Source organism: Amycolatopsis sp. cmx-11-12 (genome assembly GCF_046269425.1).
Taxonomy (GTDB): Bacteria; Actinomycetota; Actinomycetes; order Mycobacteriales; family Pseudonocardiaceae; genus Amycolatopsis.
Map to the genome: position 1 here is coordinate 115,343 of NZ_JADNQM010000017.1, position 57,671 is coordinate 173,013.

Consider the following 57,671-nt stretch of genomic DNA (forward strand, 5'->3'; position numbering starts at 1 on the left):
ACCGGCTCCGCGCCGACCAGCGCGTGCCGCCAGCGGCTCAGGTCCAGCCCTGCGACCTCCTCGTCGCTGACGCGGCGCACGCATTCGGCGTAGGCGAAGTCGGGAGCCGCGCTGGCCGTCGCGCCGAACTCGCTGATCGCCCGCAGCCAGCGCACCGGACGATGCAGGAAAGCCAAGGGGGGCAACAACATCCCTGGGAATCCACTGTAGAGCGGCTGAAGGATCCCGCCGATCAGGCCCATGTCATGGTAGGGCGGCAGCCAGCTCACGCTGCGGGTGTTTCGGTCCGGGGAGAGCACGCCGGCGATCACCGCCGAGTTCTCCAGCAGGTTGCCATGGCTGACCAGGACACCCTTCGGCCGCGCGGTGGAACCGGAGGTGTACTGCAGGAACGCGATCGCGGCCGGATCCGAGGCCCCGGCCGTCCAGTCCCCGGCCTCGGCGGTACTGGCGTCCTCGGTGGCCAGCAGCCAGCGAACGGATTCGACACCGGGGCCGTCCGGGCCGTCGAACCGCGCGTGGACGGCGGCCAGGCTCGCCGCGTCGGTCATGGCCACCACCGCGCCGGAGTCCGCGGACACCGCGAGCACCCGCTCCAGTCCCAGCCGATTCGCCGGCGGGTACACCGGCACCGCCGTCACCCCGGCGTACAGGCAGCCGAAGAACGCGGTGACGTACTCCGCGCCGGGCGGGTAGAGCAGCAGCGCCCGGTCGCCGGGCCGCACGTCGGCGGCCAGCAGCCGGACCGCCACGACCCGCGCGGCGGTGTCGAGCTCCCGGTAGGTGACTCGACGCTCGCCGCCCTCGCCGTCGGCGAACACGTACGCGACGTCCGACGGCTGTTCGGCCGACCGGCCGGTGAGCAGCCCGATGAGATCGGCTCGCTGGGTGGGCAGTCTCATGGATTCACTCCTGTACGCGGATGTCTGGCCCTGTCCTCGGCGCCGCCTATTCGCCCCAGTCCTCTTCGACCTCCGGCGCCATCGCGACCACCAGCGGATCCTTGGTGACCACTTCGAGCTCGCTGAGACAGTCCGGGCACTCGACTATCTCGTTCTGCCGCGCGGAATCCTGGACCTCGATCGCCCCTTCGCACTCCGGGCACGCTGTCGCCGTCATTACTCCTCCTCAACCAGCACCAGCAGTGACGGCCCAGCATGTGTCCGGAAGCCGTCCCGCGACCAGTCGGGGAAGTCCCCGACTGGAACGCCGTGGGCTCGCGGACGCTGGACGGTGTCTCTCGCTTGCCGTCTGGCATGCGGTCCTTTAGAGGGCAAACGTGGCGTGACCGAACTCCTCCGCGGTGCCCGTTCCCCTCACAGCCTGGGCTCGTGCTCCCGTCGCTCACGTCGCGAAAGCCACTTTCGGGACATCAGACGTCCCGAAAGTGGCTTTCGCGACATGCTACCTTTGCCTTACCCTCACCCGAAACGCCACTCACGACCGACTCGACCCTCTCGGTACCGGCGCCCTTGTCGTCTGAAGTACATGAAGGCCCCCTTGCTTGCGCCTAGCGCAAGGAAGGGGGCCTTCACGCGCCATCGTTGTGACTGGTGGGACTACTGGGGCCGATGGTGACGTTCCGAGTCCGTGAAGGACTCCTTGAGGGACTCTGGGGCCCTCAAGGAGTCCTTCACGGACCACGGTCCCGACCCAGCCGACCACCGACCTGGGAGAAAGCGCTTAGCCGAAACGTCACTAGGCGAAGCGTGACATGCGGTTCAGGGTCCGGGTGTAGTCGGCCAGGAGAGCCGCCGTGCGGGTGGCGAGGCCGCGGGCCGCGGCGGCGGGATCCTCCCGGCCGGCGGCCACGATGATGCGCACCGCCGACCAGTGGTGCGCAATCCGGTCGACCTCCCGCGCCAGTTCGGCCAAAGCCGGTTCGGCGAAGCGGCGGGCGGCGGCGGCCAGGTGATCGCCGTGCAGGCCGGACACCGCGAGTGCGGTGCCTCCCACCACGAACACCTCGTCGATCACCGCCGGGTCACCGTCGGCGAGCCGGGAGGCGGAGTCGGTCAAGAACCGTTGCAGGCCGGGAAGTCCGTGGTACTCCCGGCCGCCGTCGCCCTCCCCGGTGTACCCGGCCACGTTCGCGGTGAGCACCGCGCTCAGCCGGTCACGGTCCAGTTTGGGCAGCGGGTGCTCCACGCCGACCTCCAGCCACCGGTTGCCGATGGGACGCGCGGTGAAGAACAGGTCCCGGTCGTGGACAACGGGGTTCGCCGAGTCGCGGGCGGCGGTCAGCTCCGAAATCGTGATCTCGCCTTGGAACCGCGGCGGCACCGAGTCGATCACCAGTGCCACGCCGCGTTCGTCGTCGAAGCCGTACACCACCAGAAGATGGTTGGTGTGCACGTCTCGATAGGCCGGCCGGAACGGCAGGTGGTAGTTGTCCGCGGCGACGGCCACCGGCTGACCCGCCGCCACCGCGGCCCTGACCTCCCGCCAGCCCTGCTCGGCGTCGGCGGGCTCGTGCCAGGTCGAGGTGATCGGGTGATGCGGCGCGATGCTGGCGAACAACGAGCCGCGCAGGCAAGGAAAGTAGTACTCCTCGCGGCGGACGTCCCCGGCTCGGTAGCCGAAGCCCCAGCCCGCGCCGAGTACGTCGATCGGATCGGCCCCGTGGAAGCCCAGCAACACCCCCGCGGTGGTCTGCAGGCAGTGGCCGAGATCGTGGCGCCAATGCTCGATCCCCGGCAGTTCGACCCTCATACCGCCACCCTCTCCCCCGCCTGCAGGGTGATCGCGAACAGGTGCAGCGCCGGATTGTCCGGCAGTTCCAGCGCCACGACGCCGTCCGGCACCGACAGCGGGACCCGATGCGCCCAGATCGCCGGGGCGGTGGTCCGCTGGACGTGTCGCGGGTAGTGCATCGCGGCACACCGGTAGGCGAGCAGTTCGCCGAACCGCGGCTCGGTCTCCGGCCAGAAGTCGGACATCCGCAGCCACTGCGGCCGCACGGCGCCATCGACGTACCGCAGCAGCAGCGGGTCCTCGGTGCGGCGTTCGGCGGCGCCGAGTACGTGCACCCAGTCCCACCGGCCCTCGGGTACCTCGATCCGCTGGCCGCGGCAGCGGACGTTGTCCCGCCCGTCCGGGGCGCGCTCGGGGAACCGGAACGGTACCCCGCCGACGACGGAGGTGACGCCCTGCGCCGGCAGGTCCGCCGCGGGAAAGCTGTTGCCCCAGATGTTGAACCCGCCGGCGGCGAGGTCGCCGACAGCGCTCAGACCGGTGTTGTTGACGTGCTCCAGCAGCGAAAGGCTCCGCATCCCGGCGTTCGGCATCACGCGACCCCCTCGGCCCGTCGAACGTCCACAGAGGACTCCAGCAGGGCGAACGCGACCATGCGGGCACCGGCCAGTACGGGCAGCGCGAGCGCGGTCAAGTCGTCACGCCTGGCGGCCCCGACCCTGGCGAGCACGGTCCCCGGGCCGTTGGCGGGCTCCCCCGGCAACGGCCGCAGGAACTCGGGATCCACCCCGCCGCGGTAGTGCAGCCAGACGGTCTCCTCCCATTCGGTTCGCGGAGCGCCCGTCAGCATCAGGTACACCCAGTCGTACCGGCCGGGCGGGATCTCCCAGTGCTGCCCGGCGAGCGGCAGGTCGCAGGCGGTGAATCCCATGCGCATCTCAGCCGGCGCTCAACGCCGAGGGAAGCCTGCGCAGCACGTAATCCGCGTACGCGCCGACCAGGTCGACGTCGAGCACCTCGACCGCGCCGTGGAACTCCGGGGTGTGGTTGACCTCGTTGACGTAGAACCGGCCGTCACGATCTTCGAGCACGTCGATGCCGAACACCCCTTCGCCGACCACCTCGGATACCGCCACCAGCAGCTTCACCAGCTCGTCGCTGGGATCGCAGCGCTCCGCCCGTCCGGTACGCGCGGTGTTCGTGCGCCAGTCGTCGGACACCTTGTAGATGACGCCGACCACCTCGCCGCCCATCACATACGCCTTGATGTCGCGGCCCGGCTTGTCGATGTACTCCTGTGCGTAGACCACCTGATACTGTGGGCTCGCCAGCGCGGCCCGGTGCTCCATAAGGGTTTCCGCGGCTTCCCTGTCCTTCGGCCGCGACGCGAGCCGTCCCCACGAGCCGACGACCGGCTTGATCACCATCGGGAAGCCGAACTCGGTCAGGCCGTCGAGAGCCTGGTCCGGCGACAGGCTCACCATCGCCCGCGGCACCGGCAGCCGCGCGTCCTGCAACGCGAGCGTGGTGAGCAGTTTATCCCCGCACAACGAGATGATGTCGGAGCTGTTGACCACGGTCAGCCCGGCGTGTTCGAGCAGTTTGGTGCCGTAGACGTTGCGGGTGTGCGAGATCTCCCGGCTCAACGCCCCGGCGTAGGGCAGCTCGCGCCCGTCGAGCCGGAACGTCTGCCGTCGGGAGTCGATCACTTCGACGACGGCGCCACGCTTTTCGAGTGCCGCGAGGATGAGTTTCTCTTCGAGGCGGATACGGGAAGCCAGTACGGCAAGGGGAGTGGGCATCGGAGACTCCAGCGTCGGGGTAGACCCGGTACCGGGCCGGTACCGGGGCCGAAAACGGCTCAGGCCGGGTTGAGGTCCACGAGCAGCATGTCGCGCACGGCCCGGCCGCCGTCGCGGTCACGTACCGAGATCGGGGATGCCTCGTGCCAGAGGACGGTGTCGTCGACCAGCACCGAGTCCAGTGGATCGGTCAGGGTGAACCCCACGTCGGCGTACCCCTCGCGGTAGATGCTGGACTCACCGCCCGAGCTGTTCTCCTTGCGCAGCAAGTGCATCCCGACGAACGAGTGACCGTCACGGTGCCTGCCCTCCGGGGTGGGCAACCCGCTCTCCCCGGCCCGCGCGACGATGCGGATCAGGTGCAGTCCGACCGTCCATTCGGGACTGTGCCGCACCATGGACGCGAGCGTCACGTCAGTGGACACCAGCGCGTGCAGGCAGCGGTTGGCCAGCGTCTCGGGTGGGATCGGGGCGAACATCCGCTGGTGTTCGCGCCACATCGGGATACTGTCCTGCCGGAACGGCTGATGCGGCAGCGGGCTGAGCGACAGCCCGGCATCGGTGGACACCGCGTGCAACCTGCCGTAACGCCGGTAGCGGTAGAAGCCGCCGTCGACGAGCTCGTCGTCCCGTCTCAGTTCTTCCCAACCCGCGCGGAACTCGGCGAATTCCGCGCCGAGCACGTCGATCGGGAAGTGCGTCCCGGACAGCCGGACGAAACCGTCGGCCGCCACGGCCGCGGCGAGTTCCGCCGGGTCGGCGAAGGCAGTCTCGCGGTACGGCGGAGCGGGCCGCTCCGAAGTCCGGACTTCCTCGGTCATCGATCCGCTCCCCTTTCCTGGTTCGTGCGCCCTTCCGCACGACCGGCGAGCACCGCCGAGGCGAGCTCCTCGACACTGTGCTTTCCCAACATGACGGGGATCGGCAGCTCGACCCCGGCGTGGCGCGCCCGCTGGAACACGGTCATCGCCCGCAGCGAATCACCGCCGAGCGCGTAGAAGTCGTCCTGGACCCCGATCTCCGCGACACCGAGGACCTCCGACCACAGACGCGCGAGCAGCACCTCGGTCGGCGTCCGCGGCGCTACGGCCGCACGCTCGGTCCGGCCGAACCCCGGTTCCGGCAGCGCCGCCCGGTCGACTTTCCCGTTGACCGAGGTCGGCAACGACTCCATGGGCACGAACACCGCGGGGACCATCGCCGGGGTCAGCCGGTCCGCGAGCAGGATCCGCAGCCGATCGGACGGCGGCACCTCGCCGTCGCGGCCCACGAGATAGGCCACGAGCTGGGGCACGCCCGTCGGATCGGGACGGGCGACGACCACGACGTCGGCCACGCCTTCGCAGTCGCGCAGCGCCGCCTCGACCTCACCCGGCTCGACCCGCTGGCCTCGCACCTTGAGCTGGAAGTCGACGCGGCCACAGAACTCGAGCAGGCCGCCGCCGATCCACCGCGCGCGGTCACCGGTCCGGTACAGCCGCGAACCCTTGTCGCCGAAGGGATCCGGGACGAATCGCGCCGCGGTGAGCCCGGGCCTGCCCACGTAGCCCAGCCCCACCTGACTGCCGCCGAGGTAGAGCTCCCCCACCACCCCGGGCGGGACCGGGGACAGCCGCCGGTCGAGCACGTACGCCGTGGCTCCCGGCGTCGGGCCGCCGATCGGCACCCGCGTCCCCAGCGGCTCGGTGACCTCGTGCGCGGTCACGTCCACGGCAGCCTCGGCTGGCCCGTAGGCGTTGACAAGTCTGACGCCGGGTAGCGCGCGGTGGAAATCGGCGGCCAGGCTCGATGTCAACTCCTCGCCACTGGCCGTCACCACACGCAGCGCCGGCAGCGGGCCGACGTCCTGGTCGAGGAAGACTCGCAGCATCAACGGCACGAAATGGCAGTTGGTCACCTCGTGGCGATCGAGCACCTCATGCAGGTAATCAGGGTCGCGGTGGCCGCCGGGTTTCGCCAGCACCATCCGCGCTCCGATCAGCAGCGGCAACACCAGCTCCGGCACCGACACGTCGAACCCGAGCGGAGTCTTGGCCAGCGTGACGTCGTCCTCGGTCAGCTTCAGCCGCTCTTCGAAGGCACGCAACCGGTTCACCAGACCGCCGTGGGTGTTCACCGCCCCCTTCGGGACGCCTGTCGAACCCGAGGTGAACAGGATGTACGCCGGGTCGCCGCCGCCGAGTACGTTGCCCGGCCGGGCAGGAGGCTCCGCGGCGACCTTCTCGGCCGTCGCCGGGTCGTCCAGGCAGATCGCGTTCACCTCACCGGGCAGCCCGTCGCGCAAGGCCAGCGAGGTCAGCACCACCACCGGCTCGGCCTCGGCGATCATCACCGCGAGCCTGCCCGGCGGGGCGCCGGGATCCAGCGGCAGGTAGACCCCGCCCGCTTTCCACGTTCCCCACAGGGCCACTTGCAGGTCCAGACCGCGATCCAGGCAGAGCCCGACCGTGGAGCCGCGTTCGACTCCGTTGCGCCGCAGCCACCACGCCAGCCGGTTGGCCCGTTCGTCGAGTTCCGTGAACGACAGCGCGTCGCCTTCGTCGGCCACGACCGCGACCCGGTCACCCCAGCGGTCCACCGCCGCGGTGAACCAGTCGACGGTCGAGCCGAACCCGTGCCAGGGCTCGCCGCCGGAGGCCCAGTCCATCACCAGCGCCGACTCGCGTGACGGCATCACCGGCAGTCTCCACATCGGACTGTCCACATCGGACAACGCACCCCGCAGCACCTCGGTCAGCCCGGTCAGCAGGCCGGCCGCGGTGGTCCGGTCGAACAGCTCGGCGTCGAAGTCCAGCATCACGCTCAGGCCGCCGCCTTGGGCAGGCGCGATGTCCAGGCCGAGATCGAACCGGACGGCGCCGCGTGGGGCGGGCAGCCGTTCCACGGTGACACCGGGCAGCTGTAACGGTTCGCCGGGGGTGTTGTCCAGCGCCAGCATGGTTCGCACCAGCGGCGGCCGCGGGCCCTGGTGGTCCGGGTCGGCCTCCTGGCTGATCCGCTCGAACGGCACGTCCTGGTGCGCGTACGCCGCCAGGCACACCTCCCGCACGTGGACCAGGAGCTGCCGGAAACTCGGGTCGCCGGTGAGGTCCACCCGCAACGGCAGCGTGTTCACGAAGAAGCCGACCACGCGGTCGAGTTCGGTGCTGCCGCGTCCGGCGACCAGGGTGCCGACGACGATGTCGTCCTGTCCGGACCAGCGGTGCAGTACCACCGCCCAGGCCGCCGTCAGCGTCATGAACAACGTCGCGCGCTCGGCTTCGGCCACGGTGGCCCACCGCTCGACCAGCCCGGCGTCGAGGTCGACGGACACGCTGTCGCCGAGGTAGCGGGGACGCGCCGGACGTGGGTGATCGGTGAGGAGTTCCAGTGGCTTGGCCCCGGCGAGTGTCCGGCGCCAGTGGGCGAGCTGCCCGGCGAGCACCTCGCCTTCGAGGAAATCCCGTTGCCACACCGCGAAATCCGCGTACTGCAGTTCGAGCTCCGGCAGTTCGGGGGCGCGGCCTTCGAGCAGTGCCGCGTACACCACGCCGAGTTCGGCGACCAGTACACCCAGCGACCAGCCGTCGACCACCACATGGTGCATGCACAGCAGCAGCACGCACTCCCCCGGCTCACCGTCGAGCACCCGCAGCAACGCGGAGCGCAGCAAGGGCGGCGCGGCGAGGTCGAACTCGGGCTCGGTCACCGCGCGCATCGCCGCGTCCAGCCCGTCGCGGGTCGTGTCCACCACGCTCAGCGGGGCCACCGCGGCGGCCAGCGCCACCTGGGTCAGCGCGCTGTCGGCACCGACCTCGACGCCGGTCCGCAGCACCTCGTGGCGATCCACCAGGAACTGCAGCGCGGCCCGCAGGACGGGCACGTCGACCGTGCCGGTCATCCGCAACGCGCCGTTGACGTGGTAGGCCGCCCCGGAACCCATCTGGTGCAGCAGCCACAGTCGTTCCTGGCCGAAGGAGGCGGGGAAGACGAACGCCTCCGCGATCGCCTGCTGGTCAGTCATCGGCGTTCTCGCCTTTCGTCACGTCCGGCGTGGCGGGGGCCCGGAACCGGGAGCGGTCGAGTCTCGGGATGGCCGCCACCGGCCGGGCCGGCGCCGCCGCGTCGACCAGCTCGGCCACGTTCGCGACGGTGCCCGCCTCGAAGAAGTCGGCCAGTTCCAGTTCCACCTGACAGGCCGCGCGGATCCGGTGCAGGATCCGGACAGCGACCAGGGAGTGGCCGCCGAGATCGAAGAAGTCCTCGTGCACGTCGAACCCGGCCTCGATACCCAGTAACTCGGCCCAGATCTCCGCGACCCGGCGCTCGGCCTCGGTCCGCGGTCCGACCGCCGTCCCGGCGGCGGGTGCGACGGTCTCCGGCAGACCGGTCGCGCTCGCCCCGGCGGTTTCGGCGACGGGCTCGGGCGCGTCGACGAGTTCAACCAGCCCTTCGGCGGTCCGTCGCGCCCGATCACCGGTCGCGTACAGCCTGGCGCCGGTACCGGACGGATCCGGCACGAATCGCGCGGCCGTCACCGCCGGTCGGCCACTGAACCCTTGTCCCGCGACGACTCCGCTGAGGAACAGCTCGCCGACGACACCGATCGGCACCGGCGCCATCCACCGGTCCAGCACCTGTGCTCCCGTGCCGCCGGGCGTGGGAGCGGTCGTCTCCGTCAGCGGCAGGTCCCACACCGGGCGGGTCGGCTCGGCGACGCCGGCTCGCGCCACCGCCAGCACCGCGGCCACCAGCCGCCGGGCCGAAGACGCCGTCAGCACGTCCGTCGAGAACTCCGCGAAACCGGCGAGTCCCCCGTCTTCCGCCGGGGACAGCTCGATCTCGAGTTCGAACTTGGCGGTGCCGGTGTGCACCGGCAGCACGTCCATGCGCACCCCCGGCGGCTCGACCACCCGGCGCGGGGTGTTGTGGAGCACCAGCATGTGCCGCACGATCGGGGACCGGCTGAAGCCGTCCCGGTCCGGCCGGATCTCCCTCACCAGCTGTTCGAAGGGCAGGTCCTGGTTCGCGTAGGCGCCGACGCAGGTCTCCCGCACCCGGCCCAGCAGCTCCCGGAAACCCGGCGCGGGCGGCACGTCGACCCGCAACGCCAGTGTGTTGACGAAGAAGCCGACCAGACCTTCCAGCTCCGTGCGGGTGCGCCCGGCGATGGCCGTCCCCCACACCACGTCCCGGCGTCCCGACCACCGCGCGAGCACGATCGCCCAGGCCGTGGCCAGCACCATGTACAGCGTCGCGCCTTCGTCGTCGCCGATGCGGCGCAGGGCGGCGACCAGTTCCGCAGGAACGGTCACCGGCACGACGTCACCGGAGAACGGGCGGTCCTGGCGAGCCGCGGTGTCGGCGGGCAGCTCCACCGGCCGCACTCCGGCGAGCCGCTCCCGCCAGTAAGCGAGCTGGCCGGTGAGCGCGCCGCTGGAGACGTGGTCCCGGTGCCACGAAGCGAAATCGACATAACGAGTCGTCAAGGGCGGCAGCGCCGCCTTCGTCCCGGCGCGCAGCGCGGCGTAGACGAGGGCGAACTCCCCGGCGAGAATGCCGAGCGACCACCCGTCCACGACGATGTGGTGCACGCACAGCACGAGCTGCCAGTCGTCCGGCGCGACCTGGAACAGCATCGGCCGCAGCAGGCACGGCCCCGCCAAGTCGAACGGACGTCGGCAGGCGAGCCGGATTTCGTCCCACAGCACGTCTTCACTCACCTGGGCGAAAGGCACGTCGACCGTCACCGCCTCGGGCGGGTGCACGAACTGCACGACCTCGCCCGCGTCGTCGACCCGCAGTCCGGTGCGCAGCGCCTCATGCCGCTCGACGAGCACGCGGACAGACTCGCGCAGCGCGGCCACGTCGAGGTCGCCCCGCATCCTGAGCGTGCCGGCGACGACGTACAGCGCGCTGCCCGGGTTGAGCTGTTCGAAGAAGTACAACCGTTCCTGCGCATGCGAAGCCGGGCTCTGCGCTTCGTCGGCCGGGCGGCGGGAAATCCGGGCGGCGGCCTTGCCGATGCCCGCTTCGTCTAGACGTCGCTGGAGTAGTCGATGCTGGTCCGCGGAGAGCGATCCGGGTGCCATGGCGCCGAAACCTCCTTCGTGAGGCCGGTGCAGCCGAGGATGTCCCGCCGCAGTTGCGTGAGCATCGGGGTCGCGTTGTCCCGGGGGAAGAAATGCCCGCCGGGGAACGTGCTGATCCGCGTGGTGCCTTCGACCTCCGTCAGCCAGCCGACGGCTTCCGCCTCACCGGCCAGCGGGTCGTCGGCGCCGAGGTACACGCGCAGGTCGCAGCGAAGCGCCGGTAGCGGTTCCGGCCGGAAGTCGTTCACCACCATCAGATCCGCGCGCAGGATGGGGAGGATGTACTCCAGGAACAGCGGATCCGGCGGAGCGTCCGCGGGCAGGCCCTCGGCGCGGGTGATCAGCTGGAGCAGGCCCTCATCGGAGGTGTCGCTGCGCCAATTCGGCGCGTGCTGGCTCGCTGGAGCCGCGGCGGCCGCCACCACGAGTCCGTCGGGCAGCCACCCCCTGGTGGCGCGGAGAGTCCGGCAAAGCTCCCAGGCGACAATGGCGCCCATGCTGTGCCCGAAGACGACCAGCGGCAGTTCGTCGAGCCCGTCCAGTTCCGGCAGCACGCCATCGATGAGCTCCGCCATGTCGGTGATCAGAGGTTCCATGCCACGATCACCGCGGCCGGGCAGTTCCACCGCCACGACGTCGATCTCGGCGCCGAGCGGCTCACCCCAGTTCTGGTAGATCCTGGCCGACCCGCCACCGGGCGGCAGGCACAGTAATCTCGCCCTTGCCCGCCCGGATCGGGAGAAACGCCGCAGCCACTCAGTCACGCGATCAGATTCGCCGGATCGCGTGACGGGAACAAGTCAGTGAGTGTCCCGACAACCCCGGATCGGCAGGCACTTCCGGCCGCGGCGGCGGTCAGCTCAGCCCCGCCGACTCCGCGATCACCCGGAGTACCTCCGCCGTGGAATCGGCGAGATACATGTGTTCCCCCGGCAGCTCCCGCAGGACGAACTCCCGGCTCGTCGCCTTGACCCATTCACCGGCCTGTTCGGTCGAAACCAGGCTGTCGTCCCGGCCGCGGACAGCGGTGATCGGTGCCGCCAAAGGGGTATCCGTGCCCGGGCGATAGTTTTCGTGCATCTCGACGTCGGCACGCAGCGTCGGCAGCACCATCTGGCGCACCTCGGGATCTTCCAGTGCCGCGTCGTGGTGCCCGGCGAGTTCGCCGACCCTGGCGACGAACTCGCTGTCGGGCAACCCGGTCGCCCGGCGTTCCCGCCGCGTCCACGGGCCGGGAGAACCGCTCACCACCAGGCTCACCACGGTGACCGACGGCGTACCCGCGAGCAGGTGGCCCAGTTCGTAGGCGAGCACGGCACCCAGGCTGTGGCCGAACAGCGCCACCGGCCCGGCACCACCGATCTGCGTCAATAGCCCTGGCAGCAGGTCTTCCGCCGCCTGGCGCACGTCCCGGTACGGTTGCTCGCGGATCCGCCGCTCGCGGCCGGGCAGCCGGAGCGGGACGATCTCGAGGTCGTTGTGGGCCAGCGCGCGCCACGGCCGGAAGAACGCGGCCCCGCTCCCGGCGAACGGCGCACACACCAATGGAATACGACTCATGCGGTCTCCGGCCTCTCTTGACTTCGCCAGCGGTCAAACAACTACAACCGGTCGCGGGCCTCCTCGTCGGACATGGCGCTCACCTCGAGGACCAGCTCGGCCACGGCGTCGACGTCGATTCCCTCGACGGTGCCGAGTTCACGCAGGTACGCCGCGACCGCACGCACCGTGCGCGCCGCGAGGAACCCGGGGATGTCCAGCTTGACCCGCAGCAGCTCGCGGATCCGGGACACCGCCTGCGTGGCGAGCAGGGAATGGCCGCCCAGCTCGAAAAAGTCGTCCGTGCTCCCGATCCGCGGCACCGCGAGCAGCTCGGACCACAGGTCGGCGAGCAACTGCTCCAACGCGCCCGCGGGGGCCGTGTAGCTGGTTTCCGGCCGGTCGGCACCGGGTGCGGGCAACGCGGCCCGGTTCAGCTTTCCGCTGGGCAGCAAGGGAAGTTTGTCCAGCACCAGGTAGGCCGACGGCACCATGTGGTCCGGCAGCCGGTCGGAAAGATGGGCGCGCAGCTCCGCGGCGGTCGGCCGGTTGTCCCCGTTCGGGGTCACGTATGCGGCCAGCCGGCGTTCGCCGACGGCGTCGGTGTAGGCGACGACCACCGGCTCGGTCACCGACGGATGCCCGGACAGCACGTTCTCGATCTCGCCGAGTTCGATCCGGAAACCCCGGATCTTGACCTGGAGATCAAGCCTGCCAAGGAAATCGAGGTCCCCACTGGCCAGGAACCGCGCGTGGTCGCCCGTCGCGTACATCCGGCCACCAGGCTCCGGGCTGTACGGGTCCGGCAGGAACCGCTGCGCGGTCAGGCCGGGCTGGTGCCAGTAGCCGCGGCCGGGCCCCGCGCCGCCGATGAACAGTTCCCCTGCCACGCCCGGCGGAGTCGGCTCGCCGTGTTCGTCGAGCACGTAGAGCCGGTGGTTGGGCAGCGACCTGCCCCAGAGCACGCCCGCCGGGCTGCGCTCGGCGACCGGGTGGAAAGTGCTGCAGTAGGACGCCTCGGTCATCCCGGCGAGGTTGAGCAGCCGCACGCCGGGCACCAGCTCGGCGAGCCTGCCTGGCAACGCCGGGGGCATGCGGTCCCCGCCGAGCCCGACCGCGCGCAGCACGACGCCGTCCATGCCGTCGCGCCGGTAGGCGTGGTTGACCAGCATGTCCAGCAGCGCCGGCGCGGAGCTCCACGCGGTCACCCGCATGGTGCGCAACAGATCGAGCAGCTGCTCCGGGTCGGTGGTCTCGATGTCGCTGGGCACGACGATCGTCGCGCCGGCGGCGAGTGTGCCGAAAACCTCGTACACCGACATGTCGTAGTTCAGCGAGGAGATGGCGAGCATCCGGTCGGCCGAGGTCAGCGCGTAGGCGCCGTTGACGCCGTGCAGGGTGTTGGCCACCCGGCCGTGCTCGTTCGCCGATCCCTTGGGGCGCCCGGTCGAGCCGGAGGTGTAGATGACGTAGGCGAGGTTCGGCTCGGCGACCACCGCGGGCGGGCGCTCGGCCGGATACCCCGCGATGCGCTCCGCCTCCACGTCGAGGCAGACCAGGCGGGTGTCCTCGTTGTCGTCACGGGTCCGTACGCGGTCGGGGTCGGCCACCGAGGAATGGGTGAGCACCAGCGCCGCACCGGCGTCCTCGGCCATGTAGGCGACGCGGCGGCGGGGGTAGTTCGGGTCGAGCGGGACATACCCGGCGCCCGCCTTCAGGATGCCGAGCACCGCGACGATCATCAGTTCCGACCGCGGCAGCGAGATCCCGACCAGCTGCTCCGGCCGGACCCCTTCCGCACGCAGGAACCAGGCGAGCCGGTTCGCGCGCTCGTCCAGTTCGCGGTAGGTCAGCACCTGCTCGCCGAAGGCCACCGCCTCCGCGTCAGGGGCGAGATCCACCTGTCGTTCGAACAGGCCGTGCAGGGTGCCGGCGGTCTTCGCGGGTGCCGCCGAACCGCCGCCGCTCGCTACCTCGATCATCTCCGCCAGTTCGCCGGGCCCGGCGATCGGCAGCCGGGAGACGGGCGTCTCCGGATCGGCCAGCCCGGCAGCCAGCAGCAGGTCGAACGCGGCGACCATCCGGCGGACGGTGTCCGCTTCGAACAGGTCCGAGCTGAACTCCGCCCTGCCGTCGAGACCGCCGTCGGTGGTGGGCACCAGATCCAGCGTCAGGTCGAACTTGGTCGACTCGGTGCGCAGGTCGAGTTCGCTCACCTGCAGTCCCGGCAGCCGCAGCTGGGCCATCGGCACGTTCCGCAGCGCGAGCAGGGTCTGCACCAGGGGGATCGAGCCCGCCGAACGGTCCACTCCGGACTCGGCGACCATCCGCTCGAACGGGAGGTCCTGGTGTGCGTACGCGGCGAGGCATTCGGCGCGGGCGGCTTGAACGAGCTCACGGAAACTCGGATCGCCCGAGGTGTCCATCCGCAACGGCAAGGTGTTCACGAAGAACCCCACCAGCGGCTCGATGTCCACGTGCCCCCGGTTGGCGATCGGCGAACCGATGATCATCTCCTGTTGACCGCTCCACCGCCGCAACAGCACGGTGTACGCGGCGAGCAGCACCATGAATTGGGTGGCCTGCTCACTTTCGGCGAGTTTCTCGACGGCGCGGACGGTGTCCGCGCCGAGGCGCAACGGGACCGACTCCCCCGCCGAGGACCTCGTCGCGGGGCGCAGCTTGTCCGTCGGCAGCTCCAGCACCGGCGCGAAAGCCAGGTGATCACGCCAGTACGACACCTGCTCGTCGAGCTCGCCGCCGTCCAGCCGTCCTCGCTGCCAGACGGCGAAATCGGCGTACTGCACCGGCAACTCCGGCAACGGGGACGCCTCACCCGTCACGTACGCCTGGTACAGCGTCGTCAGTTCTTGTTGCAGGACACCGAGGGACCAGCCGTCCGAGACGATGTGGTGGGTGCTCAGCAGGAGTACGTGCTCGGTGTCGCTCACCTTGAGCACGCAAGCCCGGATCAACGGGCCGGTGGCCAGGTCGAACGGCAGCCGGACCTCCTGCTGGTACCGGTCGCGCACCTCGGCCTCGGCGGCCTCGGCGGACCTGTCGCTCAGGTCCACCAACGGGATGGTGAGCGGCGCGGCCGCGTGCACGAGCTGGCCGGGAACACCGCCGCGATCGGTGAACGTCGTACGCAACACCTCGTGCCTGCGCACGATCTCGTCGAGAGACCGCCGCAGCGCGTCCACCCGCAGCACGCCGGTGAACCGCACCGCCGCGGGCACGACGTAGGCGATCGACCCGGGATCGGCCTGTTCGAGGTACCACAGGCGTTCCTGCGCGTAGGAACACGGCAACGGGTCACCGGTCCGCGCCGTGCCGGGAATCGCCGACGCCGCCACGGCTCGGCGCGCCAGTTCCGCCGCCACCAGTCGCCGTTTTTCCGGCGACAGGCCGCGCAGGACCGCGTCGAGGTCGGTGTCCACATCCGCACCGTGCTGACCGGCACCGGTCATTGGCCACTCCAGGCTCGATGGCTTCGGGAAGATCGCGGGGCGTCGCCAGGATCATCGACGCGGGTGCCTGCCGACAAGTCCGGAATCAGCCCTACAACGCCTATGCGCGCGGCCGCCGTCCAGGGTGTCGCGAAAGCCACTTTCGGGACGTCTGATGTCCCGAAAGTGGCTTTCGCGACACGGCCACTAACCAGGTGGCTTCAGCGTCAGGTGGTTCTTCGTGGCGGCCGTGACCGTGTCACGGCTGAACGCCCACGCGGTGGACTCGCCGCGTTGCCAGAGCGGCATCTGGTCGTCGTAGTGCTCGTCGAACGCGTGCCCGGACGCCCCGGTGAGATTGATCCAGCGCGAGGAGTCCAGGTTCGCCCAGTCGACCACCATGCGCATGGACGGGACCCAGTTGACGTCGTAGCCCTTCTTCGCGTTCCAGCCGGCGGCGTTGATGGTCGCGGGGCCGCCACCGAGCTCGTACGGCCCGCGGTTGAGCAGCCATTGCACCGGCGCCGGGCCGGTGCCGAGGGTCTGGTTCTTCAGGGTGAGCCGGTGCAGCTCGCCCCAGCGCCAGGCAGCGGGGTCCGCACCGAGACGATCGGTCAGTTCCTTGGCCGCGTCGTCCATCGCCGCGCCCAGCATGGCGTCGCGGCCACGCAGGCCGCGCGGGTCGGTGGTGTTGTGCCAGAACTCGTCGTCAGGACGGTCCAGCAGGCCCCGGACCACCTCGAACCACTGGCCGCCGCCGTCCACGTCGACCTTCGGCGCGCCGTTGGTCAGTTTGTCGGTGAACATCAGGCGAAGCAGGTTCCGCCAGACGGCGTTGAAGTAGGCGGCGGGCGCCGAGTCAGCCGGCTGGGTGAAATCCCAGCCCCGCAACAGGTTCTTCGCCTTTTCAGTGTCCTTGCTGACCTGGGCGGCCAGCAGGCGCGGGGTCAGCGTCGCGGCGTTGACGTTGTAGGTGTCGAGCTGGATCCGCTGCATCGCGGTGACGTCGAGTTTGCCGCCCTGCTTGATCAGGTCGGTGATCCGCTGGCTGCGGTTGCCGTCGCCCCAGGCCTTGGTGATCAGGTACGGGTACGACGGGTCGGTGACCGCGTTGTTCGCGTTGACGAAGTACCCGCTCGCCGGGTCCAGCGCGCTGGGCAGCGCGTCGAACGGGATGTAGCCCGTCCATTCGTACTCGTCGGTCCAGCCCGGCACCGGATACCGGCCGTCGCCCTGTTTGCGGATCGGGATCAGGCCGGGGGCCTGATAACCGATGTGGCCGAACCGGTCGGCGTAGAGCATGTTCTGCGCCGGGGCCGCGAACTGCGACGCGGCCTGGCGGAACGAGCGCCAGTCGTGCGCGGCGTTCAGCCCGAAGACGGCGTCGAGGGTGCGGGCGGGCTGCAACGCGGTCCACTTGATGGCGACCGCGTATCCGCCTGCCGGATCGGCCCCGGGTGACCGGCCGCTCTGCCCGGTGGACTTCAGCCGGTCGACGACGTCGGAGAGGATCGGCCCGTGCTCGGTGGAGCGCACGGTGATCACCCGGTCCTGGCCGCCCGCGACCTTGATCACCTCCTGGCGTGTCCGCAGCGGGACCTGCCTGCCCTGGTACTCGTAGTTCCCGCCGGTCACCCGCTCCAGGTACAGGTCGGTGTCGGCGGGACCGAGGTTGGTGAGGCCCCAGGAGATGTCGGCGTTGTGCCCGATGATGACCCCCGGCATGCCGGAAAAGCTGAACCCGGACACGTCGAACTGGCAGTCCCGGCTGACCGACCGGCAGTGCAGGCCGTTCTGGTACCACAGGCTCGGCATCTGCGGGGCGAGGTGGGGATCGTTGGCCAGCATGGGTTTCCCGCTCGCGGTGAGCTTTCCGGAGACCACCCAGCCGTTGGACCCGATGCCCTCGCCGCGCGGGCCCAGCACGTCGTCGAGCGCCGTCGACGCCTCCGCCGCGTCGCGCAGCGCGCTTGCCATGTCCGCGGTGCCGGTGTCCGCGGACGAGGGCACGGTGCCGCCACCGCCGACAGGTTTCGGGTCGCGGCTGGTCTCGCCGGGCTGCACGGTGGGCTCCCAGCGCTGGAAGTCGTAGTCCGGGTACAACTGCCGGATCGTCTCCTGGGGCAGGACCGCGGCCAGCATCGCGTGCCGGGCCTGGTCGGTCACCGTGCCGTTGAGGTCCCACGCCATGGCCTTCAGCCAGGCGACGGAGTCGACCGGGGTCCAGGGTTCCGGGGTGTAGCCGGGGGTGATCAGGCCGAGCACGGTGTATTCCAGGCTCAGCCCGGTCCCGCTGTGCTCGGCGAGGTAGGCGTTCACGCCGTCCGCGTAGGCCTGCAGGTAGTCCCTGGTGCTCTGGGACAGCAGCGGAAGCTCCTGCTCGGCCACCTGGCGCCAGCCCATGGTCCGCACGGTCGAGTCGGTGACCACCTGACTCTCGCCGAAGAGTTCCGAGAGCCTGCCGGAGGTGATGTGGCGGCGGACGTCCATCTCCCAGAACCGGTCTTGGGCGTGCGTGTAGCCCTGGGCGAGGAACAGGTCGTGCGGATTGTCGGCGTAGATCTGCGGCACGCCGTAGCCGTCGCGCAGTACCTCGGCCGGGCCGGTCAACCCCGGCACCGCGAGCGTGCCTTCCACGGTGGGGAACGAATGCCGCACCGCCCAGGTCAGGTAGAGACCGGCGCTGGAGAGGATCACGATGAGCACGACGACGAGCGACCAGGCGATGATCCGCAGCCGTCGCCAGCCCCGACGCCGCTTGCGGCCGGAGCCGGGCTGCTCGCCCTGGCCTGCCTCGGTTTCGGTATCCACGGTATCCGCGGTGTTCAGCACGTCGCCCACCCATGCAGGATCATCCGCGGCCACCGGGTGGAGTAGCCGGGGATTCTCCTGACTGCCGTCGGCACCCGCGTGATGCGAACCTTGCCGGGTTCATCGCGCGGGCCGGATGTTGCCGCGTGACCGCGCGACCACCGTGGGGACGAGTGAGATGGCCACCGACGCGGCCGCCAAGGCCGAAAGCCCGCGACGGCTGCGGTCCCAGCGGGACTTCCGCCGGTTCTGGACCGGGGACCTGGTCTCCCAGTTCGGTTCCCGCATCACCGAGTTCGTGCTGCCCCTGCTGGTGGTGACCGTCCTCAACGGCTCGGGCGCGCAGGTCGGCCTGTTGCAAGCGTGCTACCTGGCGCCGTTCTTCCTGCTCCCGCTGTTCGCCGGGGTGTGGCTGGAGCGCCGGACCAAGCGGCCGGTGATGATCGCCATGGACTTCGGCCGGTTCGTGCTGGTGATGGCGGTCCCGCTGCTGGCGCTGTTCGGGTTGCTGACGCTCCCGCTGCTCTACGTCGTCGCGATCGCGGGCGGGGCGATGACGGTGCTGTACGACATCGCCGCGACCAGCTACGTGCCCCGGCTCGTCAGCGCGGACCACCTGACCTCGGCCAACAGCGCGGTTTCGGTCAACCTGGCGGTCAGCGCCACCACAGGCCCCGGTCTCGCCGGCTGGCTCAGCGGACTGTTCGGCCCGGCGGGCACACTCGTGTTCGACGGGCTGTCCTATCTCACCTCGGCCAACGCCCTGCTGCTCATCCGGCACCGTGAGGTCGTGCCGGAGCGGAAGGCGGACCGGGATCCACGCCGCGAACTCGCCGAAGGGCTGCGTGCGGTCCTCCGCAACCCGCCGGTGCGCGCCCTGGTGACCCACGCCGGGATCTACAACGCCGGTTCCGCGATGATCGTGGTGGCGTTCCTGATCTACTTCGTGCGGGAACTCGGCCACGACCCGGCGGTCTACGGCGCGGTCATGGTGGCCAGCGGGATCGGCGGCATCGTGGGCTCACTGGGCATCCCGGTGCTGATCCGGCGACTCGGCTACGGCCACTCGCTGCTGGTCGCGCTGGTGTTCTCCACCAGCTCCTATTTCCTGCTGCCGCTGGCGGACGGCAGCGGCGGCGACATCCTGATCTGCGGGATCGGCCTGTTCCTCGGCGTGACCGGGTCGGCGAGCGGCAGCGTGATCGCGCTGACCGTGCGCCAGCGGTCCACGCCGAGCGCGCTGCACGCCCGGATGAACGCCAGCTACCGGTTGCTCAGCTTCGGCATGTTGTCGATCGGGGCGGGCACGGCCGGTTTCCTGGTCGACGCGTTCGGCGCCAGGGCGGTGCTGTTCCTGGCGCCGTGCCTGCTGCTGCTGTCGGTCATCCCGGCGGCGAGCCGCCCGATCCGCACCCTGCGCACCCTGCCAGACCTCGGCTGACCCGGCCCGAAAGTCCGTGGCGCTCCTGGTGCTTTTGACTGAACCGCGATCTCGCGTGTTTGGGCGGCGAACTCGCGTGATTGAACGGCGAACTCGCGTGATTGGATGGCGATCTCGCGTGCTTGGAGGCGGATCAGGTGAGTGCGGGCAGGCGGGCCTCGGCCAGTTTGAGGAGCGACGCGGCCGCGGCCCCCGCGGGGACAGGCCCGCCGCATGCCCTGGACCTTCGCGCCTTCTCAAGTACGTGAAGGCCCCCTTGCTTGCGCCTAGCGCAAGAAACTCGCCCTTCACGCACTTGAGAACCGAATGGCTGTCCTTTGTGCTCAGTGAGGCGCTGCGACTGTCAAGGTCCGCGCCGAAGAGGCGACGGCGAAAAGAGCGGGTCAGCGGTAGGAGCGGAGGAGGTCTCGCAGGCAGGTGGTGCCGAACTCCAGTGCCTCGACCGGGACCCGTTCGTTGGCGGTGTGCAGCATGCCGCGGTAGTCGACCCCGGCGGGCAGCCGCAGCGGAAGCCAGCCGTAGCACCGGATTCCCAGCTGCGCGAACAGCCGGGCGTCGGTGGACGCCGGTGACACCATCGGCAGCGGGGTCGCGCCGGAGTCGGCTTTGGTGAGGATCTCGGCCATGGTGTCGTAGAAGCCGCCGAACTCCGGTTCCGCGATCAGCTCCGGGCGGACCATCGACCCTTCCAGCAGCAACTCGAACTCGGCGTCGTGGCCGATGAGGCCGCGCAGTTCGCCGGTGAAGTCCTCGACGGTGAACCCGCCGGGCAGCACCCGGCCGTCCAGGTCGACGGTGATCTCGCTGGGGACCACGTTGATCTTCTCGGTGGTCCGCACGATCGTCGGGTTGGCGGTGTGCCGGAGCACCGAGTCGAGACGCAGCGCCTCGGCCAGCGGCAGGCCTTCCGGGCGGGCGTCGCCCACCTGGTCCGCCCGGTACCGGGCGACCCCGGCCGCCATCGGTTCCGGCAGCGCGGCGGCCAGCGCGGCGAGCATCCGGTCGGCGGCCTTGGTCTGGTGCCGCGGCATCCTGGTCCCGGTCAGCGTGGTGAGCAGCTTGCCGAGACGCGCCATCGGCGTGTCCGGCGGGGTCAGCCGCGAACCGTGGCCGCCGGGGCCGCGCAGGGTCACCCGCAGCCAGCAGGCCCGTTTTTCGGCCACCACGATCGGATGGAACCGCTGCCCGGCCAGATCGACCCCGGCGCCGCCCTCCTCGCCGATGGCGTACCGCACCCCGTCGAACAGGCCGGGATGCCGGTCCACCAGATAGCGGGCGCCGACAGCGCTGCCCGCCTCCTCGTCGGCCACCACCGCCAGCAGCACGTCGCCCGCCGGCCGTTCCCCGGCCGCGGCCAGCCGCGACAGCGCGGCGAGCATCATCGCCAGGCCGCCCTTCATGTCGATCGCGCCGCGGCCCCAGACGTGGTCGTCGACGATCCTGGCCTCGAACGGCGGATGGTCCCACTCCTGCCCGTCCACCGGGACCACGTCGGAATGCGCGTGCAGCAGCAGCGGCGGGGCCTCGCCTCGACCGGGGAAACGGGCGACGAGGTTGGTGCGCAAGGGATCCGGCCCGAGGACCGTCAACTCCGCCCCGCTGTCGGCCAGCAGCCGTTGCAGGTAGGCGACGACCTCGCCTTCGCGGCCCGGCGGGTTGGTGGTGTCGATCCTGATCAGGTCCTGCAGCAGGGGCAACGGATCGCTGGCGAACTCCGGCGGCATCGGCGCGGGCTCCTTCGGGTCAGTCGAGCAGGGTGCGGATTCTGGTGGCCAGCGCCCGCACGTCGCCGTCGTCGGGGCGCAGGACCAGGTCCGGCCGCCGGGGCGACTCGTATGGTGCGCTGATCCCGGTGAAACCGGGGATCTCACCCTTGCGGGCCCGTTCGTAGAGACCCTTGGGATCGCGTGACTCGCAGACCTCGATCGGTGTGTCCACGAAGACTTCGTGGAACGGCAGGCCCGCTTCGTCGTGGTTCGCGCGCACCCGGTCCCGGTCGGCGCGGTACGGACTGATCAGCGCGACGATCGCCACCGCGCCCGAGTCGGCGAACAGCCGCGCGACCTCGCCGACGCGCCGGACGTTCTCGGCTCGGTCCTCGGCGCTGAATCCAAGATCGGCGTTGAGCCCGAGCCGGATGTTGTCCCCGTCGAGCAGGTAGGCGGGCCTGCCTGCGTCGATCAGCGACCGTTCGAGCTCGGCGGCGATGGTGGACTTGCCCGACGCCGAAAGGCCGGTGAGCCACACCGTGCCGCCGCGGGTGGCACGGTGGTTCCTGGTGACCGTCGCGCGGTGCCGCACCACGGTCGGCGCGGCCTCGGCCGGGCGGAGGATCATCCCGGCGGCGACGGTGTCGCCGGTGCTCTCGTCGATGAGGATGAAACTGCCGGTAGTCCGGTTGCGCTCGTAGGTGTCGTAGGCCAGCGGGGTCTGGGTGTGCAGGCTGATCCGGCCGATCTCGTTGAGGGACAACGATTCCGCCGCTTCGTCGCGATGCAGCGTCGTGACGTCGATCCGGTAGCGCAGGCTGTGCACGGTGGCCCTCGCCTGCTGTGTGCTGTGCTGGACGAGCAGCCGTGAGCCCGCGGTGAGGGTGCCGCGGTCGCTGAGCCAGCAGACCATCGCGTCGAGATCGCGCCCGACCTCCGGCCGGTTGCCCACCTTGCAGATCAGGTCGCCGCGGCGCACGTCGAGTTCGTCGGCCAGCCGCACGGTCACCGCCTGCCGCGCGAACGCGTACGCCGCTTCCTGTCCTCCAGGCGCGTGGATCGCTTCGACTGTCGAGCCGACACCCGACGGCAGCACGACGACGTCGTCGCCCGGGCGGAACACCCCACCGGCGACGGTTCCCGCGTACCCGCGGAACTCGCCGTGTCGCGCCACGTACTGCACGGGCAGCCGGGCGTCGATCAGGTTGCGGCCGGCGGCGAGGTGGACCTGTTCGAGATGCTGCAACAGCGGAGGACCGTCGTACCACGGCATCTGCGCACCGCGGAACACGACGTTGTCCCCGTGCAGGGCCGACATCGGCACGAAGGTCACGTCGGCGACCCGCAGCTTCATCGCGAACCGCTCGAAGTCCTCACGGATCTGCTCGAAGCGCTCGGCCGACCAGTCCACGAGGTCCATCTTGTTGACACACACCACGAGATGCCCGATGCCGAGCAGGCTGGCGAGGAAAGCGTGCCGCCTCGACTGTTCCAGCAGCCCCTTGCGCGCGTCCACCAGGATGAGCGCGAGATCGGCCGTCGACGCCCCGGTGACCATGTTGCGGGTGTACTGCAGATGCCCTGGGGTGTCGGCGATGACGAACCGGCGCTGTGGCGTGGCGAAATAGCGGTAGGCGACGTCGATGGTGATGCCCTGTTCCCGTTCGGCACGCAGTCCGTCGGTGAGCAGGGCGAGGTCGAGCTGGTCCCCGCCGCGAGCGCGGCCCGCCCGTTCGATCGACGCCAGCTGATCGGTGAAGATGGCTTTGGAGTCGTAGAGCAGCCGTCCGATCAGTGTCGACTTCCCGTCGTCGACGCTCCCCGCGGTGGCCAGTCGCAGCAGCTGTGCTCGAGACCGCACTAGAAGTACCCCTCCCGCTTCCTGTCCTCCATGCCGGCTTCGGAGATCCGGTCGTCCGCGCGGGTCGCCCCGCGTTCGGTGACCCGGCTGGCGGCCACCTCGGCGACCACCTCCTCCGGCGTGCTCGCGGTGGATTCGACGCACCCGGTGCAGGTCGCGTCGCCGACGGTGCGGAATCGCACCGTCGCCGGGTACGGCCGTTCCCCCTCGGCCAGCGTCAGGTACGGGGTGTGCGCCAGCAGCATCCCGTCGCGCTCGACCACCTCGCGCCGGTGGGTGTAGTAGATCGACGGCAGCTCGATCCGCTCGTCGCGGATATAGGACCAGATGTCGAGTTCCGTCCAGTTCGACAGCGGGAACACCCGTAGGTGCTCGCCACGGCGGTGCCTGCCGTTGTACAGGTCCCACAGCTCGGGGCGCTGCGTGCGCGGATCCCACTGGCCGAACTCGTCGCGGAGGCTGAACACCCGTTCCTTGGCGCGCGCCTTCTCCTCGTCCCGGCGCGCGCCGCCGAAGACGGCGTCGAAGCCGTGCTCGGCGATCCCGCGGATGAGAGTGGTGGTCTGCAGGCGGTTACGGCCCGCGCCGGGACCGGTCTCCTCCACCACCCGGCCCGCGTCGATGTCGTCCTGCACCGAGCTGACGAGCAGCCGGACGCCCGTCTTCCGTACGACACGATCGCGGAACTCGATCACCTCGTCGAAGTTGTGCCCGGTGTCGATGTGCAGCACCGGAAAAGGCGGCGGCGCCGGCCAGAACGCCTTGACCGCGACGTGCAGCATCACCATCGAGTCCTTGCCGCCGGAGAACAACAGCACCGGGCGTTCCAGTGTCGCCGCCACCTCGCGGAAGATGTGCACGGTCTCGGCTTCCAGCGTGTCGAGATGCGAAATCTCGTAACTCTCGGTCGTCGTCACTGTCCGGCCGCTCACGACCCCATCGCGCGGCGCAGGCTCAAGGGCCGCATATCCGTCCAGACCGTCTCCACGTGGGCAAGGCACTCGCTCTTGGTGCCCGCAACGCCGACCTCGCGCCAGCCTGCCGGGACCTCACGGTAGGTCGGCCAGATCGAATACTGCTCCTCATGGTTGACGACAACGGTGTAGCGGATGTCGTCTTCGTCGTCATCGGGCATGGTGAACCTCCACATCGGACTGGGCGATCGGGTCGGTCGCCGCCTCGGCACGGGTGGCCAGGTCGGTCAGTAGGGTGGCAAGGCCGGCGGCGTTGGCGGCCTTGGTCATGGTGAAGTGGTTGCCGGGCACGGTGGCGGTCCGCACCGGTCCGTCCACTAAGGACTCCCAACCGGCCGCGGTGGTGGTGGACCGCGCCGGCCGGATCAGGGTCAGTTCGCCGCGGAAGGGCCCGGGTTCCCAGCGCGACACCGCGGTGGTCAGCTCGACGAAGACGCGGGCGCGCGCCAGCATCTCGGCGCGCTGCCCGGCCGGGAGCAGGCCTGCCGCGTCCAACCGGTCGAGCGCCACGGCGAACTGCTCGTCGGGCTCCAGCGAACCCAGTTCGCCGATGTCCGAAGCGACGTCGATGTCGGCGGCCTCGGCGACGCTGCGCACGAAACCGTCGATCGCGACCGGCAGCGGCACCTCGACGGCCGGTACCGCGGGTGCGGCGGTGTCGAGCAGTGCGAGCAGGCCGACCTGGCCTCCGGCTTCGCGCAACTCGGCCGCCACGGCCACGGCCAGGCTGCCGCCGAGCGACCAGCCGACGAGATGGTGCGGCCCGTCCGGCCATCGCGCGCGGATGGCGTCGGCATAGAGGCCCGCGAGCCGCGCCACGCTCAGTTCTCCGGGCAGCTCTTTGGGCAGTTCGACGGCGTAACAGGGCCGGTCCGAGCCTAGCTCCTGGCTCAGCGCGACGTAAGGCAGTGACGAGCCGGTGCTCGCGTGCAGGCAGAGCAGCGGCGGCGCCGAGCCCGACGGCTGGAGCGCGACGATCGGGTCGGCCGGGTCGTCGGTTTCGGCGACCCCGGCGAGTTCCCTGATCGTCTGGTGCGCGAACAGCTGCCGCGCGGTGATCGGCACCCCACGGCGATTCGCCTTGTCCACCACCAAAACCACGGAGATCGAGTTGCCGCCAAGGTCGAAGAACCCGGACCGGACCCCGATCCGCCCGATCCCGAGCACGTCCTGCCAGACCTCGGCCAGGACACGCTCGGCGTGGGTGGCAGGAGGTTCGTACTGCGCCGCCGTCGTGGTGCCGCCCGGATCCGGCAGGTTCTTGCGATCGACTTTCCCGTTGGGGGTCAACGGGAAACTCTCGAGCCGGCTGAACCTCGCCGGCACCATGTGCTCCGGCAGCGCGTCACGCAGATGGAGGCGGAGCGCGGCGTCGTCGGGCTGCTCGATGCCGTCTTCGGGCACGACGTAGCCCACCAGGAATCCCGTGCCGGGCTCCCCCCGCATGGCGACGGCGGCCGAGCGCACGCCGGGATGGCTCAGCAGCACGGCTTCGATCTCGCCCAGCTCCACTCGGTGCCCGCGGATCTTGACCTGGTCGTCCCGGCGGCCGAGGAACTCCAGCCTGCCGTCGGCGAGCCTGCGCGCGAGATCGCCGGTGCGGTAGAGCTGTTTTCCCTGCCCGCCGAAGGGATCGGGGACGAACTGCCGCGCGGTCAGCGCCGGATGCCGGTGGTACCCGGCCGCGACGCCATCACCGCCGAGGTAGAGCTCGCCCACGACACCGACGGGTTGCGGATGCATCCCGTTGTCGAGCACGTAGGCCGTCTCGTTCGCCAGCGGCAGCCCGATCGGCACGGACCCCGCCTCGGCGTCGAGCCCGTCGACGAGTTCCGCGGTGGACCACACGGTGGTCTCGGTGGGGCCGTACATGTTGTGCAGCGCCGCGGGGGTGAGCTCGGCGAGCCGCCGGGCCAGGTCGGCCGGCATCGCCTCACCGCCGACGAACAGCACACGCAACGCGGCCAGTGCGTCGGCGGAGCCGGGATCGGCGGCGAGGAACCCGGCCAGCGTCGGGGTGCACTGCAGGTGCGTCACGCCGTGCTCGCGGATCAACGCGGCCAAGCTGGTGTCCTCGGTGTCTTCGCGTTTCTGTTCGCGGCGCGTCTGGAACGCGCGCCGCACGATGTCGAGCTGCGGCAGGCTCGCGAGCACCTGCTCGGGGTCGATGCCGAAGTCGATCAGGCAGGCGATCTCGTCCACGCCGACCTGGGAGAGCCGCCACGCGAACTCCGCGCAGTCGGCCGGGGTGCCGAACAGGCCACCGGTGCTGAGATAGCGGTCCGCGGCGTGGTCGAGCAGCGCGGCGCGGTCGTCCTCGCCGAGTGAGTCGAACTCCATGCCGAGCCCCTTGGCCAGGCCACGCAACAGATCCAGCGAGGTGCCCAGATAACGGGTGAACGGACCGCGCGCGGTCGCCAGCGCGTGATCACGATCCGGGTCGACGAAGGTGTGCACCATGAGCGCCACGTGACCGCCGTCGGTGCCGTGGTGTTCGCGCCAGGTCTCGCGGTAGGCGGCGATCTTCTCGGCGAGCGAGTCGAGATCCTGGCCGAGCAGATGGGTCAGCACTCCCAGTCCGGCCCGTGCGGCGGCGCGGAAGGTGTCCGGGCTGCCCGCGGAGCTGAGCCACATCGGCAGCTCGGCCTGTACCGGCGCGGGCCGGATGCGGACGTCGACCCCGGCCCCGGTGCCACCGGTCATCGGGACGCTTTCGCCACGCCACAGCGATCGCACGGTCTCGATGCCTTCGAGCATGACTTTCTTGCGCTCGGCGTAGTTTTCCGGCGCGAAGACGAAATCGTCGTGGTGCCAGCCCGACGCCAGCGCCATACCGACCCGGCCGTTGGACAGGTTGTCGACCACCGACCATTCCTCGGCCACGCGCACGGGATGGTGCAGCGGCAGCACGACGCTGCCGGCGCGGATCGAGATCCGGTCGGTGACCATGGCCAGCGCCGCCGCGGTGACCGAGGGTGCGGGGTACTGGCCGCCGAAGGCGTGGAAGTGCCGTTCGGGGGTCCAGACCGCGGAGAACCCGTTGCGGTCGGCGAATTTCGCGCCTTCCAGCAGCAGCCGGTAGCGGTCGCTGCCCGACTCGGCGGCGTCGTCGTCGCTGGCGAAGTAGAACAGGCCGAAGTCCAGCGTCGCGGCCGCGCGGCGGTTACGGCGGGACGTGGCGAGCAACGTCGCCGGGTCGGCTTCGGCCAGCACGACGGTGAACCCCCGGGACAACGTCCACAGCAGTTCGAGCACGGAGATGTCGAACGAAATACTGCTGACCGCGAGCCAGGTCCCCGGCGGCTCCGAGCCGAGGCGCCGGTCGAGTTCGGTGTAGAGGTTGAGCACGTTGCGATGGGCGACGATGACGCCCTTGGGCTTACCGGTCGACCCGGAGGTGTAGCTGACGTAGGCAGGCATGCCCGCGGTCACCCGGACCGGCGGCGCCGAGACGGACTCGTCGCCAAGGGTTTCGTCCGAGAGGTCGATCAGGGTCGTCGCGTTGCCCGGCTCCGTGACCACGGTTTCGATCACGGCACGGCTGACCGCGTCACAGAGGACCGCGACGGGCTCGGCGTCGGCGAGGATCGACCCGAGCCTGCCTGCCGGGTACTTCGGGTCCAGCGGCACGTACGCGGCGCCCACCTTGAGCACCCCGAGCAACGCCGGGACGACGTCGACCGTGCGGCTGACGCTCACTCCGACGAGGCTTCCCGGCCCGGCGCCCGCCCGCAGCAGCCGGTGGGCGATCTGGTGGGCGCGACGCTGTACGGCGCTGTAATCGAGCACGGCGCCACCCTGTTTGACCGCGGCAGTGCCGGGCGTCCTCAGCACCTGCGCGTCGAACGCCGCGCCGATCGAGGGTTCGGCGGTGGTAGCCGGGGTCGCGGTGTCGTTCCATCCCGTCGTGAGCTGGATACGCTCGGGCTCGGTGAGCAGGTCGAGCTCGTGCAGGGGCGCGTCGGGACGCGAGACCCCGGACTCCAGCAGCCGCTCCAGGTGGGCCAGCAGCCGGTCCATCCGGGCCCGGTCGAACAGGTCGGTGGCGAACTCGATGCCCATCTCGATACCGCCAGCCGACCGCTCGGCGACGCTGAGGGTGAAGTCGAACCGCGCGGTCCCGCTGTGCAAGGGGACCGTCACGACGTCGACGTCGGCCATCCGTACCGGCTTGAGCAGCTCGTTGGTCTGCAGCAGCGCCACCTGGAACAGCGGGTTCGTGTTGAGGTCGCGGGCCGGATGCAGCTCGCTGACGAGCTGGTCGAACGGGACGTTCTGGTGTGTGTGCGCCGAGTAGACCGTGTCGCCGGCCCTGGCCAGCAGTTCCCGGAAGCCGGGCGCGCCCGCGGTGGAGACCCGCAGCACCACGGTGTTGGCGAAGTAGCCGATCAGGGGTTCGAGCTCAGGCCGGGTGCGCCCGGCGAAGGTGGTGCCGGCGACGATGTCGTTCTGGCCGGTGTAGCGGCTGATCACCGCGGCGAGACCGGCGAGGGCCATCGGCATCACCCGGGTCGAGGGGCCGCCGAGGCTGAGCAGCTCACGGTGCAGCTTCGCGGGCAGCAGCCGCTGAACCTGCTCCCCCGCCCAGCTCGGTTCGACCGGCCGCGGCCGGTCGGTCGGGAAGCGCACGGTGTCCAGGCCGGCGAGGGTGCCGCGCCAGTAGTCGAGAGACGCGGCGCGCTCCGCCTGTGCGACCGGGCCGCGTTCCCAGCTCGCGAAGTCGGCGTACTGGATGGGCAGCACGGGCAGCACCGGGGGCCGCCCGGCCCGGCCCGCGGTGTAGAACTCGATGAGTTCCTTGGTCAGGACCTCGGTGGACCAGGCGTCGGTGGCGATGTGATGCGCGGCCAGCACGAGCAGATGGTCGTCGGCGGCCATGCGGACCAAAGTGGCTCGAAGCGACGGATCGCGGGCGAGATCGAACCCACGCCGTCCGGCCTTGGTGACGACGTCCGCGGCCCAGCTTTCCCGCTGGGCGGGGTCGATCTCGCTCAGATCGACCATCGTGAACAGGTCGTCGTCGGCCACCGTGCCCGGCCGCTGCCGCGGACCGTCGGGCGTGTTGAAGTAGTGCGTGCGCAGTGCTTCGTGCCTGCCGACCAGCCCGATCACCGCGCGTCGCAGCAGCTCCGGGTCGAGCGGTCCGTGCAGGCGCAGGCCGAGCGAGGTGTTGTAGAGCGGCTTTCCTTCGGCCCACTGGTGCAGCAGCCACAGCCGCTGCTGGGCGAAGGACAACGGGAGTGGTTCGTCACGGCCCACCGACGGCACCCGGTCGACCGGCCGCTGAGCGGCCCGGCGCGCCCGCAGCTCGGACACCAGCGCCGCGCGTTGGGCCGGGCTCAGCCGCCCCAATCGCTCCTCAGTGCTCTCCTGCATCGCGCTCCTCGCCCGCCCAGCGGAAATGGTCGTCACGCATCCCCTGGCAGCCTGTCCCCCGCGGGGTTCCCCGAACCAGTCGGGGAATTCCCCTACCCACGGGCACAGGGCTCCGGCAAGGTGGCCGTGTCGCGAAAGCCACTTTCGGGACGTCTGATGTCCCGAAAGTGGCTTTCGCGACACCCGCGATGGCCCTACCCACGGGCAGGAAGCCGCCACCAGGCAAGGAACTCCGGATCACCCAGGCGGGGCTGGGCGTAGGCGGGGATCAGCCCGGCCCGTCCCGGCAAGCGGTCCACCGTGTCCGGGCCGGGCGCGGCGCGCGGTGCCCAGTCGACTCCGCGCAGCACGGCCGCACCGGCGAGGGCGCGATGCCGGTCCAGTCCGGCGGAGACGCCGTCGGGAGCCGGGCCGGTCACGCATACGACGCCGGTCGGCCGGTCTTCCCACCACGACCGGACGAGCCCCGGTGGCGAGGCGGCGAGGTCTGCGGGGTCGGGATAGGTCAGCGACGGCACCGGCTCGGTGAGCACGCGTTCCATGTGCACCTCGGACAGCGGCTTGTCCGAGGCCGCGAAGTGCCGGACGCTGCGATAGCCGGCGCTGGTGTAGAAAACCGGGTTTCCCCGCTCCACGACCGCGTCGAGCACCACGTGTGACGCGCCTGCCGCCAGAGCGTCGGCCTCGACGGCCCGCAGCAGCCGACGGCCGACGCCGAGACGGCGGGCCCGCGGGGACACCGCCAGCCTGCGCACCGACCACGCCCGCCCGTCCGGCAGGGCGCGGACCGTGCCCAGCAGGACCGGCCCCGCGGTCGCGGTCCACAACCGGTGCCCGCCGTCGAGGTCGGCCAGCACCCCGGCCGCGTCCTCCCCCGCGCCGTCGGCGACCGGAAGCCCGGGGACGAGGTCGCCCGCCCGATAGGCGGCGCTGGTGAGCGCGGCCACCCGCCGGGCGAGCCCGGCGCTCACCGGCGTCGCGACGGCGATCGTCAAACTGTCCACTGTGGACATTAACTCTCCGCCTCACACTTGGTGGTTGAGGACCGAATGTCGCAAAACTCGCCCTCGCGGACCTGTAGGGGTAATGCCGGACTCGTGTCCGCACACCCGAAAAGGACATGGTGAAAGTCGCCTCGTGGGCGAGGAACCCTCCGGCACCGAGGAGCCCCATCACCATGTCCATGCCGAATCCGCCAGCACGACCCGACGCCAGTCCGCACGCAGGCCTCGCCGAAGCGCGCAAAGCGGTACTGGCGCTGCGGGAGCGACAGCAGGCCCTCGGCCAGTCCGGGACCGGTCGCATCATGCCCGCCGCGCGGGACCGAAGGCTGCCGTTGTCGTTCGCCCAGCAGCGGCTGTGGTTTCTCGACCGATGGGCGCAAGGCCGCCCGGTCTACAACTCCCCGCTGGTCCTGCGCCTGCGCGCGGACCTAGATGTCGACGCGCTGCGGCGCGCCCTGACCGACGTCGTCCACCGGCACGAGGTGCTGCGCACTCGTTACCCCAGTGAGAACGGGGTGGCGTATCAGGAAGTCGACCCAGCGCCGGATCTACTGGCGTTGCCGGTGCACGACTTCTCCGGCGAACCGGACCCGGAAGCCGCGGCCGCCGTCACCGTCGAACGACTGGTTCGCGAACCGTTCGACCTCGGTGCCGGACCGGTCTTCCGGCCCGCGCTGGCCAAGCTCGGACCGGCCGAGTACGTACTGGTGCTCGCCATGCACCACATCGCCACGGACGGCTGGTCGACCGCCATCGTCCTGCGCGAGCTGGTCACCAGCTATCAGCGAGCCACCACCGGCGCCGCAGCCCCGGCACCGCTCCCGGTCCAGTTCGCCGACTACGCGGTGTGGCAACGCGGCTGGCTGGCGAGCGAGGCGCCGAAGGCTCAACTCGAGTATTGGCGTGAGCAGCTCCGTGACCTGCCCACGCTCGACCTGCCCACCGACCGGCCCCGGCCGGTCGAGCGTTCCCAGGCAGGCGCGACCGAAGAGGTGCTGCTGCCGGAGTCGCTGGCCGAACGCCTCACCGAGGTGGCCAGAACCGAACGGGTCACCGAGCTGACCGTCGCGCTGGCCACGTTCACCGCGATCATGTCGCGCTACAGCGGTCAGTCCGACGTGGTCGTCGGCTCGATCTTCTCCGGCCGTACCCGGCCCGAGATCGACCCGCTGATCGGCTTCTTCGCGAACACCGTCGTGCTGAGGGTCTCGACCGCGGGCAACCCCACGTTCCGTGAGCTGCTGGCCCGCACCAGCGACACCGTCATCAAGGCGCACCTCAACCAGGAACTGCCCTTCGGCAAGCTGGTCGACGAACTCGGCCCCGACCGCGATCCCGGGCGCAACCCGCTGTTCCAGGTTTCGTTCACCCTTCAGCACGCGGGTGTGGAGTCGGCGACCGTCGGCGGGCTCGATGCCGAGGTCTACCCCTTCCAGGTCGGCACCGCGCGGTTCGACCTCGCCGTCCAGCTCACCCAGGTCCCTGGGCGGGGCCTGCGGCTGTGGGCGGAGTACTCCACGGAACTGTTCGACGTCGCGCGCATCCGGGGGTTGTTCGACCACTACCGGCGGGCGCTGGAGCTGTTCCTCGACGATCCGAGCCTGCGACTGGGCGGGCTTCCGCTGCTCAGCGAAGCGGAGTACCAAACCATCGTCGTCGACGACAACAGGACCGAACGTGACTACGGCACTTCGGAGCTCTGCCTGCACCAGCTCTTCGAGTCCACAGTGGACCGGGTGCCGGACGCGGTGGCCAGCCGGTTCGAGGGCGCCTCGCTGAGCTATCGCGAGCTCGACGAAGCGGCCAACAGGCTCGCCGCGCGGCTGATCGAGACCGGAGTCGGGCCGGAGACGGTCGTCGGGGTGCTGCTCGAACGCGGACCCGGCCTGCCCATCGCGTTCGCCGGCATCCACAAGGCGGGCGGGGCCTATCTGCCGCTCGACCCCGACCATCCGCCCGCGCGCCGGGAACTGCTGCTCACCGAAGCGCACGCCGGGATCGTCGTGACGACCGAGGCGCTGGCGGGAACCGTTCCTCCCGGCGTCCGCGCGGTCTGCGTCGACGACCCGTCGCTCGCCGACCTGCCCGCCACCCGGCCGGCTGTCCAAGTCTCACCGGACAATCTGGCCTACGTGATCTTCACGTCCGGCTCGACCGGGCGGCCCAAGGGCGTGCAGGTCTCGCACCGGTCCATCGCGAACTTCACGCCCGCGGTGATCGAACTGTTCGGGCTCCGGGAAGGCGACCGCGTCCTGCAGTTCGCCAACCCGGCGTTCGACGTCAGCCTGTTCGACTTCTTCGGCGCGCTGTGCAGCGGTGCCACGCTCGTCCAGGCCCCGCGGTCGGATCTGCTGGATCCCGGGCGGCTGACCGAACTGATGCGGTCGGAACGGGTCACCGTCACCGACCTGCCACCCGCCGTGCTGCGCCTGCTCTCCCCCGGCGACCTGCCGGACCTGCGCGCGTTGTTCGTCGGCTTGGAAGCCTTCCCCGGCGAGCTGGTCAACGCGTGGAACACCGAGGGCAGGCAGTTCCACAACGGCTACGGGCCCACCGAGGCGACGGTCGCCTGCGTGGACTTCCGGTGCCCGCACGAGCATCACGACGCGATGCCGCCGATCGGCGTGCCGATGGCGAACTACCAGGCCTACGTCGTCGACCGGTTCGGCCAGCCGGTCCCGTCCGGGGTGCCCGGCGAGCTGCTCATCGGCGGCGTCGGGGTGGCCAGGGGCTACGCGAACGCGCCGGGACCCACCGCGGAGAAGTTCGTGCCGGACCCGTTCGGCGGCACCGGTGCGCGGCTGTACCGGACCGGGGACCTGGTCCGCCGCCGCGCGGACGGGAACCTGGAGTTCATCGGGCGCATCGACAAGCAGGTCAAGATCCGCGGCCTGCGGATCGAGCCGACGGAGATCGAGCACGCCCTGCTGGCGCTCGACGGGGTCGACGACGCGGCCGTCGTGGTCTCCGGGTCGGGCGGCTCGGCCCAGCTGGTGGCCTATGTCGCGGGTGACGACGTGGATTCCGCGCGGCTGGGTACCGAACTGCGCGGCACCCTGCCCGTCTACCTCGTGCCCACTCAGTTCACGACGCTGGCGGAACTGCCTCGCGCCGCCAGCGGCAAGCTCGACCGCTCGCGGCTGCCCGGTCTCACACCCGGCGCCGAGGTCGTGGCCGCCGAGCCGCCGAGCACGGCCACACAACTCGCGGTGGCCGCGATCTGGCAGGAGATCCTCGGCGTCGAGAAAATCTCCCTCGGCGACGGGTTCTTCGCCATCGGCGGCAGTTCCCTCAAGATCACCCAGGTCGCCACCCGCGTTCACGAGACCTTCGGCGTCCGGCTGGAGCTGCGGGAGTTGTTCCAGTACGCCACCCTCGGCGAACTGGCCGAGCTCGTCGAGAAACGGGAGTTGGAAGACGTGTCGGCGGACGAACTGGCCGCGCTGCTCGACGAGGTCGATCCGGACGGCGGGCCGACACGGTGAACGGCGGCGTCATGACCGACACGGAGTTCCGCGGACGGCTCCGGGAGTTCTTCGCCGAAAAGCGGGTGCGGCGGGAGGTCGAGCGGATACGCCGGCTGCCGCCGGAGGCGGAGACCGGGCGGATGGAGGTCTACCGCTGGCTCGGCGAAAGAGGCTGGCTCGCGCCACACTGGCCGGTGGAGTTCGGCGGCCTCGGCCTCGGACCCGCCGAGGCGGCCGCGCTGACCGAGGAGATGCTGCTGGCCGGCGTGCCCGACGACCTGCACACCCTCAGCATCGGCATCGTCGGCACGTTCCTGCTGCACAGCGGGTCGGCGGCGCAGAAGCAGGCGCATCTGCCGTCGCTGGCCAGTGGCGAGCGGGCGGCCACGGTGCTGTTCACCGAGGCCGAGTGCGGGTCCGACCTCAGTGCACTGCGGACCTCCGCGAGTCCGGACGGCGGCGGCTGGCGGCTGCGCGGTTCGAAGATCTACAACCAGAAGTCGCAGTTCGCCGACATGGCGCTGTGTGCCGCGCGCACCCGGGACAGCGGTGTCGGCATGGACGGCATCACCCTGTTCCTCGTGCCGCTGACCTCCGCGGGCGTGCATATCGAGACCGTGCCGTCGCTGGGCAACGACCGGTTCACCCAGGTGGTGATCGACGGCCTGCTGCTGACCGAGGACGCCGTCGTCGGCGCGCCACACGACGGCTGGACCCTGATGAACGACCTGCTGCTGCTCGAACGCACCGGCATCGACTTCCACGCCAAGGCCCGCAGCCTGTTCGACACGGTCGTCCGGCGTGCCGCGCAGAGCGGGAAGCTCGACGATCCGGCCTACTCCCACTCCCTTGCCGAGCTCGACGCCCGGTTGTCGGCGGCGGAAGCACTGGCCTGGCGGCAGGTCCGCAACCTCACGAGGGGTGAGCCGGACCCGGTCGGTTCCGCGATGGCCAAGTGGTACGCCTCGGAGCAGGTCCGGCCGATCCTGCGTGCCGCCGCCGAAGTCGACGGGCTCGACGCGGCCCTGTCGGGATGGGACGAGGACGCCCCCGAAGACGGGGTGTTGGAGGCCGCTTACCGCACCGGCCCCAGCCACCGGCTCGCCTCCGGCACCTCCGAGGTGATGCTCTACCTGATCGCGGCGAGTGGACTGGGACTTCTCTGATGACCATGACGGCTGATCTCACGGCCCTGTTCGACGACGAGACCACGCCGTTGCTGCGGCGGCTCGGGCAACGCGCACGAGGCGCGGGTGCCGACGCCGCTCCCGACCCGGTCGACACCGAAATCCGGCAGCAGGTGTGGTCGGCTCTGACCGGGCTCGGCGCCCTGTCCGGGTTGCGAGCCCCGGCCGAGCCCGAGACCTTCGCCCGGCTGCTGGACGTGGCCGACCTGATGGGCGCGGCGCTGTACCAGAGCCCGTTTCCCGACACGGTCGCCGCCGCCGATCTGCTCGGCGTCAGCGGGAAGACCGCGCTGCTGGACGGGATCACCGAAAACGGCCGGACCGTCGCACTCGCGCTGCGGACCAACGGCACTGATCAGCCGGCGAGCCCGGCGCCGTGGCAGGTCTCCCCCGACGGCACGACCGTCACCGCGGTCCGGAAGTTCGTCGGGTTCGCCGCCGATGTCGACGATCTGCTGGTACTCGGTACGGCGAACGGCCGGGTGCGCGCCGGGCTGGTCGCGGTCGACCAGCCCGGAGTCCGGGTGCGACGGCAGGACGACGTGGCGGCAGGCGATCTGTACGCGGTGACGCTGGAGTCGGCCGTGGTCACCGGCGGCGTCTTCGACGTCGACGACGACTACCCGGATGTGCTCGCCAGAGCCAGGGTCAGGCACGGGGCCTACCTGATCGGCGCGGCCAAGGCGGCGGTCCGGCTCACCGGCGCGTACCTGCGGTCGCGGAACGCCTTCGGCGCGCCGCTGGCCAAGTCGACGGTGCTCGCGCACCGGCTCGCCGGGCTGGCCGCCGAAGCCGAAGCGGTACGGGCCTTGGCCGACGCGGCCGCCGAACGAGGCCCGGACGCCCGGACCGGCGCGCGGATCGCGTTGCTGGCGGGCGAAGTCGTCCGGCGCAGCGCGGAGGAGTCGGTCCACCTGCACGGCGCGTTCGGCATGACCGACCGCTGCGACGCGCAGCTGTTCTACCGGCGAGCGCTCATCGACGGCCAGTGGTACGGCACCGCCACCGCCCTCCGCGCCGAACTCGCGGCCGCGCTGGCTCTGTCGTGAGATCTTGTCGTTGTGGCAGCCCGGATCACTCATGATCACCCGCCCGCACGGCCGCCGCCGCTCGCAGTCCCGTCAGGACCCGAACTCGCCAACAGCGCCGGACCTGACGTGTCGCGAAAGCCACTTTCGGGACATCAGATGTCGCGAAAGTGGCTTTCGCGACACGTGTTGGGCGGCTGGGCATCCAGTACACCGGACAGCGTGACACGACACCGGAATCTGAGCGCGGCTCAAGTCGCGAACTAACGAATCGCCGCACTAGACGGTTGATTCCGTGAAAAATCACGTGAGGCGCTGCGACTGTCCATAGAGGACGCTTTTTGGGTCGAATCGTCCGATTAGATGCCGTATGTCCGCATCGTCAAGGTCGTGAAGGCCTCCTTGCTTACCCTCAAGGCAGGGGCCCGGCAAAGTCGAGATCTTGCAGGTCAGGCGGCTATTCGTCGCTGTCTGAGGCTGACGATGAAGGAATGGGGACATTGAGTGTCCCCATTCCTTCACCGTCAGCGGGCACACCGGTTGCGGAGCCCCTGAGCGGGGAAGAATCCGGACGTTCAACGTCCGGAATCCTCCCCACTCGACCCTTGCGGGCACCAGCGATGCCAAGTCCGCATCGTCAAGGTCGTGAAGGCCTCCTTGCTTACCCTCAAGGTAGGCAAGGAGGCCTTCACGACCTTGGTCCGCGCCGAAGGGGCGTCCGCGACCGAGGCGGCCACGGGCACTTCACGGAATCACTCATCTAGTCCGCCCGCACACGCGTGTTCACGTCCGGCAGCGCGCTAAGCGGCAGGGACGAAGCGGGTGTCTCGCAGCAGGTGATAGAACGGCTCGTGGTGGTCGCTGAACGCCTTGAGTTCGGCGTTGTTCTCCACGGTGTCGGCGTACACAGTGGTCTTGTCGACGAAGCCGGAACTCTCGCTCACCGCGGTGTGCCAGCGGCCCGACAGTTCCCACTCCGGCCGCGATCCCGGCGCCCAGTTCGTGGCTTCGGCACGGAACGGGAGACCGGCCTGCTCGCAGTAGCCACGCAGCATCGCCTCGGGCGCGCTCACCAGGTCGGCGGAATCGAGCACGACCGGCGCGCGGCCACCGGCGGCCAGCACCGCCTGGTGGAGTTCGTAAAGCCGCTCCAAACCGAGATCGGAGCACACCATGTCCGGCTTGACGGCGTAGAAGGAGGCCGCGACCTCCGCCGGGGCGCGGATCAGGAAGGTGTGCTGGACGCCGGCCAGGAACTCCTCGTCCGCGAGGACCTCGTCGTACCGGATATCGGTGGTGTCCTTGAAGAACACCGTCCGGGTGGCCGAGATGTCCCGGATCCGGGCGATCAGATCACGGTGCGAGGTGACCTCGTCGCCGAGCACCTCGGTCCGGCCGTAGTCGACGATATTGCAGAACGGCTCGTGCAGCGTGACGAGCCCGCCCAATTGGATCATCGAACGGAAGAAGGCCGTGGACCGGGACCGCGGCGCGGCCCACAGCGCGATCACCCGAGGTCGCTCGTTCATACGCCCATCCAAGCCTCCATCGGCGGAGCCGCTAAGTCAGGACAGTGCCCGACTTGTCTCCGCTTCCCGGCGCCGTGACGCTCACAGCGGGCCTGCACGTCCACGGGGAGGAGTGACCAGCATGCCGGGAAACGGGGTGATCGCCCGAGCCGACCGCAGCGAAGGCAGACTGGCCTGTTCACTGCCCCAGGAACGGCTGTGGTTCCTCGACCGGGCCGATCCCGCGACGACGCCGCCGGGCATCCTCGCCGCGGTCCGGTTCACCGGCAAGCTCGACATCCCCACACTGGGCCGCTGCCTCGACGAGATCGTGCGCAGGCACGAGGTGCTCCGGACGAACCTGGTCGAGTCCGGTGGCACGCCATGGCAGGTGGTGCGCCCGCCGGCGCCGGTGCCGCTGCCGGTGCGCGACATCACCCGCGCGCCCGATCCCGAGCGCGCGATCGACGAGTCGTGGGCGCGCGAGGCGGGCACCCCCTTCGACCTCGCCACGGATCCGTTGCTGCGCGCCGGTTTGCTGCGCGCCGGCGACCGCGAACACGTGCTGCTGCTCAACATCCACCACGTCGCCTGCGACAGCCGGTCGATCGGCGTGCTGCTGGCCGAACTGGCCGCCCTGTACGAGTCCGGCCGCCACGGCACGACCTCCCGGCTCCCGCAGCCGTCGGTCCAGTACGGCGATGTCGCGGTGTGGCAACGGGAACGGCTCGGCCATGGCGAACTCGACCACCACCGGCGGTACTGGCGGACCCACCTGGCCGGCGTGACCGCGCTGGTGCTGCCCGCCGACCGGTCCCGGTCCGCGGTGCGGACCGCGCGCGCCGACGCGGTCGGCTTCCGGCTGAGCCCCGAGGTCACCGCGGCCGTCGAACAGCGGGCCGCCGACGCGGGTACCACCCCGTTCGCCGTCCTGCTCGCCGCGTTCAGCGTGGTGCTGTGGCGGTGGAGCGGGCAGCCCGAGGTACTCGTCGGCTCGACCGCGACCGGCCGCTCCGCACCGCAGACCACGTCCTTGGTCGGCTTGTTCGCCACCACCGTGGCACTGCGCCTGGACCTGCGCGCCGACCCCACGTTCGGTTCGCTGATCGACGCCGCAGGCAACGAGTGCGAGGCGGCGGCGGCACATCAGGCGGTGCCGTTCGACCCGATGCCGTCCGAACCGATGGCGGGCGATACCGGAGCGGTCCCGCCGGTGTCGGTGACGCTGACGCTGCGCGACACCCCGCCCACGCGGCTGCGGCTCGACGACCTGGTGATCGAGGAGCTGCCCGCGCGCACCGTGACGACGAACTTCGAAGTCGCCCTCGAGCTGGCCCCCGCCGACGGCGGCCTCGAAGGCCATTGGAAGTTCAGCACCGATCTGTTCGACCGGGACACCGCGAGCCGGATGGCCGGCGCGTTCGCCTTGGTCCTCGAACGCGGCACGGCACATCCCGACGAGGCGGTATCGCTGCTGCCGCTGATCACCGAAGCCGAGAGCACCCGCCTGATCGACGAGCTGAGCGGGCACAGCACCCCGGTCACCGCGCTGGGCCCGCAAACCCTGCACGGCCTGTTCGAACGGTCCGTCGACCAGGCCCCCGACGCCGTCGCCGTCGTCTTCGGGGAACGCACCCTCACCTACGGGGAGCTCGACGAGCGCGCCAACCGGCTCGCGCATTTCCTGCGCGCCCGCGGCGTCGGCGCCGAACAGCTCGTCGGGATCTGCCTGCCGCGCTCCGAGCTGATGATCATCGCGACCCTCGGTGTGCTCAAGGCAGGCGCGGCCTACGTGCCGCTCGATCCCGGCTATCCGCCCGCCAGGCTGAACTACATGGCGCGAGACGCCGAAGCCACCGTGGTGCTGACCCATTCCTCGGTCACCGCGGCCGAACAGCTCGACGCGGGTGTCCGGTTCATCCGGCTGGACACCGAGTGGGCGACCGTCGCGGCATCGCCAGCCGAGCGGCCCACGGCCGGCGCCGAAGGTGCCGGGCTGGCGTACGTGATCTACACCTCCGGCACCAGCGGGCCGCCCAAGGGCTCGGCCAACGAGCACGCCAAAGTGGTCAACACCCTGCACGGCGTGAACGAGGTCTACGAGCTCACGCCCGCCGACCGGATGCTGGCGATCTCCTCGCTGAGTTACGACATGTCGGTCTACGAGGTGTTCGGCACGCTCGCGGCGGGCGCGGCGGTGATCGTGCCCAGCGACGCCGAGACGATCGATCCGGGGCGACTGCTGGATCTGCTGGTCGGTCAGCAGGTCACCGCGTGGAGCTCCGCGCCCGCCCTGCTCGACGCGCTCGTCACCCATACACGCGGCGGTATGCCCGGCGTCCGGCTCCGGGTGGTCGGTCTCGGCGGTGACCGGATGCCACCGGCGCTGCCCGGCAGGTTGTTCGAGCTGATCCCCGGTGTGCGCCTGCTGAACCTGGCAGGCCTGACCGAGTCGTCCTACTGCAGCCTTGCCTACCGCGTCACCCACCGCTCGTATCCCGGCGGTGTCCCGTGGGGCAGGCCGTATCCCAACCAGCGTGTGTACATCCTCGACCGGCACGGCAGGCCGACACCGGTCGGCGTGCCCGGCGAGTTGTTCATCGGGGGCGCGGGACCGGGTCGCGGCTACTGGCGGCAGCCGCGGCTGACCGCGCAACGGTTCCTGCCCGACCCGTTCAGCACCGAGCCCGGCAGCCGGGTCTACGCGACCGGGGACCACGCGCGGTTCCGCTCCAACGGTGACGTCGAATTCCTCGGCAGGCTCGACAAGCAGATCAAGATCCGCGGTTTCCGGATCGAACCCGGTGAGATCGAGGCGGAGCTGTCGACGCACGCTTCGGTCAACGAGCCGGTGGTCATCGCCTTCGACGACGGTCCCGGCGAGCCCAAGCTGGCCGCGTATGTGACCCCTCGCGGGGAGAAGCGCCCCACCGCCGCCGAGCTCCGCGCCTATCTCACCGCGCTGCTGCCCGCGCACATGGTGCCGTCGGTGTACCTCGTCCTCGACCGGCTTCCGTTGCTGCCCAGTGGAAAGCTCGATCGGGCGGCACTTCCACCGCCCACCACCGGCCGGACCGCCCTGTCGGGAATGTCCCCGACTGTCCTTCGGGCCGCTGAGCCACAAACTGGGAATGGATTCGCCCCAAGGGAACCAGCCCGGCCGGGGTGGCACCAGGGCGCCGGGACGACAGCCGGAGCATGACCGCCGAAGGGCAGAGCTGATGCGAGAAAGGGCCCTTGCCGCGGCCGTCACCGACGCCGAGGCCGTCGAGCTGCTGCACCGGATGGTGGGCATCGCGTCGGTCTCCGGGAGCGAGGACGACCTTGGCCTGTTCCTCGCCGCACAGCTGGCCGGTCTGGGCTTCGACACCCACCGTGACGAGGTCGGCAACGTGATCGGCGCCCTTGGCGACGCCGACGCCCCGACGATCATGCTGCTCGGGCATATGGACACCGTGCCCGGCGGGCCGCCGCTCCGGATCGACGGCGACCGGCTCTACGGCAGAGGCGCTGTCGACGCGAAAGGCCCGCTGGCCGCGATGATCGTCGCCGCGTCGCGCGCCAACCGGCCCGATGGCGTGCGGATCATGGTCGTCGGCGTTGTCGACGAGGAACGCGACTCCGTCGGCGCGCACAAGATCGTCGCGACACAACGCGCGGACGCCGTGGTGATCGGCGAGCCCAGCGGAGCCGGGACGGTCGTCGTCGGTTACAAGGGCGTGCTGCGTTTCGCCTGTTCGGTACGGCGGCCGCAGGCGCACACCAGCAGCCCGGAGCCCACCGCGTCCGAGGTGGCCGCGCGGTTCTGGCAGTCGCTGCTGGACTTCACCGGTACCGGCGCGCAGGACGGCCCGGTCTTCCAACAGCTCTCCCCCACGCTGGTGCGGATGTCCGGCACGCTGATCGACGCCGAGCTGGTCGTCTCCTGCCGGACGCCGATGGGCTTCGACGCCACCGCGTTCCTCGCCGACGTCGCCAAGCTCGCCCTGTCCATCGACGCGGGCACCGAGATCACCGTCCTGGAGGACACCCCGGCGGTACGGACCTCGCGCGCCGACCCCGTGGCCAGGGCGCTGGCCCGCTCCATCCGGGACCGCACCGGCGACGTCGAGTTCAAGGTCAAGCTCGGCACCTCCGACATGAACGTGCTCGGCCCCGCCTGGCAGGTGCCCATCGCCACCTACGGGCCGGGCGACCCGCACCAGGACCACACCCCCGACGAGCACATCGTCCTGTCCGAGTACCTGCTCGCCGCGCAGATCCTCACCGACGCGGTCGACCGGCTCGCCACCGGGCTCGCGGCGCTTTCGACCAGCCACCTCGGCCGCATCCCCAGCCAGACCTGACCGAAGGGACCACTGATGGCCAAGCTGGCCATGTTCGGCGGCAGCCGGACAATCGACCGGGGCAGTGTGCCCGCCGAGCAGATCCGGTGGCCGATCGTCACCGAAGCCGAGCACGAGTCCGCTCGGCGGGTCTTCGACAGCGGTTCTTTCACCTCCAACAGCACCGGCGGCGGTGAGGTCGCCGCGCTGGAGCGTGAGTGGGCCGAGTTCGTCGGCGCGCCGTACTGCGCCGCGGTGTCCAACGGCACCGCGGCGATCGAACTGGCACTGGCCGCGGCCGGGATCGAACCGGGGGCGGAGATCCTGGTGCCGGCGCTGAGTTTCGTGGCCAGCGCGGTCGGGGCCGTGCAGCGGATGCTGGTCCCGGTGTTCGTCGACATCGACCCGGTCACCTTCACCATGTCTCCCGCCGCGGCCAAGGAACTCATCACCCCGCGCACCCGCGCGATCCTGGTGGTGCACCTGCACGGCCTGCCCGCCGACATGACCGCGTTGCGGGCACTGGCCGATCAGCACGGCCTGCTGCTGATCGAGGACGCCGCCCAGTCGCACGGGGCGAGTTATCTCGGGCAGCGCACCGGGACACTCGGCGACATCGCCACGTTCAGTCTCAACGTGGTGAAGAACCTGCCGACCTGCGGCGAGGGCGGGCTGATCACCACCGCCGACCCGGAACTGCACCGCAAAGTCGTGCTGCACCGCCAGTTCGGCGAGGATCTGACCCGCCGTGAACGCGACTACGTCTCGCGGGTGCTGGCGGGCAACGCCAAACTCAGCGCCGTCCAGGCGGCCTTCGCCCGCTGCCAGCTCGACCGGCTCGCCGAATACGACGCGGCGCGCCAGGTCAACGTGCGGGCGATGTTCGACGGCCTGGCGGACCTGCCCGGTCTGCTGTTGCCCGTAGTGCCCGAGGACCGCACCCACGCCTGGCACATCCTGCGGATGCGGTTCGACCCGGTGGCGATGGGCTGCCCCGAGGTCGCGCCGGGGGCGCTGCGCACGATCCTGCATCGGGCACTGCGCGCGGAAGGCGTGCCCTTGCAGCAGTACCAGCTGGTGCCGCTGCCTTGGCAGGAGGCGTTCCGCGAGCGGGCCGGGTTCGGCGGTTACCCGTGGAAGTTGAACGACGTGGCACCGGAGACACACCGGGCCGAGGACTACCCCGTCACCACCGCGGTCATCGAGGATTCCCTGACACTGCAACGCTGGCACCTCAACCCGAACAGCGGCCCGGTGCTGCTGCGCTGCGCCGAGGCCATGCGCAAGGTGTGGGAGAACCTGGACACGCTGATCCCGATCGCGAGATCGGTCGAGCACCGCCCGCCGTGGTCGGAGTTCACCGAGGAGAGGGTCGAAGCATGAGTGTGCCCACCGAAACCACCGACGTACCGGCGGAGCTGGCGGCACGGGCACTGCGGATCCGGGAACGGATCCTGCACATGGGTTCCGGTGCGTCGGGCACCCATGTCGGCGGGAGCTTGTCGTGTGTCGAGATCCTCACCGTGCTGTACGGCGAGGTGCTCAATGTCCGGCCGGACGACCCGGACTTCGCCGCGCGCGACCGGTTCATCCTGAGCAAGGGCCACGCGAGCGCGGCGCTGTACGCGGTGCTGACCGAAGCCGGGTTCCTGCCGGAATCCGAATGCGACAGCTACGCGGTCACCGGCGGCAGGCTCGCCGGGCACCCGTTGCGCAGGCTGCCGGGCGTCGAGTTCCCGACCGGTTCCCTCGGTCACGGGCTTTCCCTCGGCGCGGGTGTCGCGCTGGCCGCCAAGCGGTCCGGGCTGCCGTCCCGCGCGTTCGTGCTGATGGGTGACGGGGAGTTGCAGGAGGGTTCGGTGTGGGAGGCGGCGCAGTTCGCGCCCACCGCCGGTCTCGGCAACCTCGTCGCGATCGTGGACCGCAACGGCTGGCAGATCACCGGCCGCACCGAGGATCTCGGGCTGGAGCCGCTGGCCGACCGGTGGCGCAGCTTCGGCTGGACGGTGCGGGAGGTCGACGGCCACGACGTCCAGGAACTGCGCCGGACCTTCGAGGAGGTGCCGTCGCAGCAGGACCGGCCGACGGTCGTGCTGGCCACCACGGTCAAGGGCAAGGGCGTTCCGCTGTTCGAGGACAAGAAGAAGAGCCACCACGTCACGCTGACCCCGGCGCTGCTCGCCCGCGCGCTGGGCGGGCTGCGGGCGCGGGCAAGGAGGCAGTCATGACCCTCGCGGCAGGCACCACGCAGACCGAAACCGGCATCGACTGGCAGGAGCGCTACCGGGTGAGCACCCGGGAGATCTACCGCAGCACGCTGGCCGAACTCGCCGAGAAGGATCCGCGCGTGTTCTGCGTCGACTCCGACATGGGCGGGCTGGAAACCGGCTTCGGCGCCCAGTTCCCCGAGCGGTACGTCAATGTCGGGATCGCCGAGGCGAATCTGATGGGCGTCAGCGCGGGCATGGCGTCGATGGGCCTGCGGCCCTACGCCAACACCATCAGCACGTTCGCCGCCTGCCGGGCCTGCGAGCAGCTCAAGGTCGACGTCGCGGGCAACAACCTGCCGGTGCGGGTGGTGGTGACCCACGCGGGGTTCTCGGCAGGCCACTACGGCCCCACCCACCACGCGCTGGAGGACATCGCGATCGCGCGGACCCTGCCGAACATGACGGTCGTGGTACCCGCCGACGCCGTCGAGACCGAAGCCGCGGTGTGGGCCACCTCCGAGCTACCCGGCCCGCTTTTCCTGCGCCTCGGCCGGGCCGCGACCCCGCTCGTGCACGACAAGCCAGCCGAGTTCGTCCTCGGCAAGGCCGCCCGGCTGCGCGACGGCGACGATCTCACCATCGTCGCCACCGGGCCGTTCCCGGTGGTGATGGCCTTGCGGGCACACGAGGTGCTGGCCGCCGAGGGCATCAACGCCAGGGTGCTGAACATGCACACCGTCAAGCCGATCGACCGCGAGGCGCTCATCGCCGCCGCCACCGAAACCGGTGCGGTCGTCACCGTCGAGGATCACGTGTCCTCTGGCGGGATGGGCGGCGCGGTCTGCGAGGTGCTCGCCGAGACCGTGCCGTGCCCGGTGCGCCGGATCGGTGTCCCGGACGGGTTCTTCGACATGGTCGGCGGCGAAGAGGAACTGCTGGTCGCGACCGGGGTCAGCACCGACTCCATCGTCGCGGCCGCGCGAGCGCTGCGGCACGGGTCCGGCGAACGGAAAGCGGTCCGATGATCAACGTCGGCATCATCGGAGCGGCAGGCTACATCGGCGGCGAACTGCTCCGGCTGCTCCTGCCCCACCCGCGGGCCGAGGTCACCAAGGTCTATTCGGCCAGCCAGCAGGGCAGGCGGGTGGACAGCGTGCACCCCAACCTGCGCGGGCACACTCCGCTCACCTTCACCAACCCGGCCGATCTCGACAGCCACGACGTCGTGTTCATCGCCGTGGCGCACGGCAAAGCGGCCGAGTACGTCACCTCGCTGGGACCGGACGCGCCCTGCGTGATCGATCTGACCGCCGACTTCCGGCTGCGGGATCCGGTGGCCTACCAGCGTTATTACGGTGACGCGCATCCCGCTGCGGACCTGACGGCGGACTTCACGCCGGGGCTGCCGGAGGAGTACCGGGAAAAGTTGCGCACCGCCGACCGGATCAGCGTGCCCGGCTGCATGGCCACCGCGGCCACCCTGGCGCTGCGGCCGCTCGCCGCCGCCGGCCTCATCCGGCCGGACGTGCTCATCGACGCGAAGATCGGGTCCAGCGGCTCGGGTTCCTCGGCGACGACGACGAATCTGCACGCCGAGCGCAGCGGGGCGATGCGGGTGTTCGCCCCGCACAGCCACCGGCACGAAGCCGAGGTCGCGCAGGAAACCGGGTTGCGGGTGCGGATGGCGGCCACCGGCGTCGAAGCGGTGCGCGGCGCGCAGGTGCTGTGCCACTGCACGACCGAGCCCGGGGTCGGTGAACAGGATCTGCGCCGCGCCTACCGGGCGGCCTACCAGGACGAGCCGTTCGTGCGGATCGTCGCGCAGCGCCGCGGCCTGTACCGCTTGCCGGAGCCCAAGATCCTGATCGGCAGCAACTACTGCGACGTCGGGTTCTCCCTCCACCCCGACTCCGATCGGCTGGTCGCGATCGGCGCGCTGGACAACCTCGTCAAGGGCGGCGCGGGCAATGCCGTGCAGTGCCTCAACATCCGGATGGACTGGCCGGAGCGGACCGGGCTGGAGTTCGTCGGGCTACACCCGATCTAAGACGTCACCCCAACGGAGAAGGAGCCGTGATGACGGACGAGCTGCTGGTGGTCAAGATCGGCGGTGCCGCCGGGGTCGACCCCAGCCGGGTATGCGCCGACGTGGCGGCGCTGGCCCATCGGGGACGGCGGATCGTGCTGACCCACGGCGGCTCGGCGTCGGTGGACGAGCTCGCGGGCGAACTCGGTGTGCCACAACGGGAACTGCTCTCCGCCAGCGGGGTGCGGACCCGCCATACCGACCCCGCGACCCTGCGGATCCTGCAACTGGCGTTGCTGGGTGAAGTCCGGCCCGCGGTGCTCGCCGAACTCGGCCGGGCCGGGATCCGCGCGGTCGGCCTGTCCGGCCTCGACGCGAACCTGCTGCGCGCCGAACGCCGCGTCGCGATCCGGGCGATCGTCGACGGCCGCCGCGTGCTGGTCCGCGACGACCACAGTGGACGGATCACCTCGGTCGACGGCGGCCTGCTGCGGCTGCTGCTCGACGACGGCGTGACGCCGGTCGTCTCCCCGCCCGCGGTCGCCGAGGACGGTCGCCCGGTCAACGCCAACGCCGACCGGATCGCCGCCGCCGTTGCCATGGAGCTGAAGGCGCGGACCCTGGTGTTCCTCACCGCGGCACCGGGCCTGCTCGCCGATCCGGCCGACCCCGCCAGCCTGCTCGCCGAGCACGCGCTCGGCGACGACACCCCGAAGATGGGCGGCGGGATGGGAGTGAAGCTGATCGCCGCGCGAGAGGCCTTGCGCGGCGGCGTCGAGACAGTGATCATCGCGGACGGCCGGGCCGAAGACCCGGTCACCCAAGCCCTCGACGGCGGCGGCACCCGCCTGCACCTCGCCCAGGCCTGACACGCCTGTAGGTGTGTTTCCCATCTGTGCGCTTAGGCCGTGTCTCCCAGATTCAGTGCCCGGTACAGGTGGTCGTGAGTGGCTTTTCGGGTAGTTGAGGGGTAGGCGTGTGGCCGCCCTGTGTGCGCGTTCACCTGGCCGTGAAGGCCTCCTTGCCTACCCTGAAGGTAGTGAAGGAGTCCTTCGCTACCCCGTCACTGTGGTCTCTGGCGACACTCACGATCCCGCGTCCGACTACCGCCGCCCTGCGGTCACTGCCCCCAATGCCTCATTGGAGACGCTCAGCGACACCAATGCGACATTGGGGACACTCAGCCACGCGACTCAGGCCATTCGCGGCATGATGCCGGTGAACGCGGCGACCTCGGACCGCGACGAGACTTCGAGTTTGTCGAAGATGCGACGCAGGTAGGTCTCCACGGTCTTGTGGCTGAGCACCAGCGCCCGCGCGATCTGCTGGTTGGTGCGACCACGCGCGACGAGTTCGGCCACCTGGTTCTCTCTGGTGCTCAGCAGGCCCATCCGGGCCAGGACGACCTTGTCGAAGTCCGGTCCCGATTCCGCGTCGCCTCGCCGGACCTCCGCCGCACTGTCCTCTGTGGACTCGTTGGTGGCGTGGAACGCCCGCCCGGCCAGTGGCGCCAGCACGCTGAACGGGCGCACCCCGAGCACGACCACGGCGGCGCGCAGGGTCCGCCACGCCCGGTCGGGATCGGCGCCCCATTGCAGGCAGGCCGCGGCCAGCAGGGTCAACCCGAACCGGTCGACCAACCCCGGCCGGGAACCCAGTCGTTCGTCGAGCGCGTGCCACAGCCGCGCGTCACCGTGCCTGCCGACAGCGGCGCTCAACCCGGCCAGCATCGCGCACAACGATCCCGAGTCGCCGGGTTCCGGCCCTTCACCGCCGCTGGCGATCACGTGCCCGATCTCCGCGCACAACCGCTTCGTCCGCGCCTGGAGTCCGGTGCTGCCGACGGGCTCCGCGAGCGCGCTGGCGTCTTCGGCGTGTTCGACGGCCGCGCCGAGCGCGCCGTCGGCCAGATACGCGGTGGCCAAGCCGAGGTGGAGCCTGCCGAGGACATGGACCTGACGGTGACGCTCCGCCAGCGCGAGACCGCGGTTGTACTGCGCCAGCGCTTCCGCGGTACGCCCGGACCAGAGGTTCGCCCAGCCCAGCCAGTCGAATACCTCGCAGACCACGGCCACGGCCACGGTCGCGCCGGGGTCGGCGAGCCCGTTCAGGTGACCGGCCGCCCGGTCCGCGGCCGCCGTCGCTTCGGCGCCGCGGCCCAGGGTGGCCAGCATGGCGCTGTAGACAGCCAGCGCCCGCAAACCGGTGTCGTCGATGTCCCCGGAATCTTCGGCACCGGGTACGAGTCGTTCGACGCGCGCCAAGGAGCCGGCCACATCTCCGCCGCTGTCCAGCGAGGTCTCGGCGAGCCCCAGCACCACTCGCGCCGCGACTCCCCCGTCCGAGGTGTCGAGTTGCCGAGCCAGCTCGGCCACCTCCTCGAAGCGGCCGAGCAGCCGCAGCACCCGCAGATGCGACTCGGCGAGATCGGCCAGGGTCGAGGCGTCGAGATCGGCGCGGTGCTGCCACGCGGCGCGGTGTCCCGGAAGGCTTTCGGTCAGCAGTCCGGACAACGCGGTCGACCGCGCCAGCCGGGTGGCCAGCCGCTGCCGTTCGGCCAGGCCGAGGCCCGCCAGCTGCAGCAGGGTACGCAGCCAGCCCGACACCGTCGCCGGCATCCGGTCCCCGCTCTGCTCGACCGCCACCACCAGGGTCCGGACGTCGCTTTCGGTAGCCGGTTTCCCGGCACGTTCGAGATGATGCGCCAGTTCGGCGAGCGGGGCACCGCGCTCCCGCAGCAGCCGGTAGGCCCTGGCGTGCGCGCCGAGTCGCCAGCCGCCACCCGCGTGGTGGTAGCAGATCGAGCGGACGACCGGGTCGCGGAAGGCCAGCCTGTCGTTCCCGATTCCCACGCGCACCAGGTCGTGCGCGATCAGCCCATCGAGGCCTTCGAGGGTGCGATCGTGGCCGAGCCCGGCCACCTCGGCCACCAGCGCCGAGTCGAAGCGGTCGCCGACGACGGCCGCGGCCTGCGCCACCTGCCGGGCGAGCGCGGGCAGTGCCTGCAGATCCAGCCGGACAGAGGCGACAACCGGATGCGACAACGGGCCAGGTGGGAGCACACCCGGATCGGCGCTCGCCACGTCTTCCGGCGCTCCGGCCGCCAGCGCGCCCAGCAGGCCCGGTTTTCCGCCGTACTCGCGGAGCAGCTGCCTGCGGCGACCCGGCCGGATCTCCATCGGGAGCAGGCGCAGCGCGCTCACCGCGTCCAGCGGGCCGAGCTCGAGCGAACGCGCGACACCGGACTCGACCGCGACACTCAGGGCGCTGAGCAGTTCCGCCGGCGACTGACGGGGGCGGTGCGCGAGCACCAGCAGCAACGGTGCGTTCAGCGGCCGTCTGAGCAGGTGCAGGATCATTTCGATCGAGCCGGGCTGCGCGTTGTGCACGTCGTCGAGGATCAGCACGAGCGGCCTGCCGGCGGCCAGCTTTCCCAAAAGCGAGCGAATCCCTTGGTACGCCCAGTAGCGCTGCTGCGGCGATTCGGCGAAAGCAGACTGCGCCGGATGGAGTACCGGGAAGATCCCCGGCAGGCAAGAGGCCGCGCGCGGGTCCAGCTCGGCCAGCAGCTGATTCCCGTCCGCGGCGAGCAAATCCTCCAGCGCGTCGACGAACAGTGCGAAATCGTTGGTCAACGGCGAGGCCGTCGCCTGGCCGTGTGCGACACGAGCCCCGGCTCTCGTCGCCCGCTCCTCCAATGCGGTCAGCAGCCGGGTCTTGCCCATCCCGGGCTCACCCGCGATCTCCAGCACCTGGCAGGTGTTCCCGGTGACCGTGGCGAGTGCGTGGTCGAAGGCTTTGAGCTCGGCCGTCCTCCCCCACATACGAATTGGTTTGGATAACGCGGCGCGCACGACGGAATAACCCCCAGGCATCCTCGATCGTCCTTCCCCAGTTGCGAAACTCGATCTCCCAGTGTGGTTTAGGCAGCGACCTGAACCACGGATTGCACCATACGAGTCTCCGGTGCCAGTGTTACACGGATCAAGTCGGGCGAACAAGGACCATTGGGGTCTGCGCAAGCCGGGGAGAACCTTGACAGGGTGAGACGTCGAAGTTACGTTGGCATCAGGTTTTTCCAGCACTGGGGCAGTCGTTGAAAGAACCCTGAATAGGGTGCAAATGACCGTGGAAATGACCACTGGGGAGCATCAATGAGATCGTGTCGCACCATGATCAGTAACCACCGCACCGGCTGCTAGGCACGGATACTCCGCAGGTGCGACACTCGCTCAGCCGGATAGATCAGGATATCCGGCACCCGGCAGCAGATACGTTGCGCATGTCGGCGGGATTCTGATTCGACATCGCGTTCAACTTAATTTGTGCACAAAAAATCGAATGTGATCGCCATTGGCGGCGACGGCTCCGCATATTCGTATTTATCGCGACGGCAGAAGGTGCATATGATCCAGGACAGCAAGACTATGCAACTGAGCAAGGAAGAGCTCGCCCAGTTCCATCGCGACGGCTACATAGGACCGTTCGATCTTTATGAGCCCGAAGAGATGGCCGCACATCTGCAAGCACTGAGGCCGAAGCTGCTCAATACCAAGAAGGCGATTTATGGTGACGGCCGGACCGTCTCCGGCAGTACGAACCTGGCGAACTACGACCGGCATCTCGACATCGACTTCCTGGCCGAGCACATCACCCGGCCCGAGATCGTCGACCGGGTCTCGAGCATCCTCGGCCCGGACACCCTGTGCTGGCGTTCGGAGTTCTTCCCCAAGTACCCCGGCGACGAGGGCACCGACTGGCACCAGGCGGACAACTTCTCCAACGTCGCGGGCTCGAAGCACCCCCAGATCGTCTGGCCGGAGGACGCGGAGTTCGGCGGCACGATCACGGTCTGGACGGCGTTCACCGAGGCGTCGGTGGACATGGGCTGCCTGCAGTTCATCCCCGGTTCCCACAAGTCCATGAACTACGACGAGTCCAAAAGCATGGACTACAACCCCGACCTGATCAACAAGGTCGACAAGGACGGCGTCCGGCGCGGATTCTTCGGCTACGACTACCGCCAGCTGCAAAAGGACCCGAACTGGGCACCCGACGAGGCCAATGCGGTGTCCCAGGTGATGCGCCAGGGGCAGTTCATTATTTTCTGGTCGACACTGATGCACGCCTCTCACCCACATCTCGGGCTTACCGATAATATGCGACTGGGTTTCGCCGGGCGTTACCTTCCCACCTCCGTACACGTCTACCCCCACTCCGATTCACTGGCGGAGTTCGGCGGCAGCGCCAGCCTGGACAAGTTCGGCAACGTGCTCACCTCCGGCCAGGACACCTACGGGCACAACCGCTTTGTCGAATCCACCGTGAACGGTTACCGATTCCCGACCAGGGAAGTCAGCCCCGGCGGTTTCGGCCTGAGCGACGTACAAGCCTGGCTGCTCGGCACGTGCCGGGAACTGGGCCTGCCCGCCGAGGACGTGAGCGCGAACTTCTTCGAGATGGGCGGCACGTCCCTCACCGCGGTGAAGCTGATCGCCAAGGCGGAGCAAAGCTTCGGCGAAGACGCCCTGCTACCGGAGGACCTGTACAGCAGGAGCACGCTGAGCGAGATCGCGGCGAGCATCGAACGCAACAGCGGCGACCCCGGCTCGCCGGACGCCTGACCGGACGAACGAAGTCAGCCTGCCCGGCACCTCTGGCGCCGGGCAGGCACCCCTATCCCCACCCCACAGTGAGACCGTGACGACCGCGACCGGAGGATCGACAAAGGCATGAAGCGTCTCGTGCCCAGTGCCGAAGCACGATCTGTCCACGCACTGGCCAATGTCGACACCGAACAGCCCTATCCCGAAGAACTCAGCGCGAAGGACTTGTTCGAACAGCGCGCCGAGGCCGATCCCGGTGCGGTCGCGCTCGTGCACCGCGACCGCGAGATGACCTACCGGGAGCTGAACGCCCACGCCAATCGACTGGCGGCTTTCCTGATAGGGCAAGGACTTCGGGCGGGCGAAGTCGTCGGTGTCTCCGTCGCCCGCTCACCCGAGCTGATCGCGTCGCTGCTCGCGGTGCTCAAGTGCGGCGCGGTGTACCTACCGTTCGACGACTCCTGGCCCGACGATCGGCTGCAGGTCATGTTCGGCATCGCCGAATGCGAATGGCTGGTGACCGACCAGCCCGAACGGTGTGCCGGACGATTCCCGCTGCACCACGTCGCACCGGTGTCCACGATGGCCCAGTCGTCCACAGTGGACGATTACTTGGCGAATCCCGCCACCCGGACGGGCGCGGACGATCTCGCCTACATCAACTTCACCTCCGGCTCGACCGGACTGCCCAAGGGCGTCCCGATCCGCCACCGCGGCATCACCCGGCTGGTCAGCGGCGCGCACTACACACGGCTCGACGAGCACGCCGTCACGCTGCAACTGGCACCGATCAGTTTCGACGCGGCCACCTTCGAGATCTGGGGCGCGCTGCTCAACGGCGGCACCTGCGTGCTCTACCCGAGCAGTTTCGTCCGGCTGTCGGAACTGCGCCATGTGGTGCGGGACAACGGGGTGACCACGATCTTTCTGACCACGGCCCTGTTCAACACCCTGGTCGACAACGACCTCGACGCGCTCGGCAGCGTGGAGACGATCCTCACCGGCGGCGAGGCGCACTCCCTGCGCCATATCGGCCGGGCGCTGGCGCACTACGGCCCCGACAAGCTCGTCAGCGTCTACGGCCCGACCGAGTGCACCACCTTCGCCACCTACTACCCCGTCACCGAACTGCGGCCCGACGAGCTGGCGCTGCCGATCGGCAAGCCGATCCAGAACACCCGCGCGTACCTCGTGCGCGACGGCAGGCTTTGCGCCGCCGGGGAGATCGGCGAGGTGTGCCTGGCGGGCCCCGGCCTGTCGCCCGGCTATCTCGGCATGCCGGACGCGACCAACGAACGTTTCGTCGACTACGAGATCGACGGTGTCCCGGAACGGCTGTACCACACCGGCGACCTAGCCTACTTCCGCACGGACGGCATGCTGGTGTTCCAGGGCCGCGACGACGACCAGGTGAAGATCAACGGCCACCGCGTCGAACTGGGCGAAGTCCGGCATGTGCTCGGCACCCACCCCGCGGTCAGGCAGGTGTTCGTCACGGTGAACCGGCCGGAAATCGGCGAAGCGGCCATGCTGGCTTTCGTGGTCGCCGACGCGCCCGGCTGCACCCCGCTCGCCCTCCGTGCTTATCTGCGGCAGCGGCTGCCGTCGTACCTGATCCCCTCGGTCATCGAGATCCGCGAGTCGCTTCCGTTGTCCCTGCACGGAAAAGTCGACCGCCAGGTCCTGCTGTCCTCGCTACTGCCGTCCGGAGGCCCCTCCCAGTGACCACGAACCATGGCGGCCACGAGGACTTCCGCGCCACCGTCCGGTCCACTTTGGACACGATCGTGACGCCGAACGCACCGAAGTGGGAAGCCCAAGGCCACATCTCCGAGTCGGGCTGGCGAGAACTCGGCGACGCCGGCTTACTCGCGTTACCGCACACCGGCGCGGATTTCCTGCGCAGCGCGGTGTTCCTCGACGAGCTGGGCAACACCGGCTACGCCGGGATCCGGGCGTCGATCGGGGTGCACGCGTACATGGCGAGCTCGTATCTGCGGTTGTTCGGCAACGCCGAGCAGAAGGCGCGCTGGCTGCCGCCGGGCGAGCGCGGGGACAAGATCACGGCGCTGGCCATCACCGAGCCCGAAGCGGGCACCGATCTGCGACACCTGACGACCAGCGCCGACGCCGACGGTGCGGGAGGATACCGGCTGCGAGGCCGGAAGTCGTTTGTGGCCAACGGTTCCCAGGCCAGTAACTTCATCGTACTGGCCAGGACGAAGGGCACCAGTACCGACCGCGGGCTGCCAGGGGCGACTCTGCTGCTCGTCGACGCCGACGCCCCCGGGATAACGCGCCGGCCACAGCCGATGCTGGGCTGGCGCGCCGCGGACATCACCGAGATCGAGTTCGACGACGTGCCGGTCGCGGCCGGGCAGCTGATCGGCAAGCCCGAGCGGGCGTTGGTGTACCTCGTGCGCGCGCTGGACTTCGAACGGCTCGTCGCAGGCCTGCTCGCGGTCGGCGGGGTCCGGTACTGCCTGCGGCTGCTGAAGGAGTTCGCGCGGTCGCACCGGGTCGGAGACACTCCGCTGGGGTCGTACCAGGCTGTCCGGCACCGGATCGCCGACCTGGACGCCCAGCTGGAACTGGTCCACGGCTACGCCTACCAGGCGGCCACCCGGCAGAGTCTCGGGCAGCTGGACACGAAGTCGGCGTCCGTGCTGAAGCTGACCGCCACCGAACTCGCCGTGACGGCCGCGCAGGTCTGCGTCCAGTACCACGGCGCCCGCGGCTATCTCGACGAGGCGACCGCCGCGCGGCTGTACCGCGACGCGATGGCGGGCACGATCGCCGCCGGGGCGAACGAACTGCTGCGAGACCACATTTTCGAATCGACCTGACGACGTCTGGACCGCGAGCGCCTGCCCCACCCCGAGGAGCATCGAATGCGGCCCGAACTCGACAGCACGCCCCCTCGCACCAGCCTACGTGGACCACGCCCTGGAGCCTGACTGGAACACGCCTGGCCTCCGGCGGAAGGACTCAGGTCAGTACTTCCAGTGTCGCGTGTCAGAAATTCGCGCCGTAAATTGATGCTGGAATCCGGTCACCCATCGCTGAATGAACCCCACCTGCTCGTCTATGAAGGAATTGGGACACTCAACGTCCCAATTCCTTCATGGACGGCCGCTGAATCGTTGCTCCTGACCTGATGTGTCGCGAAAGCCACTTTCGGGACGTCAGATGTCGCGAAAGTGGCTTTCGCGACACGTGCTAGGCGGCTGGGGTGCACGGTACGACGAACAGCGTGACACAACACCGGAACCTGAGCACGAACTTAAGTCGCGAACTAACGACTCGCCACACTTGTGTCGCGTGATCAGACGGCGGCTACGCGAGATCTCCGTCTGATCACGCGAGATCTCCGTCCAATCACGGGTAAGACCTGTAGGATCACGCGACACTAGACGAGTGATTCCGTGAAGATCGAGTGAAGTGCAACCCCGCGAAGGAATCCTTCCCTCGACAGTCCATAAAGGACACTAACTGAGTCAAGGACTCGACGTGCTCGGGCGCCGTGGCCGTGACGACCTTGACGATACAGACGTTCGGCATCTAATCGGATGATTAGACTCGAAATCGTCCTCTGTAGACAGTCACAGCGCCTCACTGAGCTTCACGCGATCTTCACGGAATCAACCGTCTAGACATGGAATACCGTGGTCGCCTCGAGCGCGGCTCGCCCGGTCGTGACCCGGTTTACCGGCGCGGTCTCGTCGGCGTAGCCGAAGGAGATGCCCAGGAGCAGCTTTCCCGAAGTGACGCCAAGTTCACCACGGACAGTGTCGGCGTAGAAGCTCAGCAAGCCCTGCGGGCAACTGTCCACACCGTACGCGGTCATCGCCAGGAGCAGCGTCTGCATGTAGGCACCGACGTCCGCCGCCAGCCGCGCCCCGCCGTCGCCGGTGACGAACAGGAACGCGGCGTGTGGCGAACCGTAGAAACCCAGACTTTCCGCGTCATAAGCCGCACGTGCCGCCGAGTCATCCGAGGCTATGCCCAACGCTCCATACAGCTCCGCGCCGAACACGGCCCGGCGCGCGTGATGCACCTCTGAATACATGTCCTCGGAGTACGGGAAGTCTATCGAGGTGCGCTTCTCGGCGTGGGCCGCCTGCAAGGCGTTCGCCAGGCGCTCGCGCATCGCGCCGCTCACCACCTCCACCTGCCATGGCTGCGCATTGGAATTGGACGGTGCGGCACCGGCCAGCGAGAAGATCGCACGCATTGTGTCCTCAGGCACGGCTTCAGGACGGAAAGCGCGTGTCGCGTGACGACCGCTTATCAGCTTCTCCGCGCTGTCCTTCAGCTCGACAGGGACCGACCCGCTCATGAAACACTCCTCAACGGCTACTTAGGTAAACGCTCGTGTTTACTTATGCCAACCCTAGCAACCCGCTCCGTCAAAGTAAACACATGCGTATACTTGCCTGATGGGAACGACACCTACGGCCTCTCGACGACAGGGACGTGGCGGCCGGGAGCGCATCCTGGCCGCGGCCGCCCAGTTGTTCGCGACTCAGGGAATCAACGCGACCGGCATGGAACAGGTCGCGGCAGAAGCACCGGTCTCCAAGCGCACGCTCTACCTGCATTTTCGAACCAAGAGCGACCTGGTCATCGCGCACCTGCAGGACCTCGCGTCGTCGGGCGCGACCCTGGAAAGCGGATTGACCCGCGAGGATATTCCTGTCCGGGAGCGGATCCTCGGGCTGTTCAGCCAGCCCGTGGCGACCACGTCTCCGGTACGCGGATGCCCGTTCATCGATGCCGCCGCGGAGTTCCCCGACGTGGAAAGCGCGGTTCACTCCTACGCCCGCGAGCAGAAACTGCGGATGGTGCAGCTCGTCACCGCACTGGTGACGGAGCTGGGCTGCCGCGACCCCGGCGCACTCGCCGAACAATTGGTGATCCTCGCGGACGGGGCGGCCAGCCGAGCCATGGTGCTGAACGACGCCGATTACGGCAGGCATGGACGGGCGGCAGCGGAGATCCTCCTCGAACGCGCTCTACCGCACGCGAGCTGACCAGCTCCATCAAGCCCCGTCCGGACCCCGCGGACGGTTCAGCTGATGAAGCCCGCCGACTTGAGCCAGTCGCGGGCGACGGTGGCGGACTTCTGGCCGTCGACGCTGACCTTCTTGTTCAGGTCCGTGAGCGTCGCGGTGTCGAGCTTCGCGGCGATCGGCGTGAAGACTTCCTCCAGCTGCGGGTATTTCTGGGCGAGCGGAGTGGCGATCGTGATCGCGGGGTTGTACGTCGGGAAGAAGTGCTTGTCGTCCTCGAGCACGGTGAGTTTCTGCGCGGCCACGCGCCCGTCGGTGGAGGCGACCGAGCCGAAGCCGCAAGGCTCTCCCTTGCCGATGCTCGGGTAGACGACGGCGTCGTTGAGCAGGTGCACCTGCGGGTCGGGCAGGGTGAACCCGTAGGTCTTCGCCAGGCCGGGGAAACCGTCGTCCCGGCTCTTGAACTCCGGGCCCATACAGGTCGAGGCCGCGGCCGGATCGCGCTTCACCAGGGCCGCGTAGTCGGACAGCGTCTTGACTCCGGTCCTGGCCAGTGTCGCCGGGTTGCCGG

The 57,671-nt window shown here is 69.8% G+C and carries 38 protein-coding genes (2 of these 38 running past the window's edge); 15 read left to right on the plus strand and 23 right to left on the minus strand.

Features of this window, described 5'->3' with window-relative positions:
- From ACLARN_RS23360 to ACLARN_RS23420, 13 genes are all read right to left on the minus strand, one after another.
- Window positions 1–902, minus strand: the beginning of a protein-coding gene (locus tag ACLARN_RS23360; RefSeq protein WP_409493582.1) for an amino acid adenylation domain-containing protein. It extends 4,330 nt beyond the left edge of the window; the window shows 902 of its 5,232 coding nt (coding positions 1–902); its start codon is at window positions 900–902; its stop codon lies beyond the left edge, outside the window.
- Between the two features lie 46 nt (window positions 903–948).
- Window positions 949–1,119, minus strand: a complete 171-nt coding sequence (locus ACLARN_RS23365; RefSeq protein WP_020635739.1) for a hypothetical protein — start codon at window positions 1,117–1,119, stop codon at window positions 949–951.
- A gap of 579 nt (window positions 1,120–1,698) precedes the next feature.
- Complete coding sequence (locus tag ACLARN_RS23370; RefSeq protein WP_409493583.1) at window positions 1,699–2,712, minus strand: BtrH N-terminal domain-containing protein; 1,014 nt, start codon at window positions 2,710–2,712, stop codon at window positions 1,699–1,701.
- Window positions 2,709–3,290 (minus strand): hypothetical protein, encoded by a 582-nt coding sequence (locus tag ACLARN_RS23375; protein WP_409493584.1) that lies wholly within the window; start codon window positions 3,288–3,290, stop codon window positions 2,709–2,711. The genes ACLARN_RS23370 and ACLARN_RS23375 overlap by 4 nt, the downstream gene beginning before the upstream one ends.
- Entirely contained in the window at window positions 3,287–3,625 is a 339-nt protein-coding gene (locus tag ACLARN_RS23380; protein ID WP_409493585.1) for a hypothetical protein, read from the minus strand. The genes ACLARN_RS23375 and ACLARN_RS23380 overlap by 4 nt, the downstream gene beginning before the upstream one ends.
- 7 nt (window positions 3,626–3,632) lie before the next feature.
- Window positions 3,633–4,496 carry a lysine biosynthesis protein LysX gene (gene lysX / locus ACLARN_RS23385; RefSeq protein ID WP_409493586.1) on the minus strand — a complete coding sequence of 288 codons (864 nt, stop codon included), beginning with the start codon at window positions 4,494–4,496 and terminating at the stop codon, window positions 3,633–3,635.
- Window positions 4,497–4,555: 59 nt separating this feature from the next.
- Window positions 4,556–5,317, minus strand: coding sequence for a 2OG-Fe dioxygenase family protein (locus ACLARN_RS23390; protein WP_409493587.1), 762 nt, complete (start codon window positions 5,315–5,317; stop codon window positions 4,556–4,558).
- Window positions 5,314–8,499 (minus strand): non-ribosomal peptide synthetase, encoded by a 3,186-nt coding sequence (locus tag ACLARN_RS23395; RefSeq protein WP_409493588.1) that lies wholly within the window; start codon window positions 8,497–8,499, stop codon window positions 5,314–5,316. The genes ACLARN_RS23390 and ACLARN_RS23395 overlap by 4 nt, the downstream gene beginning before the upstream one ends.
- Window positions 8,492–10,567: a condensation domain-containing protein gene (locus ACLARN_RS23400; protein ID WP_409493589.1), complete on the minus strand. Its 2,076-nt coding sequence runs from the start codon at window positions 10,565–10,567 to the stop codon at window positions 8,492–8,494. The genes ACLARN_RS23395 and ACLARN_RS23400 overlap by 8 nt, the downstream gene beginning before the upstream one ends.
- Window positions 10,513–11,331 (minus strand): thioesterase II family protein, encoded by an 819-nt coding sequence (locus tag ACLARN_RS23405; RefSeq protein WP_409493590.1) that lies wholly within the window; start codon window positions 11,329–11,331, stop codon window positions 10,513–10,515. Before ACLARN_RS23405 ends, ACLARN_RS23400 begins: the two co-directional genes overlap by 55 nt.
- A 91-nt stretch (window positions 11,332–11,422) precedes the next feature.
- The gene (locus ACLARN_RS23410; protein ID WP_409493591.1) at window positions 11,423–12,127 is read right to left on the minus strand and encodes a thioesterase II family protein; all 705 of its coding nucleotides are present in this window, start codon (window positions 12,125–12,127) and stop codon (window positions 11,423–11,425) included.
- A gap of 41 nt (window positions 12,128–12,168) precedes the next feature.
- Window positions 12,169–15,576 (minus strand): amino acid adenylation domain-containing protein, encoded by a 3,408-nt coding sequence (locus ACLARN_RS23415; RefSeq protein WP_409493592.1) that lies wholly within the window; start codon window positions 15,574–15,576, stop codon window positions 12,169–12,171.
- A 186-nt stretch (window positions 15,577–15,762) separates the two neighbouring features.
- Entirely contained in the window at window positions 15,763–18,396 is a 2,634-nt protein-coding gene (locus ACLARN_RS23420; RefSeq protein WP_409493593.1) for a penicillin acylase family protein, read from the minus strand.
- A 148-nt stretch (window positions 18,397–18,544) separates the two neighbouring features.
- Here ACLARN_RS23420 and ACLARN_RS23425 point away from each other — a divergent pair, with 148 nt between their 5' ends.
- Window positions 18,545–19,807 carry an MFS transporter gene (locus ACLARN_RS23425; protein ID WP_409493594.1) on the plus strand — a complete coding sequence of 421 codons (1,263 nt, stop codon included), beginning with the start codon at window positions 18,545–18,547 and terminating at the stop codon, window positions 19,805–19,807.
- Between the two features lie 383 nt (window positions 19,808–20,190).
- Here the strand turns inward: ACLARN_RS23425 and ACLARN_RS23430 are convergent, their stop codons facing one another.
- From ACLARN_RS23430 to ACLARN_RS23455, 6 genes are all read right to left on the minus strand, one after another.
- A complete protein-coding gene (locus ACLARN_RS23430; RefSeq protein ID WP_409493595.1) occupies window positions 20,191–21,531 on the minus strand; it encodes a M20/M25/M40 family metallo-hydrolase in 1,341 nt (446 codons plus the stop codon).
- A gap of 19 nt (window positions 21,532–21,550) precedes the next feature.
- On the minus strand, window positions 21,551–23,377 hold the full coding sequence (gene cysC, locus ACLARN_RS23435; protein ID WP_409493596.1) for an adenylyl-sulfate kinase: 1,827 nt from the start codon (window positions 23,375–23,377) through the stop codon (window positions 21,551–21,553).
- On the minus strand, window positions 23,377–24,309 hold the full coding sequence (gene cysD, locus ACLARN_RS23440) for a sulfate adenylyltransferase subunit CysD (RefSeq protein ID WP_409493597.1): 933 nt from the start codon (window positions 24,307–24,309) through the stop codon (window positions 23,377–23,379). The genes cysC and cysD overlap by 1 nt, the downstream gene beginning before the upstream one ends.
- Window positions 24,306–24,512 carry an MbtH family protein gene (locus ACLARN_RS23445; protein WP_409493598.1) on the minus strand — a complete coding sequence of 69 codons (207 nt, stop codon included), beginning with the start codon at window positions 24,510–24,512 and terminating at the stop codon, window positions 24,306–24,308. The genes cysD and ACLARN_RS23445 overlap by 4 nt, the downstream gene beginning before the upstream one ends.
- The gene (locus ACLARN_RS23450) at window positions 24,502–29,727 is read right to left on the minus strand and encodes a MupA/Atu3671 family FMN-dependent luciferase-like monooxygenase (RefSeq protein ID WP_409493599.1); all 5,226 of its coding nucleotides are present in this window, start codon (window positions 29,725–29,727) and stop codon (window positions 24,502–24,504) included. The genes ACLARN_RS23445 and ACLARN_RS23450 overlap by 11 nt, the downstream gene beginning before the upstream one ends.
- A gap of 194 nt (window positions 29,728–29,921) precedes the next feature.
- A complete protein-coding gene (locus ACLARN_RS23455; protein WP_409493600.1) occupies window positions 29,922–30,740 on the minus strand; it encodes a GNAT family N-acetyltransferase in 819 nt (272 codons plus the stop codon).
- A gap of 164 nt (window positions 30,741–30,904) precedes the next feature.
- Between ACLARN_RS23455 and ACLARN_RS23460 the strand changes: the two genes are divergently transcribed.
- Genes ACLARN_RS23460 through ACLARN_RS23470 form a run of 3 tightly spaced genes read left to right on the plus strand, consistent with a single transcriptional unit; the run spans window position 30,905 to window position 36,434 of the window.
- Window positions 30,905–34,216, plus strand: a complete 3,312-nt coding sequence (locus ACLARN_RS23460) for a non-ribosomal peptide synthetase (protein ID WP_409493601.1) — start codon at window positions 30,905–30,907, stop codon at window positions 34,214–34,216.
- An 11-nt stretch (window positions 34,217–34,227) separates the two neighbouring features.
- Window positions 34,228–35,364, plus strand: a complete 1,137-nt coding sequence (locus ACLARN_RS23465) for an acyl-CoA dehydrogenase family protein (protein ID WP_409493602.1) — start codon at window positions 34,228–34,230, stop codon at window positions 35,362–35,364.
- 5 nt (window positions 35,365–35,369) lie between these two features.
- On the plus strand, window positions 35,370–36,434 hold the full coding sequence (locus ACLARN_RS23470; RefSeq protein ID WP_409493603.1) for an acyl-CoA dehydrogenase family protein: 1,065 nt from the start codon (window positions 35,370–35,372) through the stop codon (window positions 36,432–36,434).
- Window positions 36,435–37,213: 779 nt separating this feature from the next.
- Here ACLARN_RS23470 and ACLARN_RS23475 read toward each other — a convergent pair.
- The gene (locus ACLARN_RS23475; protein ID WP_409493604.1) at window positions 37,214–37,942 is read right to left on the minus strand and encodes a sulfotransferase family protein; all 729 of its coding nucleotides are present in this window, start codon (window positions 37,940–37,942) and stop codon (window positions 37,214–37,216) included.
- A gap of 121 nt (window positions 37,943–38,063) precedes the next feature.
- On the opposite strand from ACLARN_RS23475, the gene ACLARN_RS23480 reads away from it, so the two are divergent.
- Genes ACLARN_RS23480 through ACLARN_RS23510 form a run of 7 tightly spaced genes read left to right on the plus strand, consistent with a single transcriptional unit; the run spans window position 38,064 to window position 47,351 of the window.
- Entirely contained in the window at window positions 38,064–41,123 is a 3,060-nt protein-coding gene (locus ACLARN_RS23480; RefSeq protein ID WP_409493605.1) for a non-ribosomal peptide synthetase, read from the plus strand.
- Between the two features lie 19 nt (window positions 41,124–41,142).
- Complete coding sequence (locus tag ACLARN_RS23485; RefSeq protein ID WP_409493606.1) at window positions 41,143–42,267, plus strand: M20/M25/M40 family metallo-hydrolase; 1,125 nt, start codon at window positions 41,143–41,145, stop codon at window positions 42,265–42,267.
- A gap of 15 nt (window positions 42,268–42,282) precedes the next feature.
- Window positions 42,283–43,629 (plus strand): DegT/DnrJ/EryC1/StrS family aminotransferase, encoded by a 1,347-nt coding sequence (locus ACLARN_RS23490; protein WP_409493607.1) that lies wholly within the window; start codon window positions 42,283–42,285, stop codon window positions 43,627–43,629.
- Window positions 43,626–44,474 (plus strand): transketolase, encoded by an 849-nt coding sequence (locus tag ACLARN_RS23495; protein WP_409493608.1) that lies wholly within the window; start codon window positions 43,626–43,628, stop codon window positions 44,472–44,474. Before ACLARN_RS23490 ends, ACLARN_RS23495 begins: the two co-directional genes overlap by 4 nt.
- The gene (locus ACLARN_RS23500; protein ID WP_409493609.1) at window positions 44,471–45,481 is read left to right on the plus strand and encodes a transketolase family protein; all 1,011 of its coding nucleotides are present in this window, start codon (window positions 44,471–44,473) and stop codon (window positions 45,479–45,481) included. The genes ACLARN_RS23495 and ACLARN_RS23500 overlap by 4 nt, the downstream gene beginning before the upstream one ends.
- Window positions 45,478–46,503 carry an N-acetyl-gamma-glutamyl-phosphate reductase gene (gene argC, locus ACLARN_RS23505; RefSeq protein WP_409493610.1) on the plus strand — a complete coding sequence of 342 codons (1,026 nt, stop codon included), beginning with the start codon at window positions 45,478–45,480 and terminating at the stop codon, window positions 46,501–46,503. The genes ACLARN_RS23500 and argC overlap by 4 nt, the downstream gene beginning before the upstream one ends.
- Before the next feature lie 29 nt (window positions 46,504–46,532).
- Window positions 46,533–47,351, plus strand: a complete 819-nt coding sequence (locus ACLARN_RS23510) for a [LysW]-aminoadipate kinase (RefSeq protein ID WP_409493611.1) — start codon at window positions 46,533–46,535, stop codon at window positions 47,349–47,351.
- Between the two features lie 324 nt (window positions 47,352–47,675).
- Here the strand turns inward: ACLARN_RS23510 and ACLARN_RS23515 are convergent, their stop codons facing one another.
- Entirely contained in the window at window positions 47,676–50,306 is a 2,631-nt protein-coding gene (locus ACLARN_RS23515; protein ID WP_409493612.1) for an AAA family ATPase, read from the minus strand.
- Between the two features lie 582 nt (window positions 50,307–50,888).
- Here ACLARN_RS23515 and ACLARN_RS23520 point away from each other — a divergent pair.
- From ACLARN_RS23520 to ACLARN_RS23530, 3 genes are all read left to right on the plus strand, one after another.
- Complete coding sequence (locus ACLARN_RS23520) at window positions 50,889–52,106, plus strand: chlorinating enzyme (RefSeq protein WP_409493613.1); 1,218 nt, start codon at window positions 50,889–50,891, stop codon at window positions 52,104–52,106.
- Window positions 52,107–52,214: 108 nt separating this feature from the next.
- Window positions 52,215–53,813 carry an amino acid adenylation domain-containing protein gene (locus ACLARN_RS23525; protein ID WP_409493614.1) on the plus strand — a complete coding sequence of 533 codons (1,599 nt, stop codon included), beginning with the start codon at window positions 52,215–52,217 and terminating at the stop codon, window positions 53,811–53,813.
- Window positions 53,810–54,934 carry an acyl-CoA dehydrogenase family protein gene (locus tag ACLARN_RS23530; RefSeq protein ID WP_409493615.1) on the plus strand — a complete coding sequence of 375 codons (1,125 nt, stop codon included), beginning with the start codon at window positions 53,810–53,812 and terminating at the stop codon, window positions 54,932–54,934. Before ACLARN_RS23525 ends, ACLARN_RS23530 begins: the two co-directional genes overlap by 4 nt.
- Before the next feature lie 803 nt (window positions 54,935–55,737).
- Here the strand turns inward: ACLARN_RS23530 and ACLARN_RS23535 are convergent.
- On the minus strand, window positions 55,738–56,427 hold the full coding sequence (locus ACLARN_RS23535; RefSeq protein WP_409493616.1) for a nitroreductase: 690 nt from the start codon (window positions 56,425–56,427) through the stop codon (window positions 55,738–55,740).
- A 100-nt stretch (window positions 56,428–56,527) separates the two neighbouring features.
- Between ACLARN_RS23535 and ACLARN_RS23540 the strand changes: the two genes are divergently transcribed.
- Window positions 56,528–57,121: a TetR/AcrR family transcriptional regulator gene (locus ACLARN_RS23540; RefSeq protein ID WP_409493617.1), complete on the plus strand. Its 594-nt coding sequence runs from the start codon at window positions 56,528–56,530 to the stop codon at window positions 57,119–57,121.
- 38 nt (window positions 57,122–57,159) lie between these two features.
- Here the strand turns inward: ACLARN_RS23540 and ACLARN_RS23545 are convergent, their stop codons facing one another.
- Window positions 57,160–57,671, minus strand: partial view of a glycine betaine ABC transporter substrate-binding protein gene (locus ACLARN_RS23545; RefSeq protein ID WP_409493618.1) — the 3' portion only. 463 nt of this gene lie beyond the right edge of the window; 512 of the gene's 975 nt are visible here — the last part of the coding sequence; the start codon falls outside the window, past its right edge — the gene reads right to left on this strand; the stop codon is at window positions 57,160–57,162.

Coding starts and splice junctions, on each gene's coding strand:
- ACLARN_RS23365 (WP_020635739.1), bottom strand. CDS start 1,119: ATGACGGCGACAGCGTGCCCGGAGTGCGAAGGGGCGATCGAGGTCCAG.
- ACLARN_RS23370 (WP_409493583.1), bottom strand. CDS start 2,712: ATGAGGGTCGAACTGCCGGGGATCGAGCATTGGCGCCACGATCTCGGC.
- ACLARN_RS23380 (WP_409493585.1), bottom strand. CDS start 3,625: ATGGGATTCACCGCCTGCGACCTGCCGCTCGCCGGGCAGCACTGGGAG.
- lysX (WP_409493586.1), bottom strand. CDS start 4,496: ATGCCCACTCCCCTTGCCGTACTGGCTTCCCGTATCCGCCTCGAAGAG.
- ACLARN_RS23390 (WP_409493587.1), bottom strand. CDS start 5,317: ATGACCGAGGAAGTCCGGACTTCGGAGCGGCCCGCTCCGCCGTACCGC.
- ACLARN_RS23395 (WP_409493588.1), bottom strand. CDS start 8,499: ATGACTGACCAGCAGGCGATCGCGGAGGCGTTCGTCTTCCCCGCCTCC.
- ACLARN_RS23400 (WP_409493589.1), bottom strand. CDS start 10,567: ATGGCACCCGGATCGCTCTCCGCGGACCAGCATCGACTACTCCAGCGA.
- ACLARN_RS23410 (WP_409493591.1), bottom strand. CDS start 12,127: ATGAGTCGTATTCCATTGGTGTGTGCGCCGTTCGCCGGGAGCGGGGCC.
- ACLARN_RS23415 (WP_409493592.1), bottom strand. CDS start 15,576: ATGACCGGTGCCGGTCAGCACGGTGCGGATGTGGACACCGACCTCGAC.
- ACLARN_RS23425 (WP_409493594.1), top strand. CDS start 18,545: ATGGCCACCGACGCGGCCGCCAAGGCCGAAAGCCCGCGACGGCTGCGG.
- ACLARN_RS23430 (WP_409493595.1), bottom strand. CDS start 21,531: ATGCCGCCGGAGTTCGCCAGCGATCCGTTGCCCCTGCTGCAGGACCTG.
- ACLARN_RS23445 (WP_409493598.1), bottom strand. CDS start 24,512: ATGCCCGATGACGACGAAGACGACATCCGCTACACCGTTGTCGTCAAC.
- ACLARN_RS23450 (WP_409493599.1), bottom strand. CDS start 29,727: ATGCAGGAGAGCACTGAGGAGCGATTGGGGCGGCTGAGCCCGGCCCAA.
- ACLARN_RS23455 (WP_409493600.1), bottom strand. CDS start 30,740: ATGTCCACAGTGGACAGTTTGACGATCGCCGTCGCGACGCCGGTGAGC.
- ACLARN_RS23460 (WP_409493601.1), top strand. CDS start 30,905: ATGTCCATGCCGAATCCGCCAGCACGACCCGACGCCAGTCCGCACGCA.
- ACLARN_RS23465 (WP_409493602.1), top strand. CDS start 34,228: ATGACCGACACGGAGTTCCGCGGACGGCTCCGGGAGTTCTTCGCCGAA.
- ACLARN_RS23470 (WP_409493603.1), top strand. CDS start 35,370: ATGACGGCTGATCTCACGGCCCTGTTCGACGACGAGACCACGCCGTTG.
- ACLARN_RS23475 (WP_409493604.1), bottom strand. CDS start 37,942: ATGAACGAGCGACCTCGGGTGATCGCGCTGTGGGCCGCGCCGCGGTCC.
- ACLARN_RS23480 (WP_409493605.1), top strand. CDS start 38,064: ATGCCGGGAAACGGGGTGATCGCCCGAGCCGACCGCAGCGAAGGCAGA.
- ACLARN_RS23485 (WP_409493606.1), top strand. CDS start 41,143: ATGCGAGAAAGGGCCCTTGCCGCGGCCGTCACCGACGCCGAGGCCGTC.
- ACLARN_RS23490 (WP_409493607.1), top strand. CDS start 42,283: ATGGCCAAGCTGGCCATGTTCGGCGGCAGCCGGACAATCGACCGGGGC.
- ACLARN_RS23495 (WP_409493608.1), top strand. CDS start 43,626: ATGAGTGTGCCCACCGAAACCACCGACGTACCGGCGGAGCTGGCGGCA.
- ACLARN_RS23500 (WP_409493609.1), top strand. CDS start 44,471: ATGACCCTCGCGGCAGGCACCACGCAGACCGAAACCGGCATCGACTGG.
- argC (WP_409493610.1), top strand. CDS start 45,478: ATGATCAACGTCGGCATCATCGGAGCGGCAGGCTACATCGGCGGCGAA.
- ACLARN_RS23510 (WP_409493611.1), top strand. CDS start 46,533: ATGACGGACGAGCTGCTGGTGGTCAAGATCGGCGGTGCCGCCGGGGTC.
- ACLARN_RS23515 (WP_409493612.1), bottom strand. CDS start 50,306: ATGTGGGGGAGGACGGCCGAGCTCAAAGCCTTCGACCACGCACTCGCC.
- ACLARN_RS23520 (WP_409493613.1), top strand. CDS start 50,889: ATGATCCAGGACAGCAAGACTATGCAACTGAGCAAGGAAGAGCTCGCC.
- ACLARN_RS23525 (WP_409493614.1), top strand. CDS start 52,215: ATGAAGCGTCTCGTGCCCAGTGCCGAAGCACGATCTGTCCACGCACTG.
- ACLARN_RS23535 (WP_409493616.1), bottom strand. CDS start 56,427: ATGAGCGGGTCGGTCCCTGTCGAGCTGAAGGACAGCGCGGAGAAGCTG.
- ACLARN_RS23540 (WP_409493617.1), top strand. CDS start 56,528: ATGGGAACGACACCTACGGCCTCTCGACGACAGGGACGTGGCGGCCGG.